At 68.4% G+C, this 56,313-nt stretch carries 53 protein-coding genes and 1 pseudogene (2 of these 54 only partly in view); 28 read left to right on the forward strand and 26 right to left on the reverse strand.

Annotated elements, in window-relative coordinates; genetic code table 11:
- The 9 genes from ACTWPV_RS02130 to ppdK all read left to right on the forward strand — a co-directional run.
- On the forward strand, window positions 1-735 hold the 3' portion of the coding sequence (locus ACTWPV_RS02130; protein WP_443150353.1) for a glycine--tRNA ligase. It extends 651 nt beyond the left edge of the window; 735 of the gene's 1,386 nt are visible here — the last part of the coding sequence; its start codon lies off the left edge, out of view; the stop codon is at window positions 733-735.
- Between the two features lie 389 nt (window positions 736-1,124).
- Complete coding sequence (locus ACTWPV_RS02135) at window positions 1,125-1,271, forward strand: hypothetical protein (protein ID WP_347641789.1); 147 nt, start codon at window positions 1,125-1,127, stop codon at window positions 1,269-1,271.
- Window positions 1,268-2,278 (forward strand): AAA family ATPase, encoded by a 1,011-nt coding sequence (locus ACTWPV_RS02140; protein WP_347641790.1) that lies wholly within the window; start codon window positions 1,268-1,270, stop codon window positions 2,276-2,278. Before ACTWPV_RS02135 ends, ACTWPV_RS02140 begins: the two co-directional genes overlap by 4 nt.
- Entirely contained in the window at window positions 2,275-3,249 is a 975-nt protein-coding gene (locus ACTWPV_RS02145; RefSeq protein ID WP_443150354.1) for a DUF58 domain-containing protein, read from the forward strand. Before ACTWPV_RS02140 ends, ACTWPV_RS02145 begins: the two co-directional genes overlap by 4 nt.
- A complete protein-coding gene (locus ACTWPV_RS02150; protein WP_443150355.1) occupies window positions 3,246-4,187 on the forward strand; it encodes a VWA domain-containing protein in 942 nt (313 codons plus the stop codon). The genes ACTWPV_RS02145 and ACTWPV_RS02150 overlap by 4 nt, the downstream gene beginning before the upstream one ends.
- A gap of 5 nt (window positions 4,188-4,192) precedes the next feature.
- Entirely contained in the window at window positions 4,193-5,167 is a 975-nt protein-coding gene (locus tag ACTWPV_RS02155) for a S1C family serine protease (protein WP_443150356.1), read from the forward strand.
- Window positions 5,168-5,177: 10 nt separating this feature from the next.
- Window positions 5,178-5,840, forward strand: coding sequence for a response regulator transcription factor (locus ACTWPV_RS02160; RefSeq protein WP_347641794.1), 663 nt, complete (start codon window positions 5,178-5,180; stop codon window positions 5,838-5,840).
- Complete coding sequence (locus tag ACTWPV_RS02165) at window positions 5,837-7,006, forward strand: HAMP domain-containing sensor histidine kinase (RefSeq protein WP_443150357.1); 1,170 nt, start codon at window positions 5,837-5,839, stop codon at window positions 7,004-7,006. The genes ACTWPV_RS02160 and ACTWPV_RS02165 overlap by 4 nt, the downstream gene beginning before the upstream one ends.
- Window positions 7,007-7,300: 294 nt before the next feature.
- A complete protein-coding gene (ppdK, locus tag ACTWPV_RS02170; RefSeq protein ID WP_443150358.1) occupies window positions 7,301-9,937 on the forward strand; it encodes a pyruvate, phosphate dikinase in 2,637 nt (878 codons plus the stop codon).
- 38 nt (window positions 9,938-9,975) lie between these two features.
- On the opposite strand, the gene ACTWPV_RS02175 is transcribed toward ppdK, so the two are convergent.
- Window positions 9,976-10,956 carry a ParB/RepB/Spo0J family partition protein gene (locus tag ACTWPV_RS02175; RefSeq protein WP_443150359.1) on the reverse strand — a complete coding sequence of 327 codons (981 nt, stop codon included), beginning with the start codon at window positions 10,954-10,956 and terminating at the stop codon, window positions 9,976-9,978.
- 846 nt (window positions 10,957-11,802) lie between these two features.
- Between ACTWPV_RS02175 and ACTWPV_RS02180 the strand changes: the two genes are divergently transcribed.
- From ACTWPV_RS02180 to ACTWPV_RS02200, 5 genes are all read left to right on the forward strand, one after another.
- On the forward strand, window positions 11,803-12,027 hold the full coding sequence (locus ACTWPV_RS02180; RefSeq protein ID WP_443150360.1) for a hypothetical protein: 225 nt from the start codon (window positions 11,803-11,805) through the stop codon (window positions 12,025-12,027).
- Between the two features lie 310 nt (window positions 12,028-12,337).
- A complete protein-coding gene (locus tag ACTWPV_RS02185) occupies window positions 12,338-13,324 on the forward strand; it encodes a Gfo/Idh/MocA family protein (RefSeq protein ID WP_443150361.1) in 987 nt (328 codons plus the stop codon).
- Window positions 13,321-14,241 (forward strand): carbohydrate kinase family protein, encoded by a 921-nt coding sequence (locus ACTWPV_RS02190; RefSeq protein WP_443150362.1) that lies wholly within the window; start codon window positions 13,321-13,323, stop codon window positions 14,239-14,241. Before ACTWPV_RS02185 ends, ACTWPV_RS02190 begins: the two co-directional genes overlap by 4 nt.
- Complete coding sequence (locus tag ACTWPV_RS02195; protein ID WP_443150363.1) at window positions 14,231-14,980, forward strand: hypothetical protein; 750 nt, start codon at window positions 14,231-14,233, stop codon at window positions 14,978-14,980. Before ACTWPV_RS02190 ends, ACTWPV_RS02195 begins: the two co-directional genes overlap by 11 nt.
- Window positions 14,977-16,284, forward strand: coding sequence for a M20/M25/M40 family metallo-hydrolase (locus tag ACTWPV_RS02200; RefSeq protein WP_443150364.1), 1,308 nt, complete (start codon window positions 14,977-14,979; stop codon window positions 16,282-16,284). Before ACTWPV_RS02195 ends, ACTWPV_RS02200 begins: the two co-directional genes overlap by 4 nt.
- A gap of 56 nt (window positions 16,285-16,340) precedes the next feature.
- Here ACTWPV_RS02200 and ACTWPV_RS02205 read toward each other — a convergent pair whose 3' ends face one another.
- Window positions 16,341-17,030, reverse strand: coding sequence for a hypothetical protein (locus ACTWPV_RS02205; protein ID WP_443150365.1), 690 nt, complete (start codon window positions 17,028-17,030; stop codon window positions 16,341-16,343).
- Between ACTWPV_RS02205 and ACTWPV_RS02210 the strand changes: the two genes are divergently transcribed.
- Together ACTWPV_RS02210 and ACTWPV_RS02215 are read left to right on the forward strand one after the other, a co-directional pair.
- Window positions 17,029-17,259, forward strand: a complete 231-nt coding sequence (locus ACTWPV_RS02210) for a hypothetical protein (protein ID WP_443150366.1) — start codon at window positions 17,029-17,031, stop codon at window positions 17,257-17,259. The genes ACTWPV_RS02205 and ACTWPV_RS02210 overlap by 2 nt on opposite strands.
- Complete coding sequence (locus ACTWPV_RS02215) at window positions 17,249-17,836, forward strand: hypothetical protein (RefSeq protein ID WP_443150367.1); 588 nt, start codon at window positions 17,249-17,251, stop codon at window positions 17,834-17,836. Before ACTWPV_RS02210 ends, ACTWPV_RS02215 begins: the two co-directional genes overlap by 11 nt.
- A gap of 82 nt (window positions 17,837-17,918) precedes the next feature.
- Here ACTWPV_RS02215 and ACTWPV_RS02220 read toward each other — a convergent pair whose 3' ends face one another.
- From ACTWPV_RS02220 to ACTWPV_RS02245, 6 genes are all read right to left on the reverse strand, one after another.
- Window positions 17,919-19,493: an AprA-related methyltransferase gene (locus tag ACTWPV_RS02220; RefSeq protein WP_443150368.1), complete on the reverse strand. Its 1,575-nt coding sequence runs from the start codon at window positions 19,491-19,493 to the stop codon at window positions 17,919-17,921.
- A gap of 72 nt (window positions 19,494-19,565) precedes the next feature.
- Window positions 19,566-20,129 (reverse strand): hypothetical protein, encoded by a 564-nt coding sequence (locus ACTWPV_RS02225; protein WP_347641805.1) that lies wholly within the window; start codon window positions 20,127-20,129, stop codon window positions 19,566-19,568.
- Window positions 20,119-21,135 carry a hypothetical protein gene (locus ACTWPV_RS02230; RefSeq protein WP_443150369.1) on the reverse strand — a complete coding sequence of 339 codons (1,017 nt, stop codon included), beginning with the start codon at window positions 21,133-21,135 and terminating at the stop codon, window positions 20,119-20,121. The genes ACTWPV_RS02225 and ACTWPV_RS02230 overlap by 11 nt, the downstream gene beginning before the upstream one ends.
- Window positions 21,136-21,213: 78 nt before the next feature.
- Window positions 21,214-22,419: a phytanoyl-CoA dioxygenase family protein gene (locus tag ACTWPV_RS02235; protein WP_443150370.1), complete on the reverse strand. Its 1,206-nt coding sequence runs from the start codon at window positions 22,417-22,419 to the stop codon at window positions 21,214-21,216.
- A 319-nt stretch (window positions 22,420-22,738) separates the two neighbouring features.
- Window positions 22,739-23,401 (reverse strand): adenylate kinase family protein, encoded by a 663-nt coding sequence (locus tag ACTWPV_RS02240; RefSeq protein WP_443150371.1) that lies wholly within the window; start codon window positions 23,399-23,401, stop codon window positions 22,739-22,741.
- The gene (locus ACTWPV_RS02245) at window positions 23,398-24,273 is read right to left on the reverse strand and encodes an LLM class flavin-dependent oxidoreductase (RefSeq protein WP_443150885.1); all 876 of its coding nucleotides are present in this window, start codon (window positions 24,271-24,273) and stop codon (window positions 23,398-23,400) included. The genes ACTWPV_RS02240 and ACTWPV_RS02245 overlap by 4 nt, the downstream gene beginning before the upstream one ends.
- 270 nt (window positions 24,274-24,543) lie before the next feature.
- Between ACTWPV_RS02245 and gltX the strand changes: the two genes are divergently transcribed.
- A complete protein-coding gene (gltX, locus tag ACTWPV_RS02250) occupies window positions 24,544-25,959 on the forward strand; it encodes a glutamate--tRNA ligase (RefSeq protein WP_347641810.1) in 1,416 nt (471 codons plus the stop codon).
- A 99-nt stretch (window positions 25,960-26,058) separates the two neighbouring features.
- On the opposite strand, the gene ACTWPV_RS02255 is transcribed toward gltX, so the two are convergent.
- Window positions 26,059-27,384 carry a condensation domain-containing protein gene (locus ACTWPV_RS02255; RefSeq protein WP_443150372.1) on the reverse strand — a complete coding sequence of 442 codons (1,326 nt, stop codon included), beginning with the start codon at window positions 27,382-27,384 and terminating at the stop codon, window positions 26,059-26,061.
- Window positions 27,385-27,884: 500 nt separating this feature from the next.
- Here ACTWPV_RS02255 and ACTWPV_RS02260 point away from each other — a divergent pair, with 500 nt between their 5' ends.
- Both ACTWPV_RS02260 and ACTWPV_RS02265 read left to right on the forward strand, forming a co-directional pair.
- Entirely contained in the window at window positions 27,885-28,175 is a 291-nt protein-coding gene (locus ACTWPV_RS02260) for an acyl carrier protein (protein WP_443150373.1), read from the forward strand.
- 33 nt (window positions 28,176-28,208) lie between these two features.
- The gene (locus ACTWPV_RS02265) at window positions 28,209-29,567 is read left to right on the forward strand and encodes a hypothetical protein (protein WP_443150374.1); all 1,359 of its coding nucleotides are present in this window, start codon (window positions 28,209-28,211) and stop codon (window positions 29,565-29,567) included.
- A gap of 52 nt (window positions 29,568-29,619) precedes the next feature.
- Here ACTWPV_RS02265 and ACTWPV_RS02270 read toward each other — a convergent pair whose 3' ends face one another.
- Window positions 29,620-30,312 carry a nucleoside monophosphate kinase gene (locus ACTWPV_RS02270; RefSeq protein ID WP_443150375.1) on the reverse strand — a complete coding sequence of 231 codons (693 nt, stop codon included), beginning with the start codon at window positions 30,310-30,312 and terminating at the stop codon, window positions 29,620-29,622.
- A 35-nt stretch (window positions 30,313-30,347) separates the two neighbouring features.
- Between ACTWPV_RS02270 and ACTWPV_RS02275 the strand changes: the two genes are divergently transcribed.
- Both ACTWPV_RS02275 and ACTWPV_RS02280 read left to right on the forward strand, forming a co-directional pair.
- Entirely contained in the window at window positions 30,348-31,694 is a 1,347-nt protein-coding gene (locus tag ACTWPV_RS02275) for a nucleotidyltransferase family protein (RefSeq protein WP_443150376.1), read from the forward strand.
- A 5-nt stretch (window positions 31,695-31,699) separates the two neighbouring features.
- Window positions 31,700-32,755, forward strand: coding sequence for an aminotransferase class I/II-fold pyridoxal phosphate-dependent enzyme (locus tag ACTWPV_RS02280; RefSeq protein WP_443150377.1), 1,056 nt, complete (start codon window positions 31,700-31,702; stop codon window positions 32,753-32,755).
- On the opposite strand, the gene tyrS is transcribed toward ACTWPV_RS02280, so the two are convergent.
- Window positions 32,700-34,046, reverse strand: a complete 1,347-nt coding sequence (gene tyrS / locus ACTWPV_RS02285; protein ID WP_443150378.1) for a tyrosine--tRNA ligase — start codon at window positions 34,044-34,046, stop codon at window positions 32,700-32,702. The two genes, ACTWPV_RS02280 and tyrS, sit on opposite strands and share 56 nt — an antisense overlap.
- Complete coding sequence (locus ACTWPV_RS02290; protein ID WP_443150379.1) at window positions 33,929-34,807, reverse strand: sugar phosphate isomerase/epimerase family protein; 879 nt, start codon at window positions 34,805-34,807, stop codon at window positions 33,929-33,931. Before ACTWPV_RS02290 ends, tyrS begins: the two co-directional genes overlap by 118 nt.
- An 86-nt stretch (window positions 34,808-34,893) precedes the next feature.
- On the opposite strand from ACTWPV_RS02290, the gene ACTWPV_RS02295 reads away from it, so the two are divergent.
- A complete protein-coding gene (locus ACTWPV_RS02295) occupies window positions 34,894-35,736 on the forward strand; it encodes an LLM class flavin-dependent oxidoreductase (protein WP_443150380.1) in 843 nt (280 codons plus the stop codon).
- A gap of 45 nt (window positions 35,737-35,781) precedes the next feature.
- Here the strand turns inward: ACTWPV_RS02295 and ACTWPV_RS02300 are convergent, their stop codons facing one another.
- The 6 genes from ACTWPV_RS02300 to ACTWPV_RS02325 all read right to left on the reverse strand — a co-directional run bounded on the left by ACTWPV_RS02300 (window position 35,782) and on the right by ACTWPV_RS02325 (window position 43,574).
- A complete protein-coding gene (locus ACTWPV_RS02300) occupies window positions 35,782-37,128 on the reverse strand; it encodes an HAD family hydrolase (RefSeq protein ID WP_443150381.1) in 1,347 nt (448 codons plus the stop codon).
- 118 nt (window positions 37,129-37,246) lie between these two features.
- On the reverse strand, window positions 37,247-38,314 hold the full coding sequence (locus tag ACTWPV_RS02305) for a Gfo/Idh/MocA family protein (protein ID WP_443150382.1): 1,068 nt from the start codon (window positions 38,312-38,314) through the stop codon (window positions 37,247-37,249).
- Window positions 38,311-39,450, reverse strand: a complete 1,140-nt coding sequence (locus tag ACTWPV_RS02310; protein ID WP_443150383.1) for a radical SAM protein — start codon at window positions 39,448-39,450, stop codon at window positions 38,311-38,313. The genes ACTWPV_RS02305 and ACTWPV_RS02310 overlap by 4 nt, the downstream gene beginning before the upstream one ends.
- Window positions 39,451-39,773: 323 nt before the next feature.
- On the reverse strand, window positions 39,774-41,000 hold the full coding sequence (locus ACTWPV_RS02315; RefSeq protein ID WP_443150384.1) for an aminotransferase-like domain-containing protein: 1,227 nt from the start codon (window positions 40,998-41,000) through the stop codon (window positions 39,774-39,776).
- On the reverse strand, window positions 40,975-42,630 hold the full coding sequence (locus ACTWPV_RS02320) for a carbamoyltransferase N-terminal domain-containing protein (protein ID WP_443150385.1): 1,656 nt from the start codon (window positions 42,628-42,630) through the stop codon (window positions 40,975-40,977). The genes ACTWPV_RS02315 and ACTWPV_RS02320 overlap by 26 nt, the downstream gene beginning before the upstream one ends.
- Entirely contained in the window at window positions 42,627-43,574 is a 948-nt protein-coding gene (locus ACTWPV_RS02325) for a PHP domain-containing protein (RefSeq protein WP_443150386.1), read from the reverse strand. Before ACTWPV_RS02325 ends, ACTWPV_RS02320 begins: the two co-directional genes overlap by 4 nt.
- A gap of 440 nt (window positions 43,575-44,014) precedes the next feature.
- On the opposite strand from ACTWPV_RS02325, the gene ACTWPV_RS02330 reads away from it, so the two are divergent.
- The 4 genes from ACTWPV_RS02330 (at window position 44,015) to ACTWPV_RS02345 (ending at window position 48,271) form a co-directional block, all read left to right on the forward strand.
- A complete protein-coding gene (locus ACTWPV_RS02330; protein WP_443150387.1) occupies window positions 44,015-44,995 on the forward strand; it encodes an ABC transporter ATP-binding protein in 981 nt (326 codons plus the stop codon).
- 39 nt (window positions 44,996-45,034) lie between these two features.
- Complete coding sequence (locus tag ACTWPV_RS02335) at window positions 45,035-45,796, forward strand: ABC transporter permease (protein ID WP_347641827.1); 762 nt, start codon at window positions 45,035-45,037, stop codon at window positions 45,794-45,796.
- Window positions 45,793-46,605: an ABC transporter permease gene (locus tag ACTWPV_RS02340; protein ID WP_443150388.1), complete on the forward strand. Its 813-nt coding sequence runs from the start codon at window positions 45,793-45,795 to the stop codon at window positions 46,603-46,605. Before ACTWPV_RS02335 ends, ACTWPV_RS02340 begins: the two co-directional genes overlap by 4 nt.
- Window positions 46,606-46,792: 187 nt before the next feature.
- A complete protein-coding gene (locus tag ACTWPV_RS02345; protein ID WP_443150389.1) occupies window positions 46,793-48,271 on the forward strand; it encodes a condensation domain-containing protein in 1,479 nt (492 codons plus the stop codon).
- On the opposite strand, the gene ACTWPV_RS02350 is transcribed toward ACTWPV_RS02345, so the two are convergent.
- The 4 genes from ACTWPV_RS02350 to ACTWPV_RS02365 all read right to left on the reverse strand — a co-directional run bounded on the left by ACTWPV_RS02350 (window position 48,268) and on the right by ACTWPV_RS02365 (window position 50,748).
- On the reverse strand, window positions 48,268-48,687 hold the full coding sequence (locus ACTWPV_RS02350) for an ester cyclase (RefSeq protein WP_443150390.1): 420 nt from the start codon (window positions 48,685-48,687) through the stop codon (window positions 48,268-48,270). The two genes, ACTWPV_RS02345 and ACTWPV_RS02350, sit on opposite strands and share 4 nt — an antisense overlap.
- 95 nt (window positions 48,688-48,782) lie before the next feature.
- A complete protein-coding gene (locus tag ACTWPV_RS02355; RefSeq protein WP_347641831.1) occupies window positions 48,783-49,181 on the reverse strand; it encodes a hypothetical protein in 399 nt (132 codons plus the stop codon).
- A 63-nt stretch (window positions 49,182-49,244) separates the two neighbouring features.
- Window positions 49,245-49,811 (reverse strand): GNAT family N-acetyltransferase, encoded by a 567-nt coding sequence (locus ACTWPV_RS02360; RefSeq protein WP_443150391.1) that lies wholly within the window; start codon window positions 49,809-49,811, stop codon window positions 49,245-49,247.
- Window positions 49,812-49,863: 52 nt separating this feature from the next.
- Window positions 49,864-50,748, reverse strand: coding sequence for a sulfotransferase family protein (locus tag ACTWPV_RS02365; RefSeq protein ID WP_347641833.1), 885 nt, complete (start codon window positions 50,746-50,748; stop codon window positions 49,864-49,866).
- Between the two features lie 273 nt (window positions 50,749-51,021).
- On the opposite strand from ACTWPV_RS02365, the gene ACTWPV_RS02370 reads away from it, so the two are divergent.
- A complete protein-coding gene (locus ACTWPV_RS02370) occupies window positions 51,022-51,450 on the forward strand; it encodes a nuclear transport factor 2 family protein (protein WP_443150392.1) in 429 nt (142 codons plus the stop codon).
- Window positions 51,451-51,636: 186 nt separating this feature from the next.
- Here the strand turns inward: ACTWPV_RS02370 and ACTWPV_RS02375 are convergent.
- Window positions 51,637-51,810: pseudogene (locus ACTWPV_RS02375) on the reverse strand (DUF4874 domain-containing protein); the annotation flags it as partial.
- A 331-nt stretch (window positions 51,811-52,141) separates the two neighbouring features.
- Here ACTWPV_RS02375 and ACTWPV_RS02380 point away from each other — a divergent pair.
- Entirely contained in the window at window positions 52,142-52,870 is a 729-nt protein-coding gene (locus tag ACTWPV_RS02380; RefSeq protein ID WP_443150393.1) for a phosphotransferase, read from the forward strand.
- Between the two features lie 127 nt (window positions 52,871-52,997).
- Here the strand turns inward: ACTWPV_RS02380 and ACTWPV_RS02385 are convergent, their stop codons facing one another.
- The 3 genes from ACTWPV_RS02385 to ACTWPV_RS02395 all read right to left on the reverse strand — a co-directional run.
- A complete protein-coding gene (locus ACTWPV_RS02385) occupies window positions 52,998-53,813 on the reverse strand; it encodes an SgcJ/EcaC family oxidoreductase (RefSeq protein ID WP_443150394.1) in 816 nt (271 codons plus the stop codon).
- A 61-nt stretch (window positions 53,814-53,874) separates the two neighbouring features.
- Window positions 53,875-54,888 carry a sigma-70 family RNA polymerase sigma factor gene (locus ACTWPV_RS02390; RefSeq protein WP_443150395.1) on the reverse strand — a complete coding sequence of 338 codons (1,014 nt, stop codon included), beginning with the start codon at window positions 54,886-54,888 and terminating at the stop codon, window positions 53,875-53,877.
- Window positions 54,889-54,980: 92 nt separating this feature from the next.
- A protein-coding gene (locus tag ACTWPV_RS02395; RefSeq protein ID WP_443150396.1) for a M48 family metalloprotease crosses the window boundary here: on the reverse strand, window positions 54,981-56,313 show its 3' portion. Its footprint extends 653 nt past the window's final position; 1,333 of the gene's 1,986 nt are visible here — the last part of the coding sequence; the start codon falls outside the window, past its right edge; it ends in the stop codon at window positions 54,981-54,983.

The raw sequence follows: 56,313 nt of genomic DNA on the forward strand, positions 1-56,313 counted from the left end.
TTCTTCGTCAAGCCCGGCACCGACGAGGAGTGGCACCAATACTGGATCGACGAGCGCTTCCGGTGGTATTCCGACCTCGGCATCAACAAGGACAACCTGCGCCTCTACGAGCACCCGCAGGAGAAGTTGTCCCACTACGCCAAGCGCACCGTCGACGTCGAATACCGCTTCAACTTCGTCGGCTCCGAGTGGGGTGAGCTCGAGGGCATCGCCAACCGCACCGACTTCGACCTCACCTCCCACGCCAAGGCGTCCGGCGCCGACCTCAGCTTCTTCGAGCAGGACAGCGGGGAGCGCTACGTCCCCTACGTCATCGAGCCGGCCGCCGGTGTCGACCGCGCCACGCTGACGTTCCTGATCGACGCCTACACCGAGGACGAAGCGCCCAACGCCAAGGGCGTCATGGAGAAGCGCACGGTCATGCGGCTCGACCACCGGCTCGCCCCGGTCAAGGCCGCAGTGCTGCCGCTCTCGCGCAACGCCGACCTGTCGCCGAAGGCGCGCGACCTGGCCGCGCAGCTGCGCCGCCGGTGGAACGTCGAGTTCGACGACGCGGGCGCGATCGGCCGCCGCTACCGCCGCCAGGACGAGATCGGCACGCCGTTCTGCATCACCGTCGACTTCGACACCCTCGAGGACAACGCGGTGACGATCCGCGAGCGTGACTCCATGGCCCAGGAGCGCATCTCCATCGACGGCGTCGACGCCTACCTGCGCCAGCACCTGAACGACTGACCGGTGTAGTCGCCGTACTTCGGCGGGTGCACGTCCATTCGCGTGCGTTCGGGTGGGGCGGGCGGAGTCGCCATTCTTACGGCAGGCCGCCTGAGCCCCACCCGCCGCCCCGCGCTGACGGCCCTCCAAGGAGACGCTCCTCCGCCTCACCGCTGCGCCGCCGTGACGCGCGCATCCTTTCCGGCTCCGTGGTCATCCGTGACCTCGGTTCCGTGATCCTTCGCCCTTGCCCGGCTCCACGGTCATGCACGCCCCAATCCCGCTCCGGCTCGTCGGTCTGACCCTTCGACCGAAAAATCGTATAAAGACAGGAGTTACGCGGGCTTTCGCGATTGCCTGATGACATGCCCTCTAAGCCGATAAAGGCCATACGAGGGACGAGGGTCATCATGCGTACATCACGTTTCGCTCTTGTGCTGCTCGCCGCGGGCGCGGCGCTCATGACGGGGAGCGCCGCGTTCGCCGAACCTGAGCCGACCGCGCTGGAGCTGCGGCTGGTCGTGGACGACTGCCCCGACAAGGTCGTGCAGCCATGACCGACCCGGCGCTGCTCGAACGGGCGCTGTTCGAGGTCAAGCGGGTGATCGTCGGCCAGGACCACATGGTCGAGCGGTTGATCGTGGCGGTCGTCGCCAAGGGGCACTGCCTGCTCGAAGGCGTGCCGGGCATCGCCAAGACGCTGGCCGCCGAGACCACGGCGAGCGTGGTCGGGGGGACGTTCGCCCGCATCCAGTTCACGCCGGACCTGGTGCCGTCCGACATCATCGGCACGCGGATCTACCGGCCGTCGACCGAGTCGTTCGACATCGAGCTCGGTCCCGTCATGGTCAACCTGCTGCTCGCCGACGAGATCAACCGGGCGCCCGCCAAGGTGCAGTCGGCCCTGCTGGAGATCATGGCCGAGCGGCAGGTCAGCATCGGCGGCGTCACCCACGAGGTGCCCAGGCCGTTCCTGGTGCTGGCCACCCAGAACCCCATCGAGTCCGAAGGCGTCTACCACCTGCCCGAGGCGCAGCGCGACCGCTTCCTCATGAAGATCGACGTGGGCTATCCCAGCGAATCGGAGGAGCTGGCGATCGTCTACCGCATGAGCGTGGACCCGCCCGCGCCGCACGCCGTGCTCGACCCGGCCCAGGTCCTCGCGCTCCAGCGGCGGGCCGAGGAGGTCTTCGTGCACCACGCCGTCGCCGAGTACGCCGTCCGCCTCGTCTACGCCACCCGCGACCCCGACCGGTACGGGGTGCAGGACGTGCGGCGGCTGCTGGCGTTCGGGGCCAGCCCCAGGGCCACGCTCGGCCTGCTGTCGGCCGCCCGGGCGCTGGCGCTCCTGCGCGGGCGCGACTACGTGCTGCCGGAGGACGTACGCGACCTGGCGCACGACGTGATGGCGCACCGGCTGGTGCTCTCCTTCGACGCGCTGGCCGACGGGGTCGCGCCCCGGCAGATCGTGGACCGGGTGCTGGCCGCCGTGCCGCTGCCCCTCATCGCGCCCCAACAGGAGGCGATGCAGCAGGAAACGGTGCGACAGGACGCGGTGGCATGAAGCCGTACCTGATCGCGGAGCCCGCGCTGCGCAGGCTCGAGCTGACGATCACCAGGAGGCTGGATGGACTGCTCCAGGGCGAACACCTCGGGCTGGTGCCAGGTCCCGGGAGCGAGCCCGCGGAGTCGCGGCCGTACCAGCCGGGGGACGACGTGCGGCGGATGGACTGGAACGTCACCGCCCGCACGAACGAGCCCCACGTGCGGGATCTGGTCGCCGACCGCGAGCTGGAGATCTGGGCCCTGCTCGACGCCACCGCGAGCATGGACTTCGGGACCGCCGCGCTGGAGAAGCGGGAGCTCGCCCTGGCCGCGCTGGCGGCGGTCGGCTTCCTCACGCAGCGGACCGGCAACCGGATCGGCGCCCACCTGCTGCACGGCGGCGGCGTCAGGACGCTGCCCGCCAGGACGGGCAGGCCGCACCTGATGGCGCTGCTGCAGGCGGCGTTCGCGCTGCCGCGGACCCCGCCCGGCGTGGCCGAGCCGCTGCTCGGCGTGGCGGCCGAACAGCTCAGCCGGGCCGTACGGCGGCGCGGTCTCGTCGTGGTCGTGTCCGACTACCTGGACGAGCCGCAGACCTGGGAGCCGCCGCTGCGCAGGCTGGCCGCCCGGCACCAGGTGCTGGCCGTGGAGGTGGTCGACCCGCGCGAGCTGACACTGCCGGACGTGGGGCTCCTCACGCTGATCGACCCGGAGACGGGGCGGCGGCGGGAGGTCGCCACCGGCAACGCCCGGCTGCGCCGCCGGTACGCGGAGGCGGCTGCCGGGCAGCGCGACGCCATCAGGCGGGCGCTGCGCCGGGCCGGCGCGACCCACCTGCGGCTGCGTACGGACCGGGACTGGGTGCGGGACCTGGTCCAGCACGTCGTACGGCAGCGCCGCCTGGCGGCCCTGGCCCCGAGCCCGATGTTGCCCGTCCGGGGAGCTGTCCTGGGTGGCGGCACGCCTGGCACAGGAGGTGATGTGGCGTGAGCCTGATCTCGCCCGTCTGGTTGCTGCTGCTCATCCCCGTGGCGCTGCTCGCCGTCGCCTACGTGCTCGTGTCGCTGCGCCGCAGCGCGTACGCCGTCCGGTTCACCAACCTCGACCTGCTCGACAAGGTGGCTCCAAGGAGCCCCGGGTGGCGCAGGCACCTGCCGGCGGCGGCGCTGCTGCTCATGTTCGCGCTGGTGGTCGTGGGCTTCGCCAGGCCGACGGCCGAGGTGCGGGTGCCGAGGGAACGGGCCACGATCATGGTGGCGTTCGACGTGTCGGCGTCCATGAGCGCCACCGACGTCAGCCCCGACCGGTTCTCCGCGGCCCGGCAGGCGGCCAGGCAGTTCGTGGAAGGGCTGCCCGAGCGGTTCAACCTGGGCCTGGTGTCGTTCTCGTCGTCGGCCTCCGTGGCGGTGCCGCCGACCACGGACCGGCAGGCGGTGCTGAACGCGCTCGGCCGGCTGAGCACGGCGTCGGGCACCGCCATCGGCGAGGCCGTCTACTCCTCGCTGGAGGCCATCGCCTCGCTCGACTCGGAGGAGGAAGCGCCGCCCGCGCACATCGTGCTGCTGTCGGACGGCTCCAACACGACCGGCCGCACGCTGAACGACGCGGCGGCCGAGGCGTCCTCGAAGGGCGTCCCGGTCACCACCATCGCCTACGGCACCGCGGGCGGCACCATCAGCCTCTCCGGCCAGGAGGTCCCGGTGCCGGTGGACGGTCCCGCGCTGCGCGGGCTGGCCGAGGCGGCGGGAGGCGGGTTCTACGAGGCGGCCAGCGGCAGCGAACTGCAGGCGGTCTACGAGGACATCGGCACGTCGGTCGGCTACCGCACCGAGCAGCAGGAGGTTTGGCAGTGGTTCGTGGCGGCGGGACTGATCTGCGGGCTGATCGCGGCGGTGACGTCGATGATGTGGTTCTCGAGGCTGCCGTGAGAGGCATGGGCCGGCCGAGCGGGCCGGATTTCCGTACGGTGCCGCCCGGTGCCCGCCGCGACCCCGCCCAGGGGCCGCCTCCCGTGCCCGGCACGGTGCCGCCGCCCATGCTCGCCCCCCCACCTCCGGCGCAGCCGCCGCCCGTACCGGGACCGCCGTCCCCTGCGCCACCGCCGCCCGTACCGGGACCGCCGTCCCCTGCGCCACCGCCGCCCGCGCAGGGTTCGCGGCCCGCGCGGGCGGCGGTGCGGAGAGGACGCCTGCTGGTGGTCGCCGCGCTCGTCGCGGCGGTCGCCGGCGGGGCGGCGGGAGCGGCGGGGGCCAGGCTCTCCGGGGTGTCCGACCCGGCCCCCGCCGCGGCCCTGCCGAGGGTCGCGCCCGCGCCGTCGTCCGGCCTGACCGGGCTGAGCGCGACGGCGGCGCGGGTGCTGCCCAGCGTGGTCTCCGTGGAGGCCGGCAGCCGGGGCGGGTCCGGCTTCGTGGTGGACGGGCGCGGCCACATCCTCACCAACGCGCACGTGGTCAGTGACGGCGGCCTGGCGACCGTGGTGCTGAACGACGGCCGCAGGCTGAGCGCCCGCGTGCTCGGTGCGGACGACGACGAGGATCTGGCCGTGCTGGCGGTCGACCACCCCGGCGACCTGCCCCCCGCCACCCTCGGCCGGTCGTCCGACCTGTCCGTCGGCGACCAGGTGCTGGCCATCGGCTCGCCGCTGGGTCTTTCCGGCACGGTCACCGCGGGCATCGTCAGCGCCCTGGACCGGGAGGTGCGGCTGGGCGGGGCGCGGCGCACGGCCGTGCAGACGGACGCGTCCATCAACCCGGGCAACTCGGGTGGGCCGCTGGTGAACGACAGGGGCGAGGTCGTGGGGGTGAACACCGCCATCGCCGCCGGCCGAGGGGGCGGGAACATCGGCATCGGCTTCGCCATCCCCATCGACCGTGCCGCGCCCGTCGCGGAACGCATCATGCGAAATTAGGGTCACAAACATGCGACTGCTGGTGGTGGAGGACGAGGAGGACCTGGTCGACGCGTTGCGGGTGGGTCTCGCCCGCGCGGGCTACGCGGTGGACGTGGCCTACGACGCGCCGTCCGCGCACGAGAAGCTGCAGGTCAACGCGTACGACCTGGTCCTGCTCGACCTGAACCTGCCCGGCGGCGACGGCTTCCAGCTCTGCCGCACCGTGCGCGCGGCCGGCCAGGGCGTGCGGATCATCATGGTGACCGCGCGCGACCGGCTCGACGACCGCGTCCGCGGGCTCGACGAGGGGGCGGACGACTACCTGGTCAAGCCGTTCGCGTTCCCCGAGCTGCTGGCCCGGGTGCGGGCGCTGCTGCGCAGGGAGAGCGGCGGCACCTCCGTGCTCGAGGTGGGCGGGCTGCGCATCGACACGGCCAGGCTGGAGGTGTCGCTGGACGGCAGGTCGCTGGCGCTCACCCCCAAGGAATACGGCGTGCTGCACTACCTGATGACCAGGCCGGGTCACGTGGTGTCCAGCGAGGAGCTGCTGGAGCACGTCTGGGACGAGCACGCCGACCCGTTCACCAACACCGTGCGCGTCACGGTCGGCAACCTGCGGCGCAAGCTCCAGGAGGACGGCCTGATCGAGACGGTGATCAGCCGGGGCTACCGGCTCAAGGAGCCGACATGATCCACACCATCCGCTTCCGGCTCACCGTGCTCTACTCGGGCCTGCTTTTCGTGCTGGCCGCGCTCGTGCTCGGCGGCATCTACTTCGCCGTCTCGAAATCCACCGACCAGCGCCCCTACACCACCGAGTACGCCAAGGCCTACTCGGGCGACCAGTACCTGGGCAAGCGGGAGGTCGTCTTCGTCCAGGAGGTCGAGAACGCGGTCAACGTCAAGACGCTGGCCACGCTGCGCGACTATTCGCTCGTCACGCTGGCCGGGCTCTATCTCGCCAGCCTGGGCATCGGCTGGGTGCTGGCCGGCCGCGTGCTGCGTCCCGTCCGGTCGATCACCCGCACCACGGAGGAGATCCAGGCCACCGACCTGGCCCGGCGCATCAGGCTGGGCGGGCCGCGCGACGAGCTCAAGGACCTGGCCGACACCATCGACACCATGCTCGACCGGCTGGAGGAGGCGTTCAGCGCGCAGCGCCAGCTCATCGACGACGCCTCGCACGAGCTGCGCAGCCCGCTGACGATCATCCGGGCGAACGTGGACGCCGTGTTGTCCACCCCCGACGCCAGCGACGAGGAGCGCGCCAGGGCCGTGGCCATCGTGGATCGCGCGACCACTCGCATGACGCGGCTCGTCGAGGACCTGCTCGCCAGCGCCAGGCGCCAGGGCACCGCGTTCGCCGACGCCGATCTCGACCTGGCCAGGGTGGCGGCCGAGGCGTGCGAGGAACACGCCACCCCGGCCGCCGCCCGGCACGTGCGGATCACCCGCGACCTGGGCTCCGGCCTGGACATGACCGGCGACTCCGACGCGCTGCGGCGGGCCGTGGCCAACCTGCTGTCCAACGCCGTGCGCCTCTCGCCGCCCGGCGCCACGATCCGCGTGGTGGCGGGCCCCGCGGAGGGCTGGCTGTGGGTGGCGGTCCGCGACGACGGGCCCGGGCTGGGGGAGGCGGACCAGCAGCGGGTCTTCGACCGCTTCTGGCGGGGCGAGGCCAGCCGCCGCGACCGCCACACAGGGCTCGGCCTGGCCATCGTGCGCCAGATCGTGGAGTCGCACGGAGGACGGGTGGCGGTGTACTCGCAGCTGGGGGAGGGTGCGACGTTCGTGCTCTGGCTGCCGCCGCGTGACGGGGCGCCGGGCTCGCCGCCGGAGGACAATCCGCTCGCCTAGCGTCGTACGGAGGCGCTTCCGCCGGTGGGCGGGGGCGCCTCAGGCATGTGTGGGGATGGGGCCCCGGATCGCGTGATCGCGGACCGAGATCCGGGCCCGCCTGGCCGTTCTCCTTTCCCAAGAATTGGTTTAAACCAATTGGTCTAATCCAATTTCCTGAGGTGCGGTCGTATAATTGGATTAGACCTGTCCACAGGTGTTCACCTGCATAAATGTTGTCTTAGGGAAGGGGTGAAGTTTCGTCATCAATTTCGCCGGTAGAGTCCGGTCCAGAGGCGTCGGATTGGAGTTGTGGTGGGGAAGTACGTTTACGATTTCACCGAGGGCAACAGGAATCTCAAAGATCTTCTCGGCGGTAAGGGAGCCAACCTCGCCGAAATGACCAACCTCGGGCTGCCCGTTCCTCCCGGATTCACGATCACCAGCGAGGCCTGCCGCCACTACCTGGCGGAAGGCTCGACACCGGGAGGCCTGGAGCAGGAGGTCGCGGAGCATCTGGGCGCGCTCGAGGGCCGGATGGGCAGGAAACTCGGCCAGGCCGACGACCCGCTGCTCGTCAGCGTACGCTCCGGGGCGAAATTCTCCATGCCGGGCATGATGGAGACGGTGCTCAACATCGGGCTCAACGACGAGTCGGTGCATGGCCTGGCCAAGCAGGCGGGCGGCAACGAACGTTTCGCCTGGGACTCTTACCGCCGGCTCGTCCAGATGTTCGGCAAGACGGTGCTCGGGATCGACGGGGACCTGTTCGAGCGGGCGCTCGACGCCGTCAAGGGCAGGCGCAACGACACCGACCTCGACGCGGGCGAGCTGCAGCGGCTCGTGGAGACGTACAAGGGCATCGTCCGCGAGCAGACGGGCGACGACTTCCCCGCCGACCCGCGCGAGCAGATGCGCCTGGCCGTCCGGGCCGTCTTCGACTCGTGGAACGCACCACGCGCCATCCTCTACCGCCGCCAGGAGCGCATCCCCGCCGACCTCGGCACCGCCGTGAACATCATGGCCATGGTCTTCGGCAACTACGGTGACGACTCCGGCACCGGCGTCGCCTTCACCCGCGATCCCGGCTCGGGCCGGCAGGGCATCTACGGCGACTACCTGCAGAACGCCCAGGGCGAGGACGTGGTGGCCGGCATCCGCAACACGATCCCGCTCCAGGAGCTCGAGCGCATCGACAAGCACTCGTACGACGAGCTGCTCGGGATCATGGAGACCCTGGAGAACCACTACAGGGACCTGTGCGACATCGAGTTCACGATCGAGCGCGGCAAGCTCTGGATGTTGCAGACGCGCGTCGGCAAGCGCACGGCGGCGGCCGCGTTCTGCATCGCCACCCAGCTCGTCGACCAGGGCCTGATCACGCTCGACGAGGCCGTCACCCGCGTCACCGGCGACCAGCTGGCCCAGCTCATGTTCCCGCGTTTCGACGCGGACGCCGACCGGAGGAGGATCGGCAAGGGCATGAACGCCTCTCCCGGCGCCGCCGTCGGCAGGGCCGTCTTCTGCTCGGAGCGGGCCGTCGAGCTGTCGGAGCAGGGTGAGGACGTCATCCTGGTCCGGCGCGAGACCAACCCCGACGACCTGGCCGGCATGATCGCCGCCAGGGGCATCCTGACCAGCCGCGGCGGCAAGACCTCCCACGCGGCCGTGGTCGCCCGCGGCATGGGCAAGACGTGCGTGTGCGGGGCCGAGGAGCTGGAGGTGTCCACGGAGGAGCGCAGGTTCACCGCGCCGGGCGGCGTGGTCGTCTCCGAGGGTGACCTCATCTCCATCGACGGGACCACGGGGGAGGTGTTCCTCGGGGAGGTGCCGGTGGTGGACTCGGCGGTCGTCGAATACTTCGAGGGCGCGGAGCCGGACGACGAGCTGGTCAGGGCCGTCGACCGGATCATGCGCCGCGCGGACGCCGCCCGCCGGCTCGGCGTGCGGGCCAACGCGGACAGCCCGGACGACGCGGCGCGGGCCCGCCGGTTCGGCGCGCAGGGGATCGGGCTGTGCCGCACCGAGCACATGTTCCTGGGGGAGCGCAGGCGGCTGGTGGAGGACCTGGTCCTGGCGTCGACGGACGACGAACGCCAGGCCGCGCTGGATGCCCTGGAACCGCTCCAGAAAGCAGACTTTGTAGCGATATTTAAGGCTATGGACGGCGATCCCGTCACCATCCGCCTCATCGACCCGCCCCTGCACGAGTTCCTTCCCGACATCGTGGACCTGTCCGTCAAGGTCGCCACCTCATCGGACGTCACCGGCAAGGACCGCGAGCTCCTGGCCGCCGTCAAGCGCCTGCACGAGCAGAACCCGATGCTCGGGCTGCGCGGCGTGCGCCTCGGCCTGGTCATCCCCGGCCTGTTCGCCATGCAGGTGCGCGCCATCGCCCACGCGGCGAAGGAGGTGCCGGGCGCCCGGCCGGAGATCATGATCCCGCTGGTGGCCGCCGTACAGGAGCTGGAGTCCGTACGTGAGGAGGCCGTCAGGATCCTCGCGGAGGCCGGCGTCGAGGTCCTGATCGGCACCATGATCGAAGTGCCCAGAGCGGCGCTGACGGCGGGCAGGATCGCCGAGGCCGCGGAGTTCTTCTCCTTCGGCACCAACGACCTCACCCAGATGTCCTGGGGCTTCTCCAGGGACGACGTGGAGGCGTCGTTCTTCTCGCGCTATCTCGACCTCGGCATCTTCGGCGTCTCTCCCTTCGAGACCCTCGACAGGGAGGGCGTCGGCCGCCTGATCGAGATCGCGGTCGAGGAGGGCAGGGCCACCCGGCCCGGCCTGCACCTGGGAATCTGCGGCGAGCACGGAGGCGACCCGGACTCCGTGCACTTCTGCCACGACGTGGGCCTGGACTACGTCTCGTGCAGCCCGTTCCGCATCCCGGTGGCCCGCCTGGAAGCCGGCCGCGCCGCGCTGAAGGACACCGACTCCGACACCCGCTGAACGCGAAACGGGCGCCACGAAAGAGGTGCCCGCTGACGTCACCTGTCGTTGTCGTCCTGTCGCTCCAGCTCGATGGCGAGGGAACTCCAGACATCCGCGTACCCGCGAGCGATCCTGGCGACGACGACGGCGCAGTGCGGCGGTACGTTGCAAAGGGCCGTCCGAGCCTGTGCGATGCTGATGACGTGCGTCCCCAGCCAGCGCAACAGGTGCCGGCCGGACTCGCTGTAACGCAGCGCGGGATCACGGCGCAGGCCATCCAACATCACCCCCGGGTCCAGGGTGCGCACGGCTTGCTGCGCGTCTGGCCCGCCGGCGATCGGCGAGCTCCGTTCGTACGGTGTGCGATGCCGGGAGGGAACCGGATCCTTGCCCGACGCCAGGCGCGCGCGCACATCCCGCACGGTCCCGACCGAGACACCCGCTTCCCGCGCGATCTCACGTAAAGAGGCGCCCGGCCGGTCGATGATCGTGCGGGAAGCGATTCGCCGGCCCTCCGCGGTGTTCAACGGCCGCACTTTTCCGTCACGACCGATCCGCTGGTCGGTTATTCCGTTGTGAGATCCGTGACGAATGCGGGCAACGGTCTTCGCGGACAGTCCCGTGGTGTGCGCGATCGACCGGTCGGAGAGTTGCGGATGGGAACGTATGATGCGCGTTGCCGCGCTCTGGCGTTCTGCTTGCGTGAGCGGCAGACCATGCCTGATGTTGGCGGCGACCGCAAGCCGGAAAGCCTCAGCATCATTGCCGTGGAAATAGTGCGCATCGATTTCTGTCAAGCCCTTGAGAAGTGCTGCCTCAAGCCGGTGCATGCCGTCGATGACTTGCATGGTCGGGTAGTGAACTATAATAGCAGGAAGTGGATCATCGACGTCCGCCAAGGTGCGCACGTGGTCGCGGTCAATGCCGTTGAGACGCGGTGAGTCGGAAATGCAGAGCTTGCTCGTGCTTATTCTTACGATCTCTTGGGAGATTCCGGGTTCGTTGTCGCCGGAAGTGGGGGATAAGTCGCGTGCCATCGTCTCATGAGCTCGGCCAGATGTTACTGAGCGAAGTCGTTGAGACATTGCACCACCCTTTCCTGTGAGCGCTGTGGTGACGTCGCCCGCCCGTGATCGGTGGCCGCTGCTCAAGGACCGCCGGCTGGGCGTGGTCTCCGCAATATGGTGATCTCGCCCTCTCGTCGCATGACGGCAATGCTGCCCGAGGCCTCCGGAGACCTCTCGGGGGGCGACGCGTGAGTGGTCTCGATACGGGTCCCGGTCGGAGGGCGCCGGCTACATCGAGGATGTCCGGCCTGCGGCGCCGCTGTGTGCAGCATATATATGAGAGAATAAGAACGTGTCAGGCGAACGCCTGACAGTCGGTTCAGTGCGCACTCAAGTGAGGCGAAGATCGGCTGAACCTCAATGAATCGTGCGGGAGTTGGCCTTTGCGGCTTCGCCGCCTCGTCCGGGCGCCGCTGCCGTTCCTGCACCAGCAGTGGCCCACGATCACGTACCGACGTGCCTGGCGCACAGCAGAAACGCAGCGCATACTTCGATGAAGCAACGACGACGTGATAATAGCGGTGGCCTGCTCGGCCTTACTTGTCAGATGGAGGGCCCCTGGGATCTTCGTGAGAGATGTGTGCGGTCCGACTTGACCAAGTGCTTATGACTGCAGGCACGAAATGATGCAAACATAGGAAGTCATCCCGGTCAACCGTTAGAACCGCCTTGCGGCAACCTGGGAGTTATCTTTTTCTGAGGGCCTCCTGCCGGAAAAAGCTTCGTTTCTTTGTCGGAGGGCTGCAAGAACTGCGACTGTCAACTCCCGTGCGGCCAAAAGTTGGAAGCATCTTCAGTCGGAGGTTCGTTGAGACGATGAACAAACTTCTGATCTCCGCGATGGCCGGAAGGGCCGCGCCCGGCCCGGTGGGCACGGACGTTGCCCAGGTCAACGGTGTTGTCCTGGCCGGGCTCTCCCGGCGCGCCGGCCGCCGGGAGAGGTGCCGCCTCCGCCTCGTGGCCGGCGCCGGAGCGGCGGCACGCACCGCGTGCGAGATCGGCGGCGGCCCGGTCGGGTGCCTTGACAGAACGGTTCACTGATCCTTATTACGGTTATAGCCAATTCCGGCTCGGCGGATTGAACATCACCATCGGCATCCCCCGTAACGGCATGCGATGGGTGCGGAGGCCTATCCCCGCTCGACCCGGTCTCTTGTCTGCTGCGAAGCTCTGCGACCGCGCCGGATCCAGCGCGCTCGCGCCGTGGAGCCAGGAGGGGCCGTACGGAGCGGTCACCCGGATGGCGAGTTCGACGGATCAACTCCTGGACACGCAGGTCCACCCGACGAGGAGTACAACATGATCATTTCCCCGATCCACATCGCTCGTCGCCCGCATGGCGTCCACAGCCATGCGTAGCATCGTGCTCGGCGTCGGCGGATTCGGGCGCGAAGTGCTCCCTGCCCTGGCGGCCAACGGGATCGAGATCGCCGCCGTGGTCGATCACGACACCGGCGCCCTGGCCGACGCCGCGCGCACCTACAAGGTGACGCCGTCGGCGGTCTTTGACAACGACGAGAGCCAGTGGTGGGACACCGACGCGCACCTCGTGGTCGATTGCACACCACCCGGCCATCATCTTCGCCACGCGGAGGCGGCGTTCCGGACTGGCAAGGATCTTCTGGTCGCCAAACCGATGGCCCTCAACCTGGGGGACGCGTCACGGATCATGGATCTCGCCACCGCGGCCGGCCGGCGCCTGGCCATCATCCAGCAGATGCGCTATCTGCCGGCGTTTCTCAAAGTGCGTGACCTCATCGGCGAGGGTTCCCTGGGCCGGCTGGGAGTCGTGACGATCACGTTCAACGTCGAGGGCACCTTCTGGCGACCTGGCCTCGCCTGGCGGCTGGCGATGGACCAGCCCGTCCTGTGGGAGGGCAGCGTGCACGTGCTGGACCTCGTGCGCTGGGTCATCGACGATGAGCCGGCGGCCGTCGTCGCGCATGCCTTCAGCCCGCCATGGAGTGAGTTTCGCGGCCCGGCCGGCCTGACGATGTGCGCCGAGTTGCGCAGCGGGACGGTCGTACGCTACCTGGCGAACTGGGCGCCGCGTGGAAGCGCTGTGGTGCCGCTCAACTCCGGCTGGGAGCTCGAGTTCGACCATGGGGTCGTGCGCGTCGTCGACGAGAGCGTCACGGTCAACGGCGAAGTGGTGTTCGAGCCGTCCGCCCAGCCGACGCCGCTGGCCGACCTGAACACCCGGCTCGTACGGTGGTATCTCGGCTGGCTCAACGGCCAGGATCCAAGGGGCCCGACCGGTGCCGACAACCTGCGCACCGTGGCGTTCGCGGACGCGCTCCAGCGGGCCGCCACGAACGGCGTCCGGGTGACGTTGTGACGGGCGTCGCCGGCGTGCCCATAGTCGTCTTCGGAGACGTGTGCCTGCACGTCACCGTCCGATCGTCCGGCACGGGTGATTTCTGCGCCGGCGATGTGAAGCTGGACCCTGGCGGTAGCGCCGCGATGGTGGCGCTGCAACTGGCCGCGCTGGAACGGCGGGTCGCGATGGTGGGTGTGGCGGGGGAGGACGATCTGGCCGAGCATCTGCGCAAGAGCCTGATCGCGTCCGGCGTCGACTGTTCGTGGTGGGCGTCCGTGGCGGGCGACACCGCGAGGGTCGCCATCCTCGTCGAATCAGGCGGTGACCATCGCGTCATCGTGAACCAGGAGGGCGTGACCCGGCCCGGCGAGGCGCTGACCCCGCTGCTTCGTGAGCTCCGCGTGCGGGGCGACGCCCTGTGTTATGTGCCCGGCTTTCCCAGCTATGACCCACTGCGCGTGGCCCTGGTCGAGCAAGGCGCACGCGTGGTGTGCGACTTCGGGTTCCGTCCATGGTTGACCGACGCCGCGACGGCGCGCGACAACATCGTGCCCCGCGTCGATGGCGTCGCGATCGCGATATGCAGCGGTGCCTCCTTCTCGGAAGGCGACAACCGGGCGTTGGCGCAGGCCTGCATCGCCGGGGGCGCCGCAGGGGTCGTCACGTCGCTCGGGTCGCGGGGATGCCTGGTGAGCGACGCGGACAGCAGCACGCATCAGGCCGGATTCGCCACCCATCCCGTCAACACCCTGGGCGCCGGCGACTCGCTGGTCGCAGGTTTGCTGGCGGCCCTGAGCGATGGGCGCCCCCTGCGGGAGGCATGCCTCTTCGCTCAGGCCGTAGCCGCAGCGAAGATCGCGACACTGTCCCGGCCCGCGACCGTCCATGGCGTTCGCACCCTACTCGCAACGGCAGGTGATCAGGATGACCATTGACGCTGGCCTCAGCGCCTATCCGATGGGGGACGAGCCCCAGCACAATCTGCAGCGGATGTTCGCCGACATGAAGCGGGTGGAGCTCGCCCGGCATTTCGTCGATGACGTCCTGCGGAAGGGAACCGACGTCTTCATCATCGCCGTCGACCTCGACCGGTCCGCGGTCGTACGCCGCCGCGGCGTGAAAGAGAAGCGTCACCTTGTCGTGCAACTTCATGAGCTGCTGCGTTCCGCGCTCCCGGAGCAGGCGACGTTCCTGGATTCCGGGTCACGCGACGAGGGATGGATCGTCCTCACCCCTGACGATCCCCATGAGCCCACCCGGCTGGCCGAGCGGCTGCACCAGCTGATCGGCGGCCACGTCTTCCGCCTGATCGACGGCGAGGAGGTGCGGCTGACGGCAAGTCTCGGCGTCGCCCGCTCCCCCCTCCACGGCAGCACCGGGCAGGACCTTCTCTGGGCGGTGGGCGAGGCCCTGTGGCAGGCCAAGCTGACCCGCGATGCGGTGTACGTGGCCGACGCGCCCGTTGCGGTGGAGCCGCAGACATTCCGGATAACCGTCGAGCAGCAGCGTCAGCTCGCCGCACTGAGCCGGCGGACGGGCCGCCCGGACGACTCGCTGTTCCACGAGGCGTTGCAACTCCTGCTCGAGAACCACGCGCCACGGTGGCATTGGATCGTCGAGAAACGCGGCCCGACACCCGGTGGGCCGGCGCGTCGCGGAGCCGAGTTCGAGTGAACGAGCTGGTAACGGAGGCGCAGCGCCTCCTGTCCGAGCTCATCCGTGCCCGCTCGTGCAACCCGCCGGGTGACACGGCTGCCGCTGCGGCGGTCCTGGCCGCTTATCTGCGCCGTTCGGGCATCGACCCGACCGTGTACGAAGCCGAGCCCGGACGCGCGAGCCTGGTCACCCGCATCCGCGGAGCCGGCGACGGTCCATCGTTGCTCCTGCTCTCGCACCTGGACACGGTCGACGCCGACCCCGCCGAGTGGTCGTCGGATCCGTGGGATGGGATCGTGCGTGACGGCAGCGTCTGGGGGCGTGGCGCGCTGGATCTCAAGGGACAGGCCGCGGCTCAGGCCGTCGCGGTCGCCTCGCTGCTGCGCTCCGGTGTCCCTTTCCGCGGCGACGTCGTCCTCGCCGCCACCGCCGATGAGGAGCTCGGCTCGGAGCTCGGCACCCGATGGCTGCTGGACCGGCGCCCTGAGGCACTGCGCACCGACTACGCCCTCACCCACGGTGCCGGGGATCGCATGGTCCTGGACGACCGCGCCGTCTACTTCTGCGCGACCGCTGAGCGGGTCACCGCCGAGCTCACCGTCACCATCACCGCACCCGCTGGGCTGCCCATGCTGGCAGAGCAGCCGAACGCCATCGCTGAGGCCGGCCGGTTCGTGAGCAAGGTCGCCGGCCAGCACATCGGCGACACGCCGGCCGAAGAGGCCACGGTCGTGATGGATGCGCTCGCCGGGACCGGACGACCTCCGGGGGAGGTCGCCGCTGCGGCGGGAAGCATCCACCCTGCTCTGCGCACCCTGCTGACGCCCTTGACGGGAACCACGCTCGTCCCGTTGAAGATCGTTTCGACCTCCCTCGCCGGACGCCCGTCGGTCTGCGAGATCCACTTCTCCTGCTGGCTGCTGCCCGGCTGCGGCCGTGAAGAGATCGAAACCGTTCTCGAAGCGGCGGCGGTGGAGCTGCCTTACCGCGTAGCCTGGCGGCCGATCCGAGGGGGCAGCCGGTCGCCGACGGCCACTCCGCTCTGGGGAGCGATCGAGAGTTTCGTCCGGCGCGTCGATGCCGGATCGCTGCTGCTGCCGCTGTGCGACGCCGGCTTCACCGACTCCCACTGGCTGCGCGAGCGGTACGGTACGGTCGCGTACGGATTCTTTCCCATGCGCGAGATGACGACCTCCGAGGCGGCCAGGACCGTCCACGGGCCGGACGAGCGGATGCCCCTGTCAGACCTGGGCCTTCAGGTTGATTTCTACCGCCATGTCATCACCTCCATCGGCAGCGGCGCATGCGATGGGCAGGGATGACGTCTCATCCGCCGGTCGCACGTCGTGATCGCCGGACCGGCCGGTGAGGCGCGCCGTCAGCATCGGCCGTTCATGCCGCTCCCATGATCGGCGACAGCGTCGATCCGTTCCCCGGCGGTGACGAAAAGATCAGTGGCGAGTCGCGCGCAGAAGCGCGTCAGCTTGTCGCCGTTCGCGATGGGGGCACCGGTGTGGAAGGGGGTGTTCGCGGCGAATCGTGGGAGATGAGCAGGAGGGGTGGCGCTGGACGGGTGGGCATCGACGCTGCTCTCGGCTCGCTGGACGGCGGCGTGGGCGGGTTCGAGCAGGGAGAACTCCCGGTGGCACGGTATGGAGCGCGCGGCCCGGGCCACCTTCGTGTACGGACACGTGAGGCCAGGCGCCGGAGGGCCGGGCCAGAGGTATCGGTGCCACTTCTCACGCCCTGTCGGTTCGTCCCAGAAGAAGAGCAACGCCGGCATGAGTTCCGCCGCCGATGCGAAGAAGGAACTGTAGGCGCCCGGGCCGGTCATGGCGGCCAGCGTGGCACGAGTGGCCGGAGCCAGCGCGAGGAAGACCGCCGCCGCGAACGTCCTTTCGAGCTCGGCGCGATCGGCCTGCTCCGGAAGGACGAACCACGCGGCGCTGTCACGGACCAGGCCGCGCTCGACGGTGGCCGCCGCCCAGCGCCGCTTCATCCCGTGGATCGCCGGACGGCGGCTTTTCCCGGCCGGGAATGCGGCCCGGGGCTCTCCGTTGAACGACATGCCGGCAATCTCCTCTGTCGTGCCCGTCAGGGAAGTTGAAGCGCGTTATCCCGTCTTATTTCACTCCGCGGTCATGACCATGTACAGCCAGAAAAGCCGGTATATTGTCGTCAATATTGAGGCTGCTTTCCCGCTGATCGTCATTCCTCTTTTCCGCAATTCGATCCGCGGGCCGGCCGTACCCGTGAGGAGCATGGGATATGACTCGATGGGGCGCCTTGGACATTGATTCCAGCGCTGCCGTGCACGAGGTGCTCGAGCACACGGTCGTCGCCTCGATCGCTTATGTCTCCGAGCGATTCCGCACGGCCCGCGATCGCCTCGGTGTCGCCTGGTTCGGTGCCGACCCGCAGGGGTTCGCGGGCGCGGGAGACGATCTCGCCGCGCCACTGCGCCGGATGGCGCAGATCGATGAACTGCTCCGCGCGGCAGGAGCCGCTCCCCACTGGCACGGGCTGGCTAATTTCGTCTGGGTGATGGACGCCCCCACGCTGGCATCGGTGCGCCGTGCCGCCGGGACGATCGCCGCGCCCAGCCATGTGCGTGACATTCCGCTCCGCCATGGCGCGGCCCATGGCAGCGAAACCGGCGATCCCGTCGATCTGCTCCGGCTGGCCGCCGCCAGGACCGGCTTGTCCGGCCACGGCGGCGCAGGGGCACAGGACGGACTCACCTTGACGCCCAGGGCATTCGCGTCGTCCGAAGGCGAGCGGGCTCGGCTCGCGCGGATCTCCGAGAACCGGGACCGGGAGATCGAGCCCTTGGTACGCGAGGCGCTGGACCTGCTGTTCGCCCGGTACGCCTGACCGGCGCGACGCGCTCGCAGCCGGGCGGTTTCCGTTCCGTGCCGCGAACACCGGTGGGCCGCGCACCCCTCCCCGCCGGCGTTCAAGCGAGCCAGCTGATGCTGGTGGTCGGCGACGTTTCCGGATAAAGAACCGAGCGCCGCGAGGAGAATCCCGCGAAGGACACCGCTCCGCGGAAGGCCTCGTACGGGATGGGGGACTGCCCGGACAGCGCGTGGTAGAAGCGCAGAGCGAGCGTGTGGCTGCTTTCGAGCCGGTCTCGCACCGTCGCGATGCCGGGAGTGTGGGCCTCGATGACCACCAGGCCGTGACGTCCGCATACCTGCCGCCACTGTGCGTAGTGCTCCGCCCAGTCCTCCCGCACCGCCTCAGCGGAGATGATCGATCCCGACGGCGTGGCGTACACGCCGTCGGTGAGGTGCACGTTTCCGTTCTCGCCTTCCATGTGTCCCAGCGACCGGTTGTGGTCGACGAAAGCCCGGACGGACATGATGTCGTCCATGCCGATGCCACTGGCCGACGCCACCGCCTGCGCGACCTCCGACGGCTGCCCGACGTCTCCGAGCAGACAGATCGCCGGCAGGTTCGACAGGTTGCGCTCACTGATCTCCAGCGCCACCGGGTCCATGTCGACACCGAGGACGACCAGGGGGTGCTCCGCGAGGGACCGGCCGCGTGACGTCGAGCCGCGGACGAACGCGTACAGCTCGCGCAGCCACGAGCCGTCGCCGCAGCCGATGTCGAGGATGGCGCGAGGTTGCTCCGCGAGCGGCGCCTGGTCGAAGTGCCTGGCGACGAGCCTGGTCGCCGCGTGAAAGTAGCCACGATGCGCGGTCGCGCTCGCCCTCACGTTGATACTGCGGTCGATCTGCCGCGTAACGTCCAAGGGTGCGATCGTCTCTCCGGCCGCCACTCGATCCGGGAGCCGGATCAGCGTTTGCGCGTAGGAACCAGCCAGTCCGTACATGGGGGCGAAGAAGGACAGCACCCGCTTGATGCCGGCTTCCGACGTTCCCAGATCGAGCGCGGCGAACAGCGGCGCGAGGTCCGCCCGATCATGGTCGCGCTCGATCCGAGGCAGCAGCGGCACGGCGAGCAGGCCTTCCAGCAGGCGGAGGAGAAGGTCCGCCGCCGCGTCCGGCAGGGAGGTGCGCCTGCTGACCGATGCCTTGGCCGAGGTCAGGATGTCGACGCAGCCGAGGAGACGCGCCACGGTGCTCTCCACGGACCACGGACGGCCACGATCGCGCTCGCGGATCGCGCGGTGAGCGTCGAGGAGGATGTCGAGTGCGAAGGCCACGTCATCCGACGCGGACAGCGACACCACGGAGCCGCCGCCGCGGTCGTCATGCACGGTCAGCCATCCGGCATCGCACGCCGCCACGATCGAGGCCGCCACTGCGCCAGGGGAAGGCGAATCGTTCACCACGTCCGTGCAGCTGAGGCGTTCCCTGCTGAGCCGATCGAGGCTTCCTGAGGCCTCCAAGGTCGCCAGCGCGGTGATGGCCGCCAGGCCGTTCTGATGGAGGAACACGCGTCGCAGGAGTTCGCCGTTCCAGCCGCTCGCCCGCCGCTCCGCCACCTTCATGACGCATACCGGTACGAGATGCTCGATGCCGGCCTTCTCCTGGCCCTTGCTTCGGCCGGCGTTGCCCACAACATCATCGGTCTCCGCTCCGCGTCGTCGAGTGCCACCGGCACCGCATCCTCGTTCGATCGGCCGGTACGGTCAGGAGGAGGCCTCCCTGGCGGCGTGCTTCAGAACATCGCTGTGCCACGTGTCGGCGTCCGGAGGCGCCCAATAGAAGTCACCCACCGGCACGCCAAGCCGCTCACACAGGTCACGGGTCGCCCGCGCGCTCTCCGCCCAGGCGCGCACCGCCGAGGCCAGCCCGTCGTCTCCATGGCCCGTCAAGTCACCCACCAGGGCGAGAACCGCCCGGCAGTGTGCGGTGACCGCGTCCACGTCCAGCGGGAGGGCCGCACAGTAGAGGGCGGAGACTCTGTCCGCCAGATCGGGATTGACGGCCCTGAGCACCGACAGCGCGACTCTGGCTCTCGCCGTGGCGTGCTCGAAGGGCGGAAACACGGTGCAGCGCTCACGGAGCCACACGGCGACCGACGCGTCGATCAGGCTGGCGGCGGTATACCGCGCCAACCCCAGCTGGCCGGCCTGGAGGGCGCCGTCGAGGTCGTACATCAGCGCCATGATCTCGAGGCGGCCGGAGGATTCGTCGTGGGATCGCCGGAGCGCGACCGGCATGGGCACCGCCTTCGCGATCTCACCGCGCATGGCCCTTCACCTCCCTCAGCAGTCCGGCATCGATCAGTGCCTCCCGCAGGACGAGGCGGTGTGCCTGGGCTTGCCAGACGCTGGGCGCCTGCTTCCGGCTGCCGTCCGCTTCATGCGGACCCAGAGCCGGCAGGAGCGCGGTGATCGCCGCCGTGTCCTCCGGCAGCACGTCGTACGCCGCCTTGCGGGTCATGAGGGTCGAGACGTAGTGACGGCGATCGTGCTCGATCGGCGCCGCCGCCTCGGTCACGAGGTCATCGGCGTTCATTCCGGACAGGGATTCGGCCAGCACGGTGTCGATGTGCTCGACCGCCGCGCGGACATGACGCACCGGGTCAACCGAGGGATGAAGCAGCGCCGCGATCGTGGCGACCTCGGCGGAGTCCGGGCCGAAGGCCCGGATCGCCTTCTCGAGGGTGTACTTCGGCGACGGATAGAGCTCCCCCACGTCGGTCAGGGTCCCCATCGTGCAGAGGTGGGCGGCATAACAGGCGTAGAGGGTGGCGGCGGTGACGTCACCGCTGTTCAGAGCGATCGTCGCCCGCGCGGAGAAGGCGCCGGCGTGCAGAATCGCCCACGACCTGAGCACGGGACGATACGCCTCCAGCGAGAAGACCACGCTCGTGGGGTACGCGCCCTTGACGGTCGCGCCGATGGCAAGCCGGTAATAACGATCGAGCTCCGGCCGCGACAGCCGCAGAACCTGGGCAATGGCCTTCGGATCGGTCGTCGCCAGCTTCCTGGTGAGGTCCTCCAGCTCCCGTGCCCGGACATATTCGATGTCCAACCAGCTTGCTCCGGCGAACGCCATGCGCACGGGCACGTCGCGCGGGCGGTTGTCGCTCACCACGAAGAAGTCGAGGTCGGACCGTACGTTGCCGATGCCCTCGAACAGGGAGCCCGAGACCACGAGGACCTCTTCCTCGGCGATCGAGTCGGACAACCGTGCCCACGCGTCGTATCCTGCTTTGCGGCAGATCAGCTCTATCGCAGTGCGATCATCCAAGGAACCGGTCCCATCCCAGGCTTGCGCTGTCGGCGGTCGGAATCGATGGCGGCGGTCGGGGTCGGCGACGTTCGCGCGCTACGCGTAGACGTCCCAGGCCGACGAGACGGCATTCGACCAGTCCGCGTGTTTGATGCTGTACCGATTGTCGACACCGGTGCCGGACATGGGGTCGACGAGCGAGAAGCCGGCGTACATCAGGCGTCGCTCACCACGCTGGGGGGCGACGGTCTCGTGCATCGCGCACGACAGGTGAACCGTGAGATCTCCCGCTTCGCCGTAGAGAGCCCGGACCGGCAGGTCCACCTCGTCGATATTGTGATCGACTGCGGGGAAGTTCGTACGATGAGAGCCCGCCATGACCCGGATGCCCCCGGTCACCTCGTTGGAAGGCGCCAGCAGGACCCCGATCGTCACGCCATTGCAGAAGTACGAGTGCTTCCCCTGCCAGCAGTCCTTGTGCCAGCGAATCTCCGACGGCCCTTCCACCACACCGGTGGGTTTGACGAGGGACTCCACCCAGGACGGAGGAAACGCGAAGGAGTCTCCGGTCAGGTTGCACAGGCGCCGGAGCGGATCACTTTCCGCCACGCGCTTGCCGGCTTCCGATATCCGGTCGAAGTGCTTGAGGCGCACACACGCCTCCTGCCCGTTCTCGAGTTTCGCCCACCATCGGTGGGGGTCGTCCCTTCGGGCGGATGTGAGACCGCGGTCGATGTCGGCCGAGATGGCGGCGACGGCATCGGCGCCGATCCAGCCGCGCAGCATGAGGAAGCCGGCCTGCTCGAGAAACCTTCCCATTTCGGCGTCATCGTCATCGGGCGTGAACGACCGGTCCACGTCGAGCGGCGAGCCGTCCAGATTCGTCAGCGATATGGATCCCGGCTCGTACATCGGGCGGCCGTCGACCATCGCCCGGAGCACCACGTCCCACGCAAGTGCCGCGTTGGAATCGCCACTGCTCACCTGGGCGTCGCCTGAGACCAGCAGGGCCAGCATGGTGCGCACTTCCTGGACCCACTCGGAGAACGCGGCTTCGCCGATGTCGACGACCAGCTCTCCGCTCGTGGCGTCGTCGACGACGGTGACGGTGTCCGCTTCCGGGACCAGAGTCCGCATGGTGTCGCCGACCCGAAGCGAAAGGCGGCCAAGCCCGAGCCGCGCCGCGGCCCGAGCGGCCTGCGGTCCGGTCGTCCTGAGCAGATCCGGCAGTTCCTCGAAGAACGAGCGAGGATCTATCGTCCGGACGCCGCTGTTGGTGCGTGTGCGCATGTCGATTGTCATTCGAGCACCTCCTCGGGAGCTGGCGACGCAATTATTTCGATATGGCTGCCATATCTGTGTGTCCGGAAAAGTCGTTCGAGTTCCTCACCGATGTTGGCCGGGATTCACCAGGATCGCAACAACACGAATGAACACATAAAAACGTGCGCACCGGTGGCACTTCGCCCGCGGACTTTCGGTCGTGGCGCGTTCGGCTGTGGATGACGGTCGTGATGCCTGGAGGCGGGCGGCGTGCAAGTGAGGACCATCCGCACTTGCACACGGGCACGCCGTGGCCGCGTTGTTCGTACCGATGCCTGCGAATTCCGGCTGGTCCCGACTAGGAAAGCTGCCGGAACGCGGCCCGTACTATCTCGCCTCGATCTTCTGTTCCGTCCAGAACGGTCACCTCGTGACAGAGTTCGTCGAGGATTCCGCGGATGTGGTGCCGGTGCAGGCGAAGGCGTTCCGCGAACGGCCCGTCGTGGTCATCCCGCCTTCGGCCGAGCGCGGACCCGCACCGCGCACACCGGCCGGGATCCGCCTCCGAGACGGCTGCCTGCGATATTCCGCCGTCACAGGTGACGCACACCGACCGCTTGCGCATGCGTGCCATGCATACCTCGTCCGGGGCGTCCAGATAGAGAACGCGGTCGACCTGCCGGCCGCGGCCGGCCACGACCTCGATCATGAGCCGTGCCTGTTCGGCGTTGGCGGGCAGGCCCTCGATGAGCATTCCTCCCGGCAACTGCGCGTCCAGCCGGCGGGAGAACGCCTCGATGACGACCTCGTCCGGGAGCCATTGCCCCTTCTCCTGTGACTCGGCGGCCGCGAGCCACAGATCTGTCTGCTTGCTCTTCTCCTCGACGAACTGACGCCGGACGGCGAAGTGCCCGAGGCCGGGGGTCGCGTCCAGAATGCTCGTGACCAGGGTGCTCTTGCCGGACCCCGGAGGCCCGAGCAATACCAGCAAGGACGTCTTGGAGAGCGTTCGCGCGCTCATCGTGCGCCTCCGGAAACCGTGGTGCCGGCCGGCGGAAGGGCCTCCCCGAGCAGCGGAAGCACCTCTTCCGCGAAACGCGCGGGCTGCTCGGCGCGGTCAGGGCCGGGGACGCTGACGTTGAAGCCGTCGAAGCCGAGGTCTCGCAGCTTCGCAAGCTGGTCGGCGACGGCTTCCGGCGGACCGGTGATGGCATTCGGCGGCGCTTCGGCCAGCGGACCGACATGAGCCTCGAGACTGAGGACGCAGGTGATCGTCGAGGGATCGCGCCCCGCGCCGTCCGCCGCGGCGATGAGGCGGGACCTGCACGCGGTCAGCCGCTCCACCGAGGTGTAACGCAGGTACGGGATCCAGCCGTCCGCCATGCTGCCGGCCACTTCGGCTCCGCGCAGGCCGAGGACGCCCAGCCAGACAGGTATCCGGCTCGCCGGCCGTGGGCTGATCTCCGCGTCGACGACGCCGTGGTGCTGGCCGGAGAAGGTGAACTTACCGTCGCACCACAGGCCTTTGATGATCGCCGTCGCCTCGGCGAGGGCATCGATCTTCCCCCGGGCGGACGGCGGGTTCACGCCCACGGAACGCATCTTGTTGTCCGCGCCGCCACCGCCGATCCCGAGCACGAGACGGCCGTTGGCGAGACGGTTGATGGTCTCGGCCATCTTCGCCACGAGCGCCGGATTGCGGAACGGCGCTCCGAGAACGCGGGTGACGAGCCCGATCTGCCGCGTCGCGGCGCCGATGGAGGCCAGTGTCACCAATGGCTCGTTGGTGGGGCTGCCCCCGAAAGGATGGTCCGCGACCGAAACGAAATCGAACCCCAGCCTTTCCGCCTCGATTGCTTCGTCTACGGGGTGCACGTCGCCGATAGGGTGCATGGACACGCTCAGACCGACTACAGGTCTTTCCACATCTCCTCCGTTGGACCGGGTGACTTCATCGCCTGTCCCGCGCCGCACATGCTAAGCATCCTCGTCTGCGCAGGGCCACTCGACGTCTTTCCACACCGGCGGCGGGCACGAGATGAACAGCCGGTTCGTGCACGTCACCATCCTGAGCGCACCCTCAAATCCGGCCTTCACCGTCAATTTCCTGCATGCAGCTGAGCCTGTGAACGGCCTGTGGTTTCCGCGGGTAGACTGCTCGGCGTGTCAGTAGTCCCGGTTCGCGCACGTTTCGCGCCTTCCCCCACAGGAATGTTCCACGTTGGAGGCGCACGCTCGGCTCTCTATAATTGGGCGGTAGCGCGACAATCAGGGGGAAAGTTCGTGCTGCGGGTGGAAGACACCGACACTGCGCGAAATCGCCCAGAGTGGACGGAAGGCATTATCCAAGCTCTGGCCGCGATCGGCATCGATTCCTCGGATCCCGCTTTCGAGGGTCCCTACATGCAGTCGCAGAGTGCCGATCGGCACCGGCAGGCGGCGCTCCAGCTGTATACGAAGGGCCGGGCATACTTCTGCGACTGCACGCGTGAGCAGCTCACGGAGCGGCGAGAGTCCGAGCACCTGGGATATGACGGATTCTGCCGCGAGCGCGGGCTGGAGCCCGCGCAGGGACGCGCGTTGCGCTTTCGGACGCCGGATGACGGCGAAACCCTGATCGTGGATCTGATCCGCGGCAAGCCCGCCTTCCCCAACAGCGCGATCGAGGATTTCGTCATCGCCAGGGGCGATGGGTCGCCGGTCTTTCTCCTGGCCAATGTCGTCGACGACCTGGACCAGGGCATCACGCACGTGATCCGGGGCGAGGAGCATCTCTCCAACACGCCCAAGCAGCAGCTCCTGTGGGAGGCCCTGGGCTCGGCGCCGCCGATGTGGGCCCATCTGCCCGTCCTCGTCAACGAAAAGCGGCAGAAACTGTCCAAGCGGCGGGACAAGCTGGCGCTGGAGGAATATCTGGCAGATGGGTTCCTGCCGGACGCCCTGGTCAACTACCTGATGTTGCTGGGCTGGGGGCCGGGCGGCGATCGGGAGATCATGCCATACCCGGAGATGGAGCGGCTGTTCAGAATCGAGGACGTCAACACCTCGCCGGCGTTCTTCGATGTGAAGAAGCTGAGCGCGTTCAACGGCGAATACATCCGGGCGCTGTCCGAAGAGGCGTTCGCCGCCGCATGCGCGCCGTGGCTCACCGGGCCCCATGTGCCGTGGCGAGCGGACGCGTTCGACCCGGGCGTGTTCGCGGCGGTGGCGCCGCTGGCGCAGACCCGGCTGACGTTGTTGTCGGAGATCACGGGTTATGTGGATTTCCTGTTCCTCGACGAGCCCGTCTTCGACGAGGCGTCGTGGACCAAAGCCATGAAGCCGGGCGCCGCTCGGCTGCTGCGCGATGCGCGGACGGCGTACGCCGCCGCGGCATGGCGGGCGGAGACGCTGAAGAACGTGCTGACCGAGGTGGGCGAGCGCCACGGGCTGAAGCTGGGCAAGGCGCAAGCCCCGGTCCGGGTGGCGGTGTCGGGGCGGACGGTCGGTCTGCCACTGTTCGAATCACTGGAAGTCCTCGGCCGCGACCGGACGGTGCGACGTCTCGACGCCGCGCTCGCGCGCTTGACCGGGGCGTGAGGCTGCGCGACGACGGGGATGCGCCTCATGCTCGTCCAGGCCGGCCCGCGGACCGCCGGAGGAAGGTTGGAGCAGCTCGGTCGTGGCCCGCGTCGGCGGTCAAGCTGTGAGGTCCCGCACCACACCGGACATGTCCTGGGCGGTCAGACGCGGCCTTTTCGCGGCCGCCAGAGCGAGGGACTCCATCGCGCGGAGAAAGACGTCGATCTCCGCCGGTGTCAGGAACGACGTGTCGGCCCGCAGGAGACAACCAAGGGCCGGCGGGCGGGCGAAGGTCACGAGGTAGACCCGCCGCCCCATACGATCCTGAGACAGGTCGCGGGTCCACCGCAGGATGGTGTCGCCCGGCGAACTGGCGGGTGTGCCACCGGCCGCAGCCCTGCAGGGCACCTCGCCCGAGAGGTTCAGATTGATCGAGAAGGGCAGGCCCACGCAATGGCGGGCTTCGCCGGAGTGGCCGTACACGAGCCGGGCCACCGCACGCGGGTCGTACTGCCCGTGCCGGTACGCCAGCAGCGCGGACCTCACCGTCGTGCTGAGGAGCTCGGGGAAACTCAGGCCACGCACGTCGACGCTGAACGGGGTGTCCTGGACGAAGGTCCCGGCGGCTGCCCTGCGCCTGGGACCGACGCGGTTGCTGCAGTAGATCATCGACTCGCACTTCTGGACCGGCGACCGCAGGCCGAGCAGCGCCGACCAGATAGTCAACATCAGCGTCGGCGCACCCACCCGGTACACCTCGCTCAGCCGGCAAATGGCTTCGGCAAGGGCGCGTGACTCCATGTACATCTCGCGATAGGTGGCCGGCCCGCCACCACCGGAGGCCGGGGGAGGACACTCGGCACGCAGACCCGCCACCTGCTGCTTCCAGTAGGCGAGCGACGACGCCGCGACCCGCCTCCCACGCTCACTCGCCTCGTACGTCGCCTGGTCATGGGGCTGAAGGCCGGTCTCCACTCCCGGAGATCGCTCAGCGCGCAGCAGGTGGACGAGATGGTCGCGCAGCTGTGCGACGGCCCAGCCGTCAACCGCCAGATGGAACAGGACGACCACGACATGCCGCGGCTCGCCGTCCTGGGTGACGATCGCGACGCGTATCGGCCACTCGTCCAGCAGGAACGCCGTACGCATGAGCGCGTCCTCGACCTGGTCGCGCCAGTGATCCGCCGGATGGGGTGACGCCTCGCAGACACTCACCCGCAACGATCCGGTCGAGGCGACGGCCTGTCGCGGCTGATCGCCCGCCGTCTCCGCGAACGTCGTCCGCAGGGACTCGTGTTGCTCGACGAGCACGCGTACCGCTGTCAGGGCGGTGGGCAAGGTCGTGCCGTGCGGTAGCTCCACCGTGAACGGCACATTGAGGTGGGCGTGATCACCGTCGAACCAGACGGCCTCTCGCCACATCCATTGCTGGCCCCAGGTCATCGCGGATGAACATGATCGCGTCCCGCGAAACTCAAGGAGGCAGGACGTCGAGCCATCGATCACAGGCACTTCCGCTCCTCGCGTCCAGGTGCGCGGTTCCAGCCGCGCATGCCGGCGGATCGCGCCCGGTGGTGCCGTGCCTCTGGCGGAGACTCTCGCGAACGGGACAAGCCGGGCGACGGGCGGATACGGGGGCCTGATCCGCCACCGAGCGGTGACCCGCCTCTGCCGGAGGGCTGCCGGCGGCCATTTTCTTCAGGTTGGCACGCACGCGGATACCGCACAAGGCGTGCGACGTAGCACGTATGGACGATAGACGATTCGTCCGTCACGCTGGATCGATAACTTTCACCGCCCGTGGGTCGTCACGCTCGTCTTTCGCCGCGCCAAAGGGCGCTTTCCTATCCCAGGGCTCTCGTACGATGCCTTTCTCCGGGCCTGATCCGACTTGTCATATGATCGCGCGAAGCATATTTTGCTCAGCAAGGGAGAATCGTCTTATGGTGCACGAAGAACAAAACATCGCCGACGACGTACTGAAGATCATCAAAGCCACCCTGCTCGTGGAATCCGTGGATATGAAGGACAATCTCTTCGATGTCGGTGCAGACTCCCTGACCTTGCTGGAAATATGCACGCAGATTGAAGAGGGATTCGAGATCGAAGTGCCGCTGGAGTCCGTATGGGAGGCGCCGAGCGCCCTCGACATCATCCGCATCGTCGAGGACTGCGTTCAAAAGGCCCGGGGACTCACCGCCGGTGGCCGGGAGGCCGAAACGCCTGCCTCGTGACTGCTGACCGGGGACGATCTGGAAGAGGTCAGGGTGTCGTCATCCTTTACATATCCGGCCATCCCATCGCAGTCGGCGTTCAGGGCCATCGACCGCGCCGATCCGGGACTGACGACCATCGTGTACGAGCGGCCGATCGCCTCCCAGGCGAGCCCCGAGCTGCTGCGCCAGGCGGTTGCCGAGGTGTATCAGAGGCATGAGGTCCTGCGGACGGTGATCGTCGACGGGGAGCCCGGATCGCCTTCCTCGCCGCTTGAGTCCCTATGGCTCGGCTACCGGAACGTCGTCGCCGAACGGCCGGTGGAAGCGCTGGACGTGATCGCTCCAGAGCACACCTTGCAGTCCGACCACGGGGAGCCAGGATGGCTTCCTGGACTACGGGCGGATCCCGGGCGCCTCCCGGTCTTCCGCTTTCAACTCATCGAAGGGCCTGTGCGGCGGAAACTCAGAATCCTCACCGATCACGCCCTCTGCGACCGATGGTCACTGTTCGTGCTGCAACGCGACATCGAGCGTTCATACCGGCGGATCATGGCAGGGGCGCCGGCAAGCACGGGGGAGATCTATCCGTTCAGCACGTTCGCGCGTGAGCTCTATTCGATGTGGACCTCCGGCGTGTTGAAGGACAAGACCAAGGCTCTCGGCGAGAAGATCACGGCACTCGATATGAGTCCCTTATCCGAGATTTCCGGGAGTCTGTGCAAACCGGCTTCCGTCGAGTCCTTCGTCGTCGCCTTGAGCTCAGAATCGACGCGTCGTTTCGAGGCCCTCAACGCACAGGCCGGAAGCAGCCGGCTGGGGGTGGCCATCGCGTTGTTCGCCCATGCCGTGGCGGCAGAGTTCGGCTGGCGCCGGCTCGCGCTGCTCACGCCGCACGCGAACCGCTCGTTGAAGGCACGAGGGTCCGTCGGCCTGTTCGCCGACGCACAGTACATCTTCGCGTCGGTCGAGGCGGGTTTGGCGGCCGCGGTCCGCGAGGTCTCGACGAGCCTCAAGGAGACTCTCACCGGCACGCCACCGCCGGCCGCGCTCATCCAGGCCCTGCCGGGAGCACGCGAAGTGCTGCAGAGCGTGCCCCGGCTGGCGGCTGACGTCCAGATCAGGCCCCGACGCGGCGGGCCGGTCTCCCGCACGGGGCGGATCGAGCTCTTCGAGGACGCGGGCGAGGAGGACATCGAGCGTCCGGACGAGGACGCCATCGTCACCCTCACGCCGCCGTCGTGGCCCGGCCAGCCCGACCTCAGGCTCACCTGCGACTTCTCGAACCGGCACGAGTTGTCGGTCAACTACCGTGTGGATCACATACCGGCTTCGTCCGCCCGAGCGATCGCGCAGCGACTGCTGCGGCAGATCCAGCGCGCCGGGGCGAGCGGTGCTCACCTGGCCTGGTAGGGCGACCGCGCGGGAGGGCGAAGGAGCTGGTCACACGTGAGCGACGAGCTTTCTAGCCGCCCCGCAAGGTCCACAGCGCCACGCGCGCGGAGGCCGCGACAGCCTCCGGGGTGGCTTTCGCGTCGAGGACCGTGATCTCCTCCGGCCGGAAAGCGGCGAAGATGGCCGGGATGTTGCGACGGTGGGTGCGCAGCCGCTGTGCGAAGACCGACTCGTTGTCGTCCGGACGGCGCTCGAGCAACCCGCCACAAGTGATGCAGCGATCCGGAGCCTTCGGAGCGGCGCCGGCCGGCGCCCTGCCGTCGTCGCAGGTCGTGCAGACCACCCGATGGCGCATCCGCATGGCGCAGACGTCGTCGGAGGCGTCGAGATAGAGCACCAGCTTGGTCCGGACGCCATGGGCGTGGATCAGGTCCCGGACCATCACCGCCTGAGCGCCGTTGGCGGGAAGACCCTGCAACACCATTCTCGCCGACGGATATGCCCGGAGTTGCCGGGCGAATAATTCGACGACAAGGGAGTCGGGAATCCATCTGCCCTTCTCCACGGACTTTCTTATCGACTCCCAGAGGGGTGTTCCGTTGCTTTTTTCTCGAGCGAGCTGGTGGCGGACCACAAAGCGCCGGAAGGAAGCGTGATCGGCCAGTATTTCCCTGACCAGGGTGCTCTTGCCGGAAGCCGGTGGACCTAGCACAATAACGAACGGCAGATCTGCTTCCGCCGTTTCCGTCGATGACTGCGCCACGTCGGCATATTAGCACGCGTCAATTGGAGACCTCCATGCGCAAGCATTCCATGCATGCCGCGAGAGCAGCCGTTCGCAGCGCCGGTGTCTATGGTGATTCGATCGTGGAAGACGAGGCATTGGCCCGCCTCGGCGCAGTGCCGGTCGCGCTCCTGGCGGACGCGCTCATCGACGAGAAGGTCTCCTCGCTGGTGCTGGAACGCCTGAAGGGAGGCGGAGCCGAGCTCGCCGGCGGACTCCATGGCCAGGCGCGCTTCGCCGAGGCCCGAGCGCGGATCGAGGCGGTCGCACGTCATAAGGACGACGTTCTGCCGATGGTGGACCGGCAGGCCAGAGAACTGGGGATCAGCGTCTGGGCCATCAAGGGACTGGCGGCCGAGGGCGCGTATCCCGAGCGCGCGGTGCGGGACCTCGGAGATCTGGATCTGATGGTCGCGACCGTGGACGACGCCGTCAGGCTCACCGCACGCCTGCGGGAGGCCGGCTACGACTTCGACAACCTTGAATGGCCGTGGGTGAAGAGGTCCTTGGAGTCCGGCGTGATCTACGGACAGTTCAACCTCAATGACGGCGCCCTCGAAAACCGTCCGACCATCGATCTGCATTTCGGTGGCTATTCGGTGCGGCACTGCGGTTTTCATCCGCTGGGAACGGGGGAACGGAAACCCGGGCTCAGCTACTACGAAATTCAGCAGAACATGCCGCTCCTCGTCGCGAACGCGGCCGGTGACCACGACATCACGACCAAGGACCTCAACGATTTCGGCTTGGCGCTTCAGGATCCATCGATGGACTGGGATCAACTGCTGCGCGAGCTGGAGGCCATCAAGCTCCTTGGCTTCTTCAAGCGTCTGGCCGAGGAACTCGACGCGACCCCGCTACGGCCCCTCTACCGTGACAGTGTCCTGCCGACGCGGCTGAAGCGCGTACGGGCGGAGACGCCGGCGCCGCGGGTTTCCCTGATGTGGCAACGGCGGTGGGCGGCGACCGTCAGGCACGCCTACGCTCTCGGCGCGCGCCACTCCTACGCCCGTGCCACGGTGACCACGCTTTCGGCAGCTCGCTATTACTGGGGCCATCGCGTGGTCAAGGTCAGATCACGGGCGATCCGCCCGGGGCCGCGGTTGCCGAGACTGGTCAACTGGACGTGTGTGCGCCTGATTCCCGCGGCGTTGGTGAAACGCCTGCGCAGCGGGGACGACGGCACGGCGGCCGGTGCCTCCTTCCTTCCGGTGCGCGGGCCCCAGCGGTCACTGTCGGAGGAGCTCACCGCGATCCGTTCCCCGGTCGGCGACATCATCCGTACGCGCCTGGGCGATTTCGTGCCTGCCGTCTATCACGTCGACGATCCCTGGCAGCGCTTGAACGAGGGCACGAAATGAGCGGGATGGGGCACCCTGTCGACCTCACAGGGCCGCAGGCGACGTGGCCGTCCGCCGGGCTGCGACTCTGGCGTGCGGCCACCGACCATGTACTCGGCCTGCCTGACGCGTGGCACCCGCCGCCGCCACAGGGAGATCGCGGCCTTCGTGAGGTGCTCGGCGCCATACTGCGCGAGGACCCGGACGACGTGCTGATCACCAGCGGCGTACGCGCCGGTGCGTCGGTCATCGCGCAGTTCGGCGAGAGCTTCTCGCATGAGCAGCCCTCATTCACCGGCACGGTCACGGTGCTCCGTGCTTGTCGCCGGGACGTGAATCTCCATCCCTGGGCCGAACTCCTGGAGCACCGGCATGCGGGCCGGACGGGGTCCGCCGGCGTCGTCTGGCTGACCGATCCGTGGCGGAACCCGGACGGCGCCACCCTGACCCCGGACGGCTGGCGCCGCGTCGAAGCGGTCGCCCGGACGCGTCAGGTCGTGGTCAACGAGGTATACCGCTGGTTCGGGAAGGGGAGGAGCCGGCCCGCCCGGGTCTGGATGACCGGTTCACTGTCCAAGCTGGCCGGTAGCGGGGCAGCGCTGGGATGGATCCGCGGCACGGGCATGGACGACCTGGCACGGCGGCAGCACGCCAGGCCCAGTCTGTTCTGGCAACGGTGCTGGGCCTACTTCCTGGCACATGGCGGCCTGGAACTGCTCATCGACCACACGGTCCGGCCCACGGCCGAGGCTTCCCGCGCCTTCCTCGACGAGCTGGTAGGCGTTGCCGGCGCGGAGCGTTGTCCCGGCGCGGTCGCCGGATCCCCGTTCTTCCTCCTGCCCGTCCCGCATACGACCACGGAAGATTTCGTCGGCCGCCTCGCCGCGGACGGCGTCCGGGTGGGCCCGGGCGATGACTTCCTCGCACCGTCGCCCAGTGTCCGCGTGTGTTTCGCCGGCGTCTCCGGCGCCGGCGCGCGCCACGCGGCTCGAACCATCGGGATGCGCCTACTCGCCGACGCCCCGTTCAGGGCCGGGTCTCACCCGGCTGCAGAACGTACAGACGGCGGGGTCCGACACTGATCAGGTCTCCGCTGGAGACCCGGTGATCCTCCTCGAACACCTTGCCGCCGTTGACCCGCACGGCTCCGGACAGGAGGAGGCGACGCGCCTGCTGCCTGGACGGGACCGTGCCTGTGGCGTGGAGAACGTCCAGTATTCCGCCGGGGTCCGCGATCAGGGGTACGGCCATCGACGGGTCGGGATCGCCGCGATGCCCGGGAAGGAAGCTCTCCTTCGCCTTGGCCGCCGCCTCCTCGCCGTGGTAAACGCGTACGATGTCGAAGGCGAGGTCCTGCTTCAACGCCATGGGATGCAACTCTCCCGATCTCCAGCCTTCGAGCCGCGCGCGCACTTCCTCCGGTGGCCACGACGAGACAAGAGTGATCCATTGCCGCATCGTCTCGTCGTCGATGCTCATCACCTTCGCGAACTGTTCGCTCGGCTTCTCGGCCAGGGCGATGTGGGTGCCTTCACGCTTGGACATCCGCCGGTGGCCCTTCGTCCCCCAGAGGGTCGGGTAGGTGACGCCGACGCAGGGCCGCTGCCCGTACAGTCGCTGCAGCCGGCGGCCTGCCAGGATGTTGAAGATCGGGCCGACCGTGCCGAGCTGGACGTCCGCCCGCAGGTGCAGCGCGTCGTAGCCCTGCATGAGCGGGTAGAGCAGCTCATGCAGGCCGACCGGCTTGCTGGACTTCATCCGGTCTCTGACGGCCGCCGGGCTGGTCACCTGCTGGACGGTGAACGCCGACGCGACGGCCAGGAGGTCGGAGAGGGGCAGGTCGCTCAGCCAGTCGCCGTTGTACATGACCGTCGTGCGATCCGGGTCGAGAACGAGCGACATCTGCTCGACGAAGGTCGAGGCGGCGCTCACGACCTTGTCGAGAGGGATCCGGGGCCGCTCGTACAGCCGGTCCGAAGGATCTCCGATCTGAGCGGTGACCGTGCCCACCAGGAATATGACCTCGTGCCCGAGCTCCTGAAAGAAGCGGAGCTTTCGCATCGTGATGGTGTGTCCCAGATGGAGGTTTGGCCGGCTTGCGTCGTAGCCGGCGAAAACGCGCAGCGGCACCCCGGTGCGATGGGACTCGGCCAACCGTTCGATGAGTTCGCGCCGCATCGTCTGCGCGAATGATTTCTGGGTGAACTCCGCGCCTTGCAGGATGTTGTCCGCCTCGTCTATCGCCTGTTGCGAATTCACTGCATGGACTCCACATGGTCGTTCGTTTTCGCCGCCATTGAAAACGCTTTCTCCAGGGTTCTGAGCGCCGATGCGTACGATGCGCGAACCAGAGAGATCTGATCCCCTGCCCACAACGTCTCGGACAGGATCTCGAGCTCCCACCACCCATCGAAACCGGCGGTGAGCAGATCCGCGCAGATCGCCGGCACGTCGGCGCATCCTTCGCCCGGAAGCGCGCGGTCCAGGTTTCCCGCAGGGCCGGCCGCCCAATCCGACAGGTGCACGATCCGGGTTCTGCTGCCTGCCTCCAGCAGACGTTCGCGGAGCCCCGAATCCCACCAGACGTGCCAGGTGTCGACGACGATGCCGCCGGTCTGTCCCTGCTCGATCAGCGTGAGGGCGTCCGCCACGGATGTCGCGACCGACTCGTTGACCAGAACGGGATGCAGCGGCTCGATGAGCAGGTCGGCTCCCTCTCGTGCGGCCCGCTGCAACAGCATGCCGACCGCGGTGGCGGCCTGGTTCCACGCGTCCCTTCGCCCAAGAGCCGCGCATGGGCCGCCGACCACCACGACGAGTGGCACGCCGAGTTCGGCGGCATGGGCCAGGCATCGTTCGGCTTTCGCTATCCGCTCCGCACGGACCGCAGGGCTCGGATCTATGAGGCCTATGAACGCGCAGACACTGGTCGGCTGCAGCCCTTCTCCGTCCAGCACGGACCGTACGCCATTCACGCCGTGCTCGGCGATCGCCGACGGGAGAACCCCGAAGCCGTCGAACCCGGATTCGCGCGCGGCACGAGCGGCCGTCGCCAGGGGAAGGTCCCGCGCGGTCAGCTGGTTGAATGATATGCGCAAATCCTCGGCCACCGCGGGCCCGCCTGGTATGGACATGCTCGTGATTCTGCAAGACGGGCCGGGATATGTAAATGAAAACACGTGGCGCCCGGCGGTGGTCGAGCTCCGGATACAATGTGCCGATGCGATTCGCATTCATGCCCGTCCTTTCTGATGAACCGTCGTCCTGGCCGCGGCTGCTGGCAATGTTCCAGGCCGCTGACGAGATGGAATTCTTTGAATCCGGCTGGCTGTTCGATCATTCGTCGTCAGCCGCTGTCAACACGTCAGGCCCGTGCTACGAAACATGGACGGTCATGACGGCCCTGGCCCATGCGACGAGCCGTCTCCGCCTGGGGACCATGGTCCTCGCGGTCGCGCGCCGGCATCCGGCGCTGCTCGCACAGATGGCCCTGACGTTGGACACGATTTCCGAGGGCCGGCTCGAACTCGGCATCGGCGCGGGATGGCGCGAGCTGGATCACCTTCCGCAGGGCATTCCCTTCGGCACGCCCGCGTCCCGCGCGGACCGGCTCGACGAAGGATGCGAGGCGCTGGTTCGTCTTCTTTCGGGCCACACGGTCTCCGCGCACGGAGGCTTCTTCACGCTGGCGGAGGCGCGATGCGACATTCCTCCCGTACAGCGACCGCACCCGCCTCTCTGCATCGGCGGCGGTGGCGAGCGGCGGACTCTGCCGACCGCCGCTCGGTGGGCGCAGCACTGGAACCATCCGGGCGGACGTGCCGAGGACTTCTCCCGCAAGCGCCTGCTCCTGCTCCGGTGCTGCGCGCAGCTCGGCCGCGACCCCTCGGAGATCATCACCTCGGCGACCATTCACGGAGAGGACTCCGCGCCGGAAAGCATGGTCAAGGAAGTCGCCCAGCTTACGGAGGCAGGTGCTGACCTGGTCATTCTCCGGATTCGGCCTCCTCACGAGGCGGCGAGACTTGAGCGGCTGGCGACAGTGCTGGAGCCGCTCCGCTGACGCCGGAACAGGCGTCGCCGGCCGCCGAGGGCGCACGGCGGCAGGTCATCCGGCCGTGACGCGGAACGCCGCGGAGAGCGCGCGCAGCGGCTGTGGTGCGAGGGCGGCCCGGCAGCCGGCGCGCAGTGCACCCGAGACGTCGTCAACGAGCTGGTCACCGACGTGGAGCAGGCGTTCCGCGCCCACGCCGAGAGCGTTCGCCGCCTTGACGAACGCCGCGGGAGAGGGTTTGGCGACGCCGGCGGTCGTCGAGGGGATGACGACGTCCGCATACCGGTCGAGCCCTGCCGAGGCCAGGACGTCCACGAGAGAGGGCTGCCAGTTGGACAGAACCCCGATGCGCTGCCCGGCTCCTCGCACCGCGGCGAGCAGTTCTCGCGCCCCCGGCGCGGGGCGCCAGTTGCCGGGGGCGGTGTACGCGTCGAGCACGGTCGCCGCTCCGGATGGCGAGGCGTGGCCGAGCCCGGCCAGGACCTCCCCATAGAAGCGCCGTAGCGTCGTCTCGGCGGTGAACGGATCCGCCCACCACGAGTCCGGAGACCTGAGAACGCCGGTCGCGTTCGCCATGGCCGTACGCACCTCGGACATCGGGAGGGCGGCGCCCGAGCGAGCAAGATGGTCACGTATCACGCGGGCGGGGTCGCGGACGTGCTCGATCAGCGTGAATCCCGCATCGAACGTGACGGCGGCCGGCGGTCCGGGGCGGGGGGATCCCGTCACCGTGGCGAGGAGAGGAGCGAGGTCCGGCAGAGCGGCGCTGCTCGGCAGGAGCAGCGTGGGCAGATGTCCGTGGCTGACGGACCGGCCGGTGAACACGCCCACGGTCCGGAATCCGGCGGATTCGGCCGCCCGCCACTCCGCCGCCGAATCGCTCACGTACCATGCCCTGCCCGGGTCGACCCCCCTGGCCCGCAACGCGGTGAAGGAGCGCACGCTGGGCTTCGGCTCGGCCGCGTTGTCGCCGTGCACCACAAAATCGAATGCGGTCACGTCGAGCCCGCACGCGCGGAGCTTGCGCCAGGTCTTGACGCCCGGGCCGTTGGTGAGGATGCCGCGGCGCATTCCGGCTGAGGTCGCGGCCCGTACGAGCCGGCGCGCGTCGCACAAGGGCACGGGCGGAAACCGGGCGGAGAGAGCGTCGTATGCTGACGAGTAGCGAGCGAGATCCACTCCCGCGTGGAGACGCCGCACGCACTCCGCGAAGCCCACGTGCCCGTAGTGGTCGGCGAACACCGTCTCGTCGGGCGGCTCCAGCCCGAGAACCCGCGCGACCTCCTGGCACTTCGCCCACCCTGTCGTGTACGTGTCGACCAAGGTATCGTCGATGTCGAGGACGAGCCATGGGGCGTCTTCTCCTGCGGAGGTCGTCGTCTCCGGTGGTGCAGGCGTCATCAGGTGCTCATCCTCACGTGCTGCGGCCAGGCGATGGTGCGGCGTGTCAGGTCGCGCCGCGTTTCCGCGCAGCCCGCCGCCGTATCACTTCATGCTCGCCAAGGAACGAGTCGAACGTTCAGAGATCGCGCAGCATAGCCGCGATCTCATAGATGAGGGCCAGGTCGGCCACGGCGTCGGAGATCGGGGTACGTGACGCCGCGAGCTCCAGCGCGCAGTCGAGGAAATGCTCGACTTCAAGCCGGTAAGCGCTGTCGTACGAGGTGATCACCTCACGCCTCACCACATCGGTTCCGACCGTGCACCGCTCGTGGGTGACGGTGGGCGCGGAACGGAGGAACGGCGAGCCGAACCGCAGCTCCGTTGACGCCCCGGGGTAGAAGGCGGTGAGCGTTTCGTCCCAGGCGCTCGCGGTCTGGAAGTCGGGGACGACTTCCAGGTGCACCGGAACGCCGCTCCCGTTCATGACGGCGAGGAAACCGGGACCGAAGGGCGTGCCGAACCGGAAGGCCTCGCGGACCCCGATCGGCCCGATCAGCGTGCGCCCGAGGTTGAGGTCGTGTACGGCCAGCTCCGTCAGGGTCCGCACGTCCTTTACACGAACGGCGGCACCGCCGCCGAGCGTCGTGGCGATCTGTAGGTCGACCGCCGCACTTTCGGCTTCGGCGTCCTGGACCGTGCGGTCGTGACCCTTGACACGCGGATGGAGTCTCTCCTGTTTGTGCCGCGCTCCGGCGAAGACGTGGAGGCGCACGAACATGGGTGGCGCCTCGCTGCCCAGGAGCCGCGCGAATGACGGGTCGTACCGCTTCATGTATCCGACCACCACCGACGACGGGGAGGATCGCTCCAGCTTCTCCAGCGCGGTCGCCTCGTCGATCCCCCAGCACACCGGCTTCTCGACCATGACGTGCAACTGCGCCTCGAGAGCACGCTGGACCAAGGGAGCGTGATGCCGGTTGGCGATCAGCACCGCATCGAGGTCGCGGGACATCAGGTCGTCGGCGGACGGCGCGACGGCTCGGGTGGGCAGACCGTACTCGTGCGCGACGGCGGCAGCGAGGCCGGGGGACAGGTCGCAGACGGCGGAGATCTCCGCCCGCCGGGACTGGGCGAGGTTGGGAAGATGGTGGAGCTGGGCGACCCTCCCGAGGCCGATCACGCCCACGCGCACCCGGCGGCTCACGATTGATCAAGGATCTTGAGACCGCCGAACTCGCGCTTCATCGATTCGGCGGCGATGGGCCTCTCGTCCTCGAACAGGACCGCCAGCGGGTCTATCCAGCACACGTACGAGACACCGTTGGGCATGACGTTGAGGCGTCTTACCTTGCGGTCAGGATTGGGCTCTTCGCTTGATTCGTCGACGTCGAAGTCGATATCGCCCCAGCGGTAGCAGTCCACCTTTGAGTCGCTTTTGCGCTGCACGAAAGTCTTCTCGAGCTCGGGCATCTGATCGAGCTCGGCCACGAGCGAGTCGATCGGAATATGGCCCTCCGCGTTGTAGACCGAGTAATCGGTGGACTTGCGGAACGCTTCGGGAATCTCCGAGCAGGACCGAAAGATGAAGCGGCGGTATCCGAGCTCGCGGCCCCACTCCATGTAGCTGAACATGTCCGGAACGGTGGAGACGCCCTCGGGCGTCATGACGCAACTGAGCCGTGGGGTGAAATGCGTTGAGCCGCGTTGGGTGACATTCCGGTGATCGGCGTCGGTCATGCCGTTCCACGATGGCCCGAACCTCATGATCGCGGCATTCAGGTCTGGATCGAAATGTGCCACGCTGACCGACGCACCGGACAAACCCGCGCTGATGAGGCCATCGAGAAGGGTGGCCTGGCCGGTGGGCGTCTGGACGCTCTTGCCCAGGCCGATGCCGTTGGTGTGCAGCCGCGACTTGTCGAAGCCGGGATTCACGGACCGGGTCAGGTCAAGGAGTCTCTGCGGGCTGAGCGTGGGCTCGCCGCCGGTGTAGGCGACCTTCCGCACGCCGGCGGTCAACGCGAAGCTTTTCACGCGCCGCAGCTGAGGTCCCCAGCTCAGGTATGGTCCGGCGGGGGTGAATGTGATCTCGTTGGAGCAGAACTTGCATGCGGCATTGCATTTCGCCACGACCACCAGCGTCAGAATGGCGCGGTGGCTGACCACATACGTCTCGGCGTCGAACCTCACGATATTGCTGTTCCAGAATTCCTCCCCCTCGAACAGCTCGGGCCGCTCGCCGATGGTGCGGATCACCTCGCCGTTGTGTGGACAGCTTTCATCTCGGTTCGCTGCGCCGGTGGCAACAGCTTCGTCCGCCCGGGCCCCGCTTTCGGTCATTCCGATCCGGCCCTCCTCGATGGGTGGTCAATTCGACTCTATCCATGGGCCAGTATGGTGACAACGGTGTCCGATCAGCAAGGCAAGGTGGCGCCGCGGCGCGCGCGGGATAATTCCCAGGAATGTGTGTGATGATATTCAGATACATTTGCGGGGCGGCATTCCGCTCGACGTCCGGCCCAATGGGAGAAGCGGCGGACCGGCTCCTTCAGGGTGCCGGCACCGTGTCCATCGCGTGCAGGCGCCTACCGCCGTCTCGCGAGACGAGTCGCCGCCGGCGCCCACGCGGGCGCGGCCCCCCTGCCGGGAGCGCGGGCGGGCCGCTACGTGCTTCGCTGGATGGCTTCGCCGAGCACGCGCACTCCGCGCACCAGTTCAGGCTCGGACACCATCGTGAAGGCCATGCGGAACCACTGCTGGTAGTTTCCACCGTCACCGAAGAACGAATCGCCCGGTCTGCAGAGCACACCTTCCTGAGCGCTGTGGTGCATGACCAGGTCTCCCTTGACGTGGTCGGCGAGCTCGATCCAGACAAACATGCCGCCGTGTGGCACGTCGAAGCGAACGGTGTCGCCGCAGTGCTCGCGCAGGCTCGCGACGACGGTGTCGCGCTTGCTTCGGTACATTCGCGTGACTCGAGACAGGTGCTCGTCATACCGACCGCTGCGCACGAAGTGCTCAAGGATGCGGGCGGTGAGCTGGCTTGAGCCGAGATCTTCTCGCGGGGCCGCCACGACATCGACGAGATCGGGGCTCGCGCTGAGCCATCCGCAGCGCAGCCCGGGGGCCAGCGTCTTGCTGAAGCTTCCGACGGTGATCAGCCGGTCGCCGCCTTCCAGCGTCGACATCGGCGGCAGCTGCGGTCCGTCGTAGCGCAGTTCGGCATAGACGCGGTCCTCGATGACGAGGAAGTCGTACTCGACCGCGAGCCGCAACAACTGCCGGCGGCGGGAGAGCGAGAGCGACCATCCCGTAGGGGTGTTGTAGTCCGCGATGACGTACACCAGCTTGCACCGGCGGCCCGCGGCCTTCAGTTCGCCGAGCCTGCGTTCGAGGACGTCGACGCGCATTCCGTCGCGGTCCATCGGGATGGCGAGAGGTTCGGCGCCGAGGGCACGGCCGATCCGGATCGAGGCACCCCACGTGGGAGCCTCCACCACGAACACGTCACCGTCGCGGAGTAACGCCCGCCACACGAGCTCGATGGCGTGCGCGGCTCCCGACGTCAGCATGATGCCGTCGATACCGGAGGCACTCGATGGAGCCGCGCCGATGCGCTCGGCCAGGGCGGCTCGCAGCCCGGCGTGTCCCCGTGCGATTCCGGCACGGCCGGGTCCGCCGTAGAACAGGGACGGCTCGGCCTCCGCCAGCGTGTGCTCGGTGAGCTCCAGAAACTCCGAGCGCGGAAAGGTCGTCGCGTCGGGCAGCCCCAGGTCGAGGGGCCACCTTACCTTCCCAGGTGACATGCCAGGCTCCTGACCGGTCGACGGGTTGACAGCGGCGCGTGAGGTGGATTCCAGGGATTCACGCTGATACTTCTGGGTGTTCATAGATCATCCCGTCTGACCAGATATAAAGCGCCTTCCCCCAGTTCATCGCGCTTGCAACGTCCGGGAAGAAGCCACAGTTCTTGAAATTCGCGCTGGTGTTGCACAGTGCCGGCATGCCGCTGATTTCGCGATATGCCGTGAGAAGCTCAACCAGCTCTGGGCACTGCTCCTCGTTGACGGTCTGCAGCCGTGCGGTTCCATCGACGTGGCAGATGGCAGGCAGACGGTCGCGCCACACATCCCGGACGTGGTGGCTGAAGAGCATGTAAGGATCAGGGGTTCCTGGATCGAAGATCTCAGGTGCGGCGTTCTCCAGGCAGACGGGTGCGACGGGACGGTAAGCCTCGCGATCCTTCATCTCATTCAAACGATCGTGCATGGCTCTGTCCGTGGCCGGCGCGAGGATGCTCCGGTGGCCGAGAGCGCGCGGCCCGAGCTCCGCCCTTCCGGTGAGAAAGACGACAGGTTCGCCGGTCTCGTGCAGAAGCCGGGCGAGCTCCGGCAGAGAACACGGAGATTGTTTCCACGCCGGATCGACCGGCGACGCACCCAGCCGCTGCCCGCTGTAGACGTCCCACTCCACCTGGGAGCGTCCCTCGGCCACGGCCATGGCACAGCAGGCCACGCCGAGCGCGACACCTGAGTCATTGGGGAAGGGCGGGACCCAGACGTTGTCGAACAACCCGCTTTCACGAATCTGACTGTTCCAATTGATGTTCAACGCGGTGCCGCCCGTCAGGCACAGGTTGCGCGGCGGGTCGGGAATCGTCCGGAGTGCTCGGTCGAGGCTCTCCACCAGCCGGTCGCCCAGATAGCGGCTGATGGAGGCGATCATGTCGACCGGTGAGACGTCGGCGAGATGCATGGCCGGTGCCAGCGCCTCCAGCTGCGCCACCCCCGCCTCGAACCGGAAGGCGTCGTCCGTTCCGAACGGCGACTCGCGGCGACACGCGGCATGACGTTCCTTGAGAGCGGAGTCCAGCGCGGCCATCGCGGCACGGTCCGGCGTGCCCAGCGCCGCGTACGCCATGATCTTGCCCGCCAGCCCGAGATTCTCGAACCCCGAGGCCCGTTGATCGAACGGCGGGAACGACCCGGCAAGCACCGCATACGCGTTGCCCACGAGCGGGAACAGAGCTCCGACCGTCCGCAGCTTCGTGAGATCGCCGCGGCAGTCGTACAGGTACGGATACATCAGGCCGTCCCAGCTCAGGATGAGCGCAGGCTCAGCCGCAACCGCGAACGGGCTCGTACAGTACGCGGCGGCGACATGGCCCGCGTAGTGAGGGAACGTCACGTACTCGAGGTCGAGGGTCCTTTCCCGGACGGGGTTGATGAGGGTCTTCGACCTGATGCCTTCCACGTACGGCCCCAGCCGGACCTCGACGTCTATCCCGCGCCACCGCCGGGTCTTGTAGGGCTCATGCCAGCCGTCGAAGGCGACGAGATCCATGTCGTCCAGCGAGTAACCAAATTCGTCGAGCAGAACCTCCACGTCGCCGAGTTCGTCGATACGCGAATAGCGAGGCCGGTTGGCGATCTTCTCGCTCTCGCAGGACATCACGAGACGGCCGTCCTCGATGACCGCCACGGCCCCGTCGTGGGTGATCTTGATGCCGCACAACCTCATTCGCCGTCATCCGCCTTTCCTGACCAGTGCAGGGGAATGTCCACACCGCAGCGGTCCGCCGCCTCGATCAGGTGCTCAACGGGCATCGGGAACTGTCCGACCGCGGTCTTGCCGTTCCCGTGGAAGTCCGAGCTGCGGAAAGGAACCAGGCGCAGCCGATGTGCTGCCTCCCTTCGGCGGTTCTCATCCGCGGGCGAGTCGTGTCGCGAGCTCACCTCTACGCCCGCGAGCCCTGCGGCCGTGAACCTGCCAAGGTCGCCGACCACGCCGCCCCATGAGTTCCTGCCCGAATGGCACTCCCAGAAGGGGTGCGCTATCACCGGGATCCCGCCGGCGTCGCGGACCATCGCGATGGCGCGTTCGGTGGGCACGTACCGATCCCGTTCGGAGCTCTTCATGGCGTTGTACCGTTCCCTGACGACGGCCGCCGCCCGAACCGGATCCACGTCGAGCGGGCGTGCCAGATATCGGCCGATGAGCGTCGCACTGAGCATCCATTTGCGTGGGTGCAGCGGAGGTCCGTCCTCCTGGACGCCGGCGAGGATGTCTTCGGTGGCAGGGAGGGGCGTGCCGGCGGCGCGCAGGCCGGCCAGCACCCGGCCGTAGACGTCGTTCTTGATCGCGGTCGGCCGGAAGGCGAACTCCTGCACCTTGGCGTCGAGCACGCCGTGGCCGTAGCCCAGCACGTGATATTTGCGGTCGTGGTGCATCGTGCTGATCTCGAGCCCGGGAAGCAGGATGGTGCCGTGCGCCGCCGCCAGGGCCTCCAGTCCGGCATCGTAGGTCGTGCGCGAATGGTCGCTGATGCTCATCACCCGCAGTGCTGCTCGCCCTGCCCGTTCGATGACCTCCTCTGGTGACATCAGGCCGTCGGAGTTGGTGGTGTGCAGGTGGAGGTCGCAGAATGCCTGGCCTGCGGTGCCGTCGCATGGGGAACGAGTCATTGGAGCACCTCAAGAACTCCGGATGTTGTCTGAAGCGTGCAGTCGGCCTGTTCTTGTGATGGCCCGAGAAATGCCTCTGCCAGCCGGAACACATGTGACGGAGGGTGTCGAGACTTCGAACGAGAATATACTAGTGATGACCGGCCCGACTTTTGGACCGAGCCAATGGGTTCCATCGTCAGGAAGGGACTCTCGTGGTTTTCCGCGGCCGGCATCGGCCGCTCTGGGCGAGCGTGCAACTGATGATTGTCCTCACTTGCACGCTGTGCCGGTAGGCCCGGGGATCGGCCTCCTGCGTCCGGCTTCTTCGACACAGCGTGCATAGGGACATGGCGTGACGATTCCGCTGCGTCCGTCAATCGCGGGACGGGGTCCACGATATCCATGGGCTTCGGGTGCGGGCTCCTTTGCCGGTGATCTCACCTGTATGATGGCGCGCCATGACGATCAAAGTGCGGGAGTTGGTGAAGGAGTTTCGCCGGTCCGAGCGGAAATCTGGGCGCTTCACCGCACTCCGCACGCTGTTCAGCACCGATTATGTGCCGACCAGGGCGGTTGATGGCGTCGACTTCAGCATAGAACCCGGGGAACTCATCGGCTATATTGGGCCCAATGGCGCCGGAAAATCGACGACGATAAAGATGCTGACCGGCATTCTGGTGCCCACCTCCGGAACCGTCGAAGTCGCCGGTGTGGTGCCGTGGCGCGAGCGCGAGCGTAATGCTCGTCAGATCGGGGTGGTGTTCGGGCAGCGCACCGGGCTGTGGTGGGACCTCCCGCTGCGCGACTCCCTGGAACTCGTTCGTACGCTCTACGACGTCCCGCGTCAGAGATATCTGGCGAATCTCGAGACCTTTGCCGGCATGCTCGGCCTCGACGAGTTCATCGACGTTCCGGTGCGGCAGCTCTCCCTGGGCCAGCGCATGCGCGGAGACCTTGCGGCGGCGATGCTCTATGAGCCGCGGATTCTCTATCTCGACGAGCCGACCGTCGGTTTGGACATCGTCGCCAAGAGGCGCATCCGTGCATTCCTGGGTGAGCTCAATCGTGATGCCGGGACGACCGTCATCCTCACCACTCATGACCTTGACGATGTCGAGGAGCTGTGCACGCGCGTCATCCTGATCGACCGCGGAAAGGTGCTCTATGACGGTGACGTCGCCGAGCTGAAGAGGCAGCATGCGCCCTGTCACGAACTGATCGTGCATGTGGCGGAGCCGAGGTTCGACGTCGACGTCCCCGGCGTGCGGCGAACACGATGGGAGGACGGTTTCGTCACCCTGACGTTCGACCCGTCCCGCATCGCGGCCGCTGACCTCATCGGCAACGTGCTCGCCGTCCACCAGGTGACGGACCTGTCCATCGTCAGACCGAAGCTCGAAGACGTGGTCGCCGACATCTACGGCGAACGGTCCTCCTAGATGCGGACGAGTCTCGCGGGCTATGCGGCCATCGGCAGGATGCAGGCGCGCACCGTCATGCGGTATCGCGTCGATTACGTGGCGGGACTCGTGCGGCTGCTGTTCCAGATCCTGCTCCTGCGGGTTGTCTGGGAAGCGATCTACTCCGGACGGGCCATGGTCGACGGGGTGCCGTTCTCGGTGACCATCACGTATCTGACACTGGGCAACCTGCAGAACTGGTTGTTCAGCCCATGGATCTTCTCGCTGATTCCCGAACGGGTCAGGGACGGGCTCGTCGCGATCGATATGACGCGGCCGGTGAACTTTCTCGGCCACGTGGTCGCAAGCCAGCTCGGCCGCACTGCGGCGATGGTGCCGTTCGCGGTGGTGGCGCTGCCCTTCGCTGGTTTCGTCGGTGGAGCGCGGCCGGCTCCGTCGCCGGGGGCGATCATCGCCTACGTTGTCAGCCTGGCGCTCGGCTACTGTGTCATCACCATTCTCTCCGTCCTGGTCGGACTGATCACCTTCTGGACGCTGGAGCTCGACGGGCTCTTCTTGATCTACCGCATGGCGGTGCAGTTCCTGTCCGGCGCGCTGGTGCCTCTGTGGTTCATGCCGGACGCCCTGCGCATCGTGGTGGAGATCCTGCCGCTCCAAGCGGTGATGCACACGCCGACGGCGATCTATCTCGGCAGGACGCACGGCGGCGACGTGGTGGTCGCGATGGTCGTGCAGGCGTTGTGGGTCGTGGTCCTGTGGTTCGCCGCGCGCCTGGTGTGGTCTCGGGCGATCCGCCGGATGGTCGTGCAGGGAGGGTGACCACGTTGATACGGGCGCTGCGCATGTGGGCGATTCTGGCCCGTGCCGCGTTACGGGCGGAGATGCAGCATCGCGTGCACTTCTTTTTCGGAATGCTCGGTGGGCTCGCGGTGCAGGGTCTGGGTCTCGTGTTCATCGCGACGATTCTCAGCCGGTTCGGGGATCTCGGCGGCTGGACCTTTCGCGAGATCCTGCTGCTCTATGGCATGCGCCTGACGGCCCATGCCCTGTGGGTGATTCCGTTCGCCTCGGTGTTCCAGATCACCCACGTGGTGCGCTCGGCGGAATTCGACCGATATCTTATCCGGCCGCTCAATCCGCTGATTCAACTCATGACGCGTCGCATGACCATCGTGACGATCGGCCATCTCGTCGGCGGTGTGGCGATCCTGGCGGCCGGCATGGTGAGCTCGGGGGTCGACTGGACTCCGGCGAACGTCCTCCTGCTGATCGCCGCGCTCGTCGGCGGAGCGCTCACCGAGATGTCGTTCCAACTGGTGCTGGCGAGCCTGGCGTTCCGGCTGCACGGCGCCACCGAGATGATGCTCACACTCGACAGCGTCTTCAACAGCTTCGGCAATTACCCGATCAAGATTTTCGGACCGGTGGCGCGGTGGAGCCTGACCACCGTGTTTCCGCTGGCTTTCGCCGCCTACTTTCCGGCGGCCGTTCTCCTCGGCCGGACCGGCGAGCTGTGGGTCCTTCCGTGGATCGCGGCGGCCGCGCCTGCCGTAGGGGTTATATTAGCGGGTTTGGCATACCTCTTCTGGCAATCACAAACTCGCTACTATTCGTCCAGCGGAAACTGATTCATCCGTAACTTGTGCCTTCCGCCCGATATACGCCACCTCTACACTGGCCTGGAAGGTCAGCGGCACCCTTGACGCCGCCCTGGTCGGCTGGCCGCCTTCCCAAGCAGGTGCTCTGGCGCGGCTCTCACGCCGGCATCCATCCCGAGCGTCCCCTCCCCATCGAAGGCGATGACCGATCGCCCGGGTGAACGACGCCTTCACAAGGCCGGCACCCGGCCCCGTAGGAGCCCCACACCCGCCCGAGCACGGCGACCTCACGCTGCGACAGCACGACAGAACGGAGATATGGCTGATGTCGGTGGACGTATCGGAGCACATGGACGCGCCGCCACTGGAATTCTCGGAGTGCCGGGCCGGCAGCGGCCCGCTCGCCTGGGCACAGAAGGGCATGTGGAACAACATCCGTGCCCTCGCCCCCGATGACCAGCATCTCAACGTGATGCTGACCTTGGAGGCGCCTGACGGCGGGTCTTCCGTCGACCGGGTGCTGACCGCGCTCCGCACCCTGGTCGCCAGGCACGACGCCCTGCGCACCACATTCCGCCGCGGCGACGATGACCAGCCAGTCCAGACCGTGGCGGGCCAGGGCGCCGTACCGGTCGCCCTGGCCACGGGGCCCGATGCGGTGCGCCGGTTGTCCGATGCGCAGTCCGGTCTTGCTGCCAGGCGTTTCGACCTGGAAGTGGATCTGCCCTGGCGCGTGGGTCTGGCCATGGCAGGCGGCAGGGTGCAGAGCGTCGTCCTCTGCCTGTCGCATCTGGTCGTGGACGGCTGGGCCACACAGCTGCTGCTGGAAGAGCTCGCGGCGCTGCTGGCCGGCACGCGTGCGTTGCCGCCGGTGACCAGGCAGCCCATCGAGCAAGCCCGTTACGAGCGGGAAGTGCTCGCACCTCGCCTGGGCCAGCGTGTGCCGGCCCACTGGCGCAAGGTGCTGAGCACATGCCAGCTGGGAGATGAAACGTTCACCCTGCGCGGTGAGCCGGCGACGCCACGGTTCTGGCAGGGCTCCTACCTGTCCGAGGCGTCCTCGTGCGCGTCGCGGATGCTGGCGGCCCGGCACGGGGTGAGCCAGACGTCGGTGTTCCTGGCCGCGGCGGCGCGCGTCCTGACCGTGTACGCGGGTCGTGACACGCTTCCGGTTCTGCTCCGGGTGACCAACCGGTTCGCCCCCGAAGTCAAACGGTCGCTCGTGTACCTGTGCCAGAACACCCCGGTGCTGCTGGAGAACGGGGGAGCGCCGTTCCCTCGCCTGGTCCGCTCGGCGCACCAGGCGGCGTTGAGGGCCTACCAATGCAGTCAGTACGACCCGGACGACGTCAGAAGCGTGTTGGACGAGATCCACCAGCCGGACATCATCCCCGATCTGGCCACCTTGAACCTGGTCTCCCACGGTGCGGCCATCGCCGACGACCGGAGACGGCCGGAACGGCCCGATGGAGCAAAGCCGCGAAACCTACTCCAGGACAGCTCTTTCACCTGGCGCCGCAAATTCGACAACGAACGGATCAGGCTGTTCCTGAGCGTGTTCCGCGGCGTCTCGTACCAGGTGATCGGCGACACCTGCTACTTTCCGCCCGAGCAGATAGAGGCCACCGCCCGGCTCATCGAGGCGACTCTGGTGGATGAGGCCGAGCGGGATTCCGATCCCCTGCGGCCGGGCTAGGACGGAACGGCGCCGAGCTGCCTCAGCTGCGTCAGGAGGTCGACGACGCCCCAGACCTCGGCGATCCGGCCGCCGGCGAAACGGAAGATGAAGATCTCGTTGTACGTGACGGACCGGCCCGTCGGCGGAAGGCCCCTGAACTCGCCCTGGTGGGTGCCGGTGACCGTGTTCCTGGAGACGATCCTGTCGCCTTCGGCGATCACGTCCTCGACCTCGACGCGAATGTCGGGGAATCCGCGAAGAAGCACCGCCCACACCTGCTTGAGCGCCTGCGGCCCCGGCAGCTCCGTCGGCACCGGCGCATGGAAGATCAGGTCAGGGGCGACGACCTCGTCGATGGTCGTCGCGATGAGCTCCGCGTCGCCGCTGTTGACGGCCTCGTGGAAGCGCTGGAACGTCGCTCTGTTGCTGGACATGGGCTTTCCTCGGATTGACGGGCCGCCGGTGGCGACTGGACTGTACTCCACCGGTCCGACGAAACACCGCCGCGGAATGTGACGGGCGCGCGCCGTCACGTCCGGCGGAGCGCCCGGATCACGCCCCTGATCCAGAAGCCGAGCACCACGACGCTCGCCGTGCCGAGGATGGTGATCAGCAGCCAGTCCGAGGAGCCGGTCGCCGGATAGACGGTGTACGGGTTGCCGGTGTCCTCGGCCGGAACGCTGTCGCCCACCCGCTTCAGGCCGTCGCCCGTCGCCAGCGTGACGCGTCGCCGGACCGGCGAGTCGTCGGCGACGAAGTAGCCCACCCACGTACACGTCCGGCCGCCGCAATCTCGCTTGGTGGCGGTGAAGACGCCTGGGACGCCGGAACCGAACTGGGCGGTGTACGCGGGCACGATGTCGCGCGCCGCCAGGACCAGCAACATCCCGGCGAGGACCGGCGCCCCCAGCCACCAGAACCAGCGCAACAGCTCTCCTTCCGTGCCGGACCGCGGTCGGCTCGGACGATCTCCGGCCGACCGGGGTCGCGCTCAGCTCGGACGTTCCCCGCTCGACCGGGTCGCGGGCTCGTCGTGCCAGTCGGGGAGCGTCACCGTGCCGGAGAGCCAGTCGCGCCGGAGCACGGCGTAGCCGACCGAGTCGTGGAGGGTGCCGCCGTCCGGGCTCGGCCAGGCCTCCCGGTAGTGCGCCTCCTTGGCGTACCCGCTGCCGCGCAGGATCGCGCGCATGGCGTGGTTGTCCTGGCGGGTCGTGGCCTCGATCCGCATGATGTGGGGGAACTCGGTGAAGACGTACGGTGTCAGCCAGGCGACCGCGGCCGTGCCGAGCCCCTGACCGCGCCGGGCCTCACGGATCCGCAGGTCGAACATGGCGGTGTCGTCGGCGAGATCCTGCAGCCGCACCAGGCCCGCGCGCTCGCCGTCGGCCAGCACCCAGAACGTGCGGCTCTCGTCGTTCCAGTAGAGCCCGTCGGCGGCCCGCCGCCTGACCGTCTCCGCGTCCTGCGTGCCCGCGTGGAAGGGCCAGTCGTTTCCCGTCAGGAAGTCCGCCAACAGGTCGATGTCGTCGGACGAGAACGGGGAGAACTCGATGCGCATTGCCGGATCTTTTCACACGGCAGCCCGCCGGTCACGCCGGTTTTCCGCCAGGTCAGCGGTAGCCCCAGGCCTCGGCGTACTCGGCGAGCTCGGGTGGGAGCGCGGTGTTGTCGAAGGTGCGGGCGGGCTGGATCCGTCCGGACTTGATGGTGTCGCTGCGGTCGCCCAGGTTGGGGACGAACCGGCCCTGGTCGTGCTTGCTGTATTCGAGCATCTCCGGCTCCCACGCCACGCCCAGATATTCGCATACCTCGCGGGTGACCCGTTCCGGCTCGGCGGTCAGCTCTTCGTAGCGCAGCGTGAGACCGTCGAGGGTGCGGCGGGCCTGTTCCAGGGGCTTGAAGTATTTCAGCGCGTTCGCCTCGAGCGCTTCGCGGGTGGAGGTGTTCGTCTTGCGGTTCTCCAGGGAGGACACCACGCCCTCCGGATGGCGCAGCAGGAAGAGGAACTTCGCCTTCGGCCAGGCGTAGTGCAGCCGCTCCCAGAGGAAGACGTTGCCCGGGGTCTTGTCGACGATGATCTCCTTGCCGCTGCGCTCCAGTTCCAGGCGCAGGATGCGGTCCCACAAGGCGTGTTCGAGCTCCACCTTGTCCAGCCCGAGTTCCTGCATGGACTGCTCGGAGAAGTCGGGGGTCAGGTGGACCTCGACGGTGCGCAGGTGCAGCTCGTGCGGGGCGCGGATGCGGGAGTGACTGTTGAGTAGCATGCGCAGCAGCGTGGAGCCGGAGCGCACCGAGGCGATCACGAAGACCGGGGAGTCCACCTGCCGCGGCAGGATCGGGATGGAGTAGTCGACGACGTGCGTGCGCTTCGGGGGACGCGGGCGGGAGGCCTTGAGCAGCGGTGCCGGCTCTGGTGCCGACAGCTGGCGCGGTGGGCGCAGCGCCTCGTTCAGCAGCCGAATTCTTCGCTTGATGCCGGTTCTCACAACGCCCATGCGCGCCTGCAGCCCTTTCGTTACCGCGCGTTACCTCATTCCCCCCGGGAATGGGCAGCCGAAACCAGGGGTAACGGCCGCCGTAGTCGGACAAAAGTAACGTAAGGGTGCGGGGTCAGGAAGGCGTTGGCGCAGGTTCACAGCGCATTCTCAGGGACGGCGGCGGCGAGCCGGCCAGCGGGCGACCGGGGAGGCGTCCCGGCGCCGCCCATGGCTGACGGTTACCTCGCGGGTAATCGACGGGCTAACCCCGGGCCGGGCAGGCTGTGCGGCATGACGTACGAGATGAAGAACACCCGTGACATCGTGCAGGAACTGCTGCGGCGCATCGCCGGGGGCGACCACGACGGCGCGGCCGCGTTGTTCGCCGAGCACATCGACTGGCGGTTCAGCTGGCCATCCGAAGGGCAGCCCGTGGTGCCCTGGATCCGGCCGCGATCGACCAGGGCCGAGGCGGCGGACCACTTCCGCGCGCTGGACACGTACCACGTGCCCGAGCTGAACGGCACGTCGGTCACCCGGATCCTGGTCGACGGGGCGGACGCCGTGGTGATCGCGGAGATCGTGCAGACCGTGCGGGAAAGCGGTGTCGCGTACACCTCCCCGGTCGCGCTGCACATCACCGTCGAGGACGGCCTCATCACCCGCTACCACATCTTCGAGGACAGCCTCACGATCGCCCGCGCCATGGGCGCCGCCTGACCGCCGCGAGCCCGCTCTCGAGCTCGCTGCCGGTCGCGGAGGGATTGACGGGGGCGGCGTAGCCGTCGTCCCTGACGGCGAAGGTGACCGGAAGCGCACCGCCCCGGGCGGCCTGTCCGGGTACGCGCCGGTCCGCAGGGCGAAGCGGTAGCCGAGGCAGCGGGAGATCTCGCGCTGCGCCATCCGCGACGAGGGCAGGACGGCGAGGATCTTGTCGACCACGGCCTTCCTGTCGGCCCGGTCGGCGGCGCTCACCACGCCCTGGTCGCCGAAGTTCTGCTCGCCCCACGCGCCGATGAACCCGGCCTGCATGAGGTAGATGACGTCCTCGTGGAACTCGGCCAGGTAGAACACGCACATCACCAGCGAGATGTGGTCGACGGTGCGGTGACTCCGCAGGGTGGCCGCGGAGAAGTCCTGCTTGTCGCAGTCTCCTTATTAATTGTGGAATCCATGAAAATAACGTCAAGCCTGAAACTATCAAGAGGTCTTCAATGTGGCTTTCTGGCGTGACACTCGCCAGATAATCAGGGTCTCCTTGATAACAAGGTGCCGGCGCTGACCACGCGGCGCCGGTGCGGGGCCCGCCTCGGTGACCCCGCACGCCGGCAGGACCCGGATACCGGTCCTCGAAGCCGTGGCCCGGCCGATGGAGCGGCGTCCCCCGGCCTGATCGGGCAGGCTGGGACGCATGTCCGAAACACACCTGCCCGGCGGGTACGTGAACGCCGTCGTCCGGGTCGGCGACACCGTCCGCCGCCCGCCCGCGCACCGGGCCGCGTACGTGCACGACCTGCTGCTCCTGCTGGAACGCGGCGGATGGCCGGGCGCGCCGAGATTCCTGGGGACGGACGAGCGCGGCCGCGAGATCCTCAGCTTCGTGGACGGCCACGTTGCCTGGGAGGACGTCCAGCCCGACGGCGTCACCTCCGACGAGAGCCTGGCGCGGGTGGCGGAGCTCGTACGCGCGTTCCACGACCTGACCGCGGGGACACCCCTGGCCGGCGACGACGAGGTCGTGTGCCACAACGACCTGTCCCCGAAGAACACCGTCTACCGCGACGAGGGCGCGGGCCTGCGGCCGGTGGCGTTCATCGACTGGGACATCGCGGCGCCGGGACCGCGGATCCACGACGTGGCGCACGTCTGCTGGCAGTACCTCGGCCTCGGTCCAGGAGCCGTCGACGCCGGAAGGCGGATCCGGCTCATCTGCGACGCGTACGGGCTGCGTGAGCGGGATGGCCTGGTGGCGGCGATCCTGTGGTGGCAGGACCGCTGCGCGCGCGGCATCGAGACGGACGCGGCCGCCGGGATGCCGCACGCGATCAGACTGCGTGACGACGGGGTGGTGGCCCGGATCCGCGCCAGCCACAACTGGGTCGCCGCGCACCGGGCCGAGCTGGAACGCCCGCTGCGCTGACGGCGGCGCCCGGCCGTTCCTGGGCTGTCGCAACCAGGGCTCGGTGATGACGTCGATCGCCCCGACCTGCTCCGGAGGGCGGGGCGCGGGGCCGGGCGCCCGCCGGCACCGTCACCGGCGTCAGCGATCACGTACGGCGTTCGCCGGTGTCGTCATCCAGCGGGAACGACAGGTGCTGGTGCACCATCAGCCACGCGCCGTCACGCCGCTCGAACACGCGGGTGCCGCGCGACCACATGTCGGACGCCTGCCCGTCCCTGCCGGTGACGCGGACGTGGTTGAAGCCCCAGGCCACGGCGAGATCCTCGTTCACCAGAATCCTCAGACCGGGCACGTCCAGGGTGACGTCCGCCTCGCCGGCGGCGTCCAGGCCCCGCGCGCACACCTCGCGCACCGCTTCGGCGCCGGCGTACTCGAAAGGCGCCTCGTGCTCGTAGGAGACCACGTCGTCGGCGACGAAGGCCATCATGCCGTCCAAGTCCTTGGCGGCGGTGCTCGCGTACCAGCGTTCGTGCACCCGGCGCACCTCCTCCTCCCTCGCACCGCGATCCGCGATCGGGAACGAGTGGTGCTCGTGGGCGACGACCCAGCGGCCGCGCTCCTTGCGCAGGCCGAGCGTCAGCCGCAGCCGGTGTCCGGGGTCGGCCGCCAGCGCCCCGGGAGTGCCGCAGCGCAGCAGCGCGAAGGCGAAGGCGACGCCGGAGCCGGCGGTGACCTCCAGGCTCTCGATCTCGAACACGGCCCCCTGCTCCTGCCAGGCGAAGAAGCCCGGCCACGTCTCACGGTAGGCCGCGATGCCGCGGACGCCCTCGTACGGCGGGGGCACGTCGAACATCACGACGTCATCGGCGTGATCCGCGAGCACGGCGTCCATGTCGCCGGCATGCACGGCCTCGGCCCAGTGCCGGATCAGCGCGCGGATCTGCTCCTCGTCGGTGGCCATGGTCGTGGTCCTTCCAGGTCGATGGTCCCTTCGGAACTACAACCCGCGCCGGGCCCGGAAATCATCGCGGCAGCTCCGCGGGCAGGCCGAAGGCCGCGAAATCGGCCTGGAGGAACGAGACGACCTCGGCGATCCGCGTGCCCCGGACGGCCAGCAGATCCAGGCCGGCCGGGACGTACGCGGCCCGCTCGTCGTCCCACATGTACGTGCCGAAGGCGAGCTGCCCGTTCGCCCGCGCCGGCAGGAAGCGCCAGCGGCCGGTCAGCGGACCCTCCGTCAGGAAGCGGCGGATCTCGTCGCGGCCCTGGTACCAGTGCGGGAGCGGCGGCATCGAGTATTTCGCGTCCTCGGTCAGCAGAGCCACGATGACGTCGGCGTCGCCGGCCTCCCACGCGTCGGCGTAACGGCGGGCCAGCTCTCGCTGCCCGGGCTCGCCGAGCGCGTCGAACGTCCCTCGCCGACCGGCCTCAGGAAGCAGCTCGGCGAGCATCTTGCGGGCCCGCTGCAGGGCGCTGTTGACCGCGGCGACCGTGGTGTCCAGCTGGCCGGCGGCCTCGGCGGCGGCGTACCCGAGGACGTCGCGCAGCAGCAAAACAGCCCGCTGCCGGGGCGACAGGTGCTGCAGGACCGCGACGAAGGCCAGCTCCACGCTTTCCCGCGCCACCGCGCGCGCCTCGGGGCCCAGCTCCTCCGTCCAGCCCATCAGCCGGTCAGGATACGGTTCCAGCCATGCCACCTCGGCCACCGGCGCGCCCCCGGGGGTCAGGTCGGCGGGCAGCTCGCGCCGCCCCCGCCGCTCGATCAGCGTCAGCGCCCGATTCGTTGCGATCTTGTACAGCCACGCCCTGAACGATCCCCGGTCCTCGAACCGGCCCAAACTCCGCCAGGCCCGGTCCAAAGTGTCCTGAACCGCGTCCTCGGCGTCGTGCAGCGATCCCAGCATCCGGTAGCAGTGCGCGCGCAGCTCGTCCTGGAACGGCCCGACCAGGACGCCGAACGCGTCGTGGTCGCCCGCCCGGGCCGCAGCCAGCAGCGCCACCGCCTCGCCGTGCCGCTCCGCCGGGGTCCCTGCCATCTGCCGTCCATGGTTCATCGCCGGCCCGTCTCCAGTCACGCTACCTCTGACGTGGCCAAGGCCGATCGCCCGTACGGGAAACGGCCAAGACCTTAACGGGGGGCGTCCGGGTTCGGGTCGCCCAACGTGTGCGGCACCGGCTCTTCCTCCGAGAACAACCAGGAGTCTCCGGAGGTGTCCGTGACTGCGGGGCCGGGCTTGTGAGCCGCGGGTTCCGGGGCGGCCGGTCCCCAGGCGTCCGGGGTCGCGGGTTCCGGGGGGTGGGGGACGGCGGGGTCCGAGGCGGGCGGGGGGACGGGTCCTGAGAAGTGAGGGGACTGGTCCTCCTGGGCGGGGGGAGCCGATTGTCCCGGGAAGGGCGGCGCGAGCGGCCCCGGAGCGTGCGGGCCCGGGATCCCAGGAGCGGGTCCCGCACCGGGTCCCGCACCGGAGGGAGGTCCCGCGGTGGGGCCGGGGGTGGGTCCCGCGGTGGGTCCCGCGGTGGGGCCCGCGGTGGGGCCGGGAGGGGGTCCCGCGACAGGTCCCGGAGGGGGGCCCGCGGTGAGGGCCGCGGCGGGGCCGGAGGGGGGTCCCGGGGCGGGCAGGGCGCCCGGCGGTGGCGGTTGCTCGACGGGGACGTAGTCGTGGCGCATGCCGTGGTCGCCCAGCCATTGCCGCAGCCCGCCCACCGCTGACGGATCGGCCGCCACCCGGGCCGCGTACTCCGCCAACGCCACCTCCTCCCCGTCGTCGAAGAGCAGCCGCGCGGGCCCCGACCAGGACAGCGTCCACTTGGCCTCGCCGAGCTGGATCATGACGGCTTCCAGCGCCTGCCCGAGCACCCCGGCCAGCAGGGTGTCCGACGGGTTCCAGCCCAGCTCGCGCAGCTTGTACTCGAGCTCCGCCTGCCGCCCCCGCGCGATCGCCTCGAAGGCGGCGTCCAGGTACGGCCGTGACGCCCCCATCACCTGCTGCCCGGCCAGGGCCAGGTCGCGCAGGGCGTCGGCGTTGCGGGTGGCGTACATGCCGTGCGCGACGAGCTCCTCCCACGAGACCGCCCGCAGCGTCAGCAGCGCCTCGGACGACCACATGGACTGCTCGACCGCCTGCACGGCCACGTTCGGGTCGCGCAGCAGGGTGAGGGCCGAGCGGGGGTCGGGCACCTGCTGCGGCTCCGGCAGGCGCTCGATGGCGGCCAGGCGGTCGGCCAGGCTCGGGTGGGAGTCGTACGGGGAGACCTCCTCGGGCTGATCGCTCAGCCTGGCCAGCTCGGCCTGCCGTTCGGCGTCGCTCATGAAGGCGTGGAAGCCGCCGAACACCGACGCGGGCCTGGTGCCGCCCGCGCCCGTCATCGACAGGTACGCGTTGACGTACAGGTCCCAGCCGATCGCGGTGGTGTGGATCTTGTGCAGGGCGCCCGCCATGGACTGCCGGCCGCCGATCGCG

The organism is Nonomuraea sp. KM88, from assembly GCF_052245635.1.
Lineage (GTDB): Bacteria > Actinomycetota > Actinomycetes > Streptosporangiales > Streptosporangiaceae > Nonomuraea.

Excerpts from the sequence above, each read along its gene's own strand:
- ACTWPV_RS02135 (WP_347641789.1), top strand. The coding sequence starts at position 1,125 with ATGCGTACATCACGTTTCGCTCTTGTGCTGCTCGCCGCGGGCGCGGCG.
- ACTWPV_RS02140 (WP_347641790.1), top strand. The coding sequence starts at position 1,268 with ATGACCGACCCGGCGCTGCTCGAACGGGCGCTGTTCGAGGTCAAGCGG.
- ACTWPV_RS02145 (WP_443150354.1), top strand. The coding sequence starts at position 2,275 with ATGAAGCCGTACCTGATCGCGGAGCCCGCGCTGCGCAGGCTCGAGCTG.
- ACTWPV_RS02155 (WP_443150356.1), top strand. The coding sequence starts at position 4,193 with ATGGGCCGGCCGAGCGGGCCGGATTTCCGTACGGTGCCGCCCGGTGCC.
- ACTWPV_RS02160 (WP_347641794.1), top strand. The coding sequence starts at position 5,178 with ATGCGACTGCTGGTGGTGGAGGACGAGGAGGACCTGGTCGACGCGTTG.
- ACTWPV_RS02165 (WP_443150357.1), top strand. The coding sequence starts at position 5,837 with ATGATCCACACCATCCGCTTCCGGCTCACCGTGCTCTACTCGGGCCTG.
- ACTWPV_RS02175 (WP_443150359.1), bottom strand. The coding sequence starts at position 10,956 with ATGGCACGCGACTTATCCCCCACTTCCGGCGACAACGAACCCGGAATC.
- ACTWPV_RS02180 (WP_443150360.1), top strand. The coding sequence starts at position 11,803 with ATGAACAAACTTCTGATCTCCGCGATGGCCGGAAGGGCCGCGCCCGGC.
- ACTWPV_RS02185 (WP_443150361.1), top strand. The coding sequence starts at position 12,338 with ATGCGTAGCATCGTGCTCGGCGTCGGCGGATTCGGGCGCGAAGTGCTC.
- ACTWPV_RS02195 (WP_443150363.1), top strand. The coding sequence starts at position 14,231 with ATGACCATTGACGCTGGCCTCAGCGCCTATCCGATGGGGGACGAGCCC.
- ACTWPV_RS02210 (WP_443150366.1), top strand. The coding sequence starts at position 17,029 with ATGCCGGCAATCTCCTCTGTCGTGCCCGTCAGGGAAGTTGAAGCGCGT.
- ACTWPV_RS02205 (WP_443150365.1), bottom strand. The coding sequence starts at position 17,030 with ATGTCGTTCAACGGAGAGCCCCGGGCCGCATTCCCGGCCGGGAAAAGC.
- ACTWPV_RS02225 (WP_347641805.1), bottom strand. The coding sequence starts at position 20,129 with ATGCGCGGTGAGATCGCGAAGGCGGTGCCCATGCCGGTCGCGCTCCGG.
- ACTWPV_RS02235 (WP_443150370.1), bottom strand. The coding sequence starts at position 22,419 with ATGACAATCGACATGCGCACACGCACCAACAGCGGCGTCCGGACGATA.
- ACTWPV_RS02240 (WP_443150371.1), bottom strand. The coding sequence starts at position 23,401 with ATGAGCGCGCGAACGCTCTCCAAGACGTCCTTGCTGGTATTGCTCGGG.
- ACTWPV_RS02245 (WP_443150885.1), bottom strand. The coding sequence starts at position 24,273 with ATGCACCCTATCGGCGACGTGCACCCCGTAGACGAAGCAATCGAGGCG.
- ACTWPV_RS02255 (WP_443150372.1), bottom strand. The coding sequence starts at position 27,384 with ATGACCTGGGGCCAGCAATGGATGTGGCGAGAGGCCGTCTGGTTCGAC.
- ACTWPV_RS02260 (WP_443150373.1), top strand. The coding sequence starts at position 27,885 with ATGGTGCACGAAGAACAAAACATCGCCGACGACGTACTGAAGATCATC.
- ACTWPV_RS02275 (WP_443150376.1), top strand. The coding sequence starts at position 30,348 with ATGCGCAAGCATTCCATGCATGCCGCGAGAGCAGCCGTTCGCAGCGCC.
- ACTWPV_RS02280 (WP_443150377.1), top strand. The coding sequence starts at position 31,700 with ATGGGGCACCCTGTCGACCTCACAGGGCCGCAGGCGACGTGGCCGTCC.
- ACTWPV_RS02290 (WP_443150379.1), bottom strand. The coding sequence starts at position 34,807 with ATGTCCATACCAGGCGGGCCCGCGGTGGCCGAGGATTTGCGCATATCA.
- ACTWPV_RS02295 (WP_443150380.1), top strand. The coding sequence starts at position 34,894 with ATGCGATTCGCATTCATGCCCGTCCTTTCTGATGAACCGTCGTCCTGG.
- ACTWPV_RS02300 (WP_443150381.1), bottom strand. The coding sequence starts at position 37,128 with ATGACGCCTGCACCACCGGAGACGACGACCTCCGCAGGAGAAGACGCC.
- ACTWPV_RS02310 (WP_443150383.1), bottom strand. The coding sequence starts at position 39,450 with ATGACCGAAAGCGGGGCCCGGGCGGACGAAGCTGTTGCCACCGGCGCA.
- ACTWPV_RS02315 (WP_443150384.1), bottom strand. The coding sequence starts at position 41,000 with ATGAACACCCAGAAGTATCAGCGTGAATCCCTGGAATCCACCTCACGC.
- ACTWPV_RS02320 (WP_443150385.1), bottom strand. The coding sequence starts at position 42,630 with ATGAGGTTGTGCGGCATCAAGATCACCCACGACGGGGCCGTGGCGGTC.
- ACTWPV_RS02325 (WP_443150386.1), bottom strand. The coding sequence starts at position 43,574 with ATGACTCGTTCCCCATGCGACGGCACCGCAGGCCAGGCATTCTGCGAC.
- ACTWPV_RS02330 (WP_443150387.1), top strand. The coding sequence starts at position 44,015 with ATGACGATCAAAGTGCGGGAGTTGGTGAAGGAGTTTCGCCGGTCCGAG.
- ACTWPV_RS02335 (WP_347641827.1), top strand. The coding sequence starts at position 45,035 with ATGCAGGCGCGCACCGTCATGCGGTATCGCGTCGATTACGTGGCGGGA.
- ACTWPV_RS02350 (WP_443150390.1), bottom strand. The coding sequence starts at position 48,687 with ATGTCCAGCAACAGAGCGACGTTCCAGCGCTTCCACGAGGCCGTCAAC.
- ACTWPV_RS02360 (WP_443150391.1), bottom strand. The coding sequence starts at position 49,811 with ATGCGCATCGAGTTCTCCCCGTTCTCGTCCGACGACATCGACCTGTTG.
- ACTWPV_RS02365 (WP_347641833.1), bottom strand. The coding sequence starts at position 50,748 with ATGGGCGTTGTGAGAACCGGCATCAAGCGAAGAATTCGGCTGCTGAAC.
- ACTWPV_RS02370 (WP_443150392.1), top strand. The coding sequence starts at position 51,022 with ATGACGTACGAGATGAAGAACACCCGTGACATCGTGCAGGAACTGCTG.
- ACTWPV_RS02380 (WP_443150393.1), top strand. The coding sequence starts at position 52,142 with ATGTCCGAAACACACCTGCCCGGCGGGTACGTGAACGCCGTCGTCCGG.
- ACTWPV_RS02385 (WP_443150394.1), bottom strand. The coding sequence starts at position 53,813 with ATGGCCACCGACGAGGAGCAGATCCGCGCGCTGATCCGGCACTGGGCC.
- ACTWPV_RS02390 (WP_443150395.1), bottom strand. The coding sequence starts at position 54,888 with ATGGCAGGGACCCCGGCGGAGCGGCACGGCGAGGCGGTGGCGCTGCTG.